Here is a 56,607-nt window from a genome sequence, read left to right as displayed (position 1 = left end):
GCCGACGAGGAGGCCCTCACCGACCAGCCACCACGGCGGCAGGCCGACGAACTCCGCGGGGCCCCAGACGGTGGAGCGCAGGTGGGCCATCAGGCCGGGTTCGGGGGGCGGGGGCGCGGACAGGGTCACGGACCGAGGCAGGGTGCGGCGGCGCGGGCCGCGCGTCCTCGCGTTCACCCCCCGTGTCACCCCCGTATGGCGTCCCGTGTGTCGTCCTGAGGGCCTGCCGTCCGCTGCGGGCTTCCCGTTCGCCTTGCATTATGCAAAACGGCCGGGGGTCGGAGAAACGGGGCGCCGACGAGGGGCAACGTGACGGGTGAGGCCCCGGACCGGGTCAGGGGCCCGGTCCGGGGCGTCGCACCGCGGTGGCCGCTTTCCTTAACACCACGGTGATGCCCTCCCGGCGCGGGGCGGCGAGGGGGGGGCGGTGGGTACCAGCCTGGCGCATGACGGGCCGGCAGCGGGCCCGGACGGCGGGCCTGTCAGGGTCTCGTAAGATCTCCGGTGCCCGCGGCGGGTCCGGGCCTGACGCTCGACGGTCATGCGGTCCGGCTTGGTGGCCTGGGCGGCCGGGCGGGCCGGGCGTGGTAGGGACGTAGTCACGCCGTGCGCTTGCGGGAGGTGGTCTTCTTCGCCGCCGTCTTCTTCGTCGTGCCGGTCGATGCCTTCTTGGCCGTGGACTTCGCCGCGCTCTTGGCCGGCGTCTTCTCGGAGGCCTTGGCGCCGGCCTTCCGGGTGCTTTGGGAGGTCGTCTTCGCGGAGGTCTTCTTCGCCGACTGGGCGGACCTGGACGTCGACTTCTTCGCGGCGGCCGACGGTGCCGACTTCCTCGCCGTCGTCGCGGTGCTCTTCTTGCCGCCCGCGCCCTTCGGTTCCGCGCGGCTCGGGAGGTGTCTGACGTCGCCCGGCTCCTCGCCGCGTGACTCACGTGCCGCGCGGACGCTGTTCTCCAGGGCCGCCATCAGGTCGAGCACCTTGCCGCCGGCCGGCGCCTCCGGGGCCTCGGGCGGGGTCTCGCCGGATGCCTTGGCGGCGATGACCTCCTCCACGGCCTCGCGGTACTCGTCGTGCAGCTCCGTGAGATCGACCTCGCCCAGCGTGTCCATCAGCGCGTCCGCGAGGTCGAGTTCCTTGTCGCGGACGGTGACGCCGGTCTCGGGTGCGACGCCCTCGGGTGCGCGGACCTCGTCGGGCCAGAGCAGCCCGTGCATGGCGATGGCGTCTCCGACGACGCGCAGCATGCCGAGCCGTTCCCGGCCGCGCAGGGCGTACTTCGCGATCGCGACCTTGTTGCTGCGCTTGAGGGCCTCGCGCAGCAGGGTGTACGGCTTGGCGGCCGGGGCGCCCCCGGCGGCGAGGTAGTACGCCTGGTCCATCTGGAGCGGATCGATCCGGTCGGCCGGGACGAAGGCCACGATCTCGATCGTCTTCGCGGTCGGGAGCGGGAGGTGGGACAGGTCCTCGTCGGTGATCGGGATGATCGTGCCGTCCGCGTCCTCGTACCCCTTGCCGATCTCGGACTGGGTGACCTCGCGGTCCTCCAGCTCGCAGACCTTGCGGTAGCGGATGCGGCCGCCGTCCTCGGAGTGGATCTGCCGGAAGGAGATCGAGTGGCTCTCCGTGGCGTTCACGAGTTTGATCGGGATGCTGACGAGGCCGAACGAGATGGCGCCGTTCCATATGGATCGCACGGGCAGCACCCCTTCCAGGTGAGAGACGGGCGTTATGTGCCGGTTTCGTGTGATTCTCATCGTATGACGCCGATCACAGAGGTGGCGGGGCGACGGCTGGCCCTCAGCAATCTGGAGAAGGTGCTGTATCCGGCGAGCGGCTTCACCAAGGGCGAGGTGCTGCACTACTACGCGTCGGTCGCGGACGTGCTGCTGCCCCATCTGCGCGACCGGCCCGTGTCCTTCCTGCGCTACCCGGACGGCCCCGACGGGCAGGTGTTCTTCACCAAGAACGTGCCGCCGGGCACCCCCGACTGGGTGACCACCGCCGAGGTGCCCCGGTCGGAGGGACCGTCGCGGATGGTGCTGGTGCAGGATCTGCCCAGCCTGATGTGGGCGGCGAACCTCGTCACCGAGTTCCACACCCACCAGTGGACGATCGGGGACCCCGGCACCGCCGACCGGCTGGTCCTCGATCTCGACCCCGGACCGCCCGCCACCGTCGTCGACTGCTGCGAGGTCGCGCTCTGGCTGCGCGACCGGCTGGCGGCGGACGGCATCGAGGCGTACGCCAAGACCTCCGGGGCGAAGGGGCTGCACCTGCTGGCGGGAGTGCGCGGGGCGTCGTCGGAGCAGGTGAGCGACTACGCGAAGCGGCTGGCCGTCGAGGCAGAGCGGGCGATGCCGCGGCTGGTGCTGCACCGGATGACGCGCAGCCTGCGGCCGGGCAAGGTGTTCGTCGACTGGAGCCAGAACGCGGCCCGCAAGACCACGGCCACCCCGTACACCCTGCGCGCCCGGCCCGAGCCCCTCGTCTCGGCGCCGGTCACCTGGACGGAGATCGAGGACTGCCGGTCACCCGAGCCGCTGGCGTTCCGGGCCGGCGACATCCCGCCCCGGGTACAGGACCACGGTGATCTGCTCGCCGCCCTGTTCGACGCGGACCACGCGGGGACGCTGCCGTGACGCGGCACCGTGCCCGCACAGGTGTGGCGCCGGGCCCGGGGCCCGTCTCAGCAGGAGGCCCAGGTCCTCCGGTCCCTGGCCATCGCGTGCAGGGCCTCCACGTCCGCCGGCTTGAGCACCGGCCCCAGCCGGCCCAGCGCGGGCAGGTCGGAGTCGCGCACGACACGGACCTCGCGCGGCGGGACGGTGACGCGGACGTCTGCCGGGCCGACCAGGGCCAGTACCGGGCGGACCTCGGCGGTCAGGGCGTGGCGGGCCCGGTCGGCGGTGGCGCGCAGCCGGCGCAGCAGGGGCTGCGGCGCGCGTCGGCCGACGCTCACCTCGGGGTCGGCGACCAGTACCCGGTGCCGGCGGGCGTTCAGCGCGTGGACGGCGAGCAGGCCGCCCGGTCCGATCACCAGGTGGTGGATCCGGTCACCGCCGGGCAGGGGCACGGAGTGCAGGGTGTGCCAGCCGGCTCCGTCGAGCAGGTCCAGGGCGTCGCCGACGGCCTGTTCGGCGGCGAGCGCCCGGCGGCGCGGGTCGGCGCGCAGCCGGTAGGGCGCGCCGGGGTCGCGGTCGAGGGCGACCAGCAGGGCCTCGCCCGGCCGGTTGGGGGCCAGGTCGTCGTCGGGCGGGAGGGTGAGCCGGGCCAGCTCGGCGGGGGTCGGCACCGGAGGCGGGCCGACGCTGACCGGGCCGGTCAGGAAGGGTCTGAGGGCGGCCAGGACGGCATCCCGGTGGTCCTCGCCGAGCAGGTTGACCCGGGCGGCGTCGCGGTCGTACCACGCGATGTTCCGGCCGTCCGGGAGGCAGACGTAGAGCCGCTCCCGGCCGTGCCGCCGGGCCGGTACGACGCGCAGTCCGCTCATCCGCATCACCCCATGACCATGGGAACAGGCGGGTGCTCCGGGGGCAAGAAGGCGGTTACCCCGGCAGCGGGTTGGGCAGGTCAGAACGTCAGGCCAGCGCGGTTGGGGAGGCGCCGTTGCAGACCCGTGGGAAGCAACCCGACGTACCGGCCCCGGAGAGTGCGTGGAACGAGGTGGTGCCCGGCCTGTGGATGGGCGGGCACGAGTTCCGGGCGCGTACCGGGCACGTGGAGCTCGCGGTGGTGGGCCGCGAGTTCGATCTCGTGCAGACGCTGTTGCGGATGCCCGGGCACGGGCCGGAGCCGGGGGTCCGGCACCAGGTGTGGCCCATCCCGGACGGCCCGCTGGACGGCACCCAGCTGGCGGGCGTGATACGGCTGGCCCAGGCGGCCGGCGATGCCCTGGACCAGGGGCGCCGCGTGCTCGTCCGCTGCTTCCACGGCTACAACCGGTCGGGGCTGGTGGTGGCCCACACCCTGGTGCGCCGGGGGCACACGGCCGACGAGGCGATCGGGCTGATACGGTCGCGGCGCTCGCCGTGGGCGCTGCACAACGAGCTGTTCGTGGAGTACCTGAGGGCGGGACTGCCGACGGCGCGGTTGCTGGAGGAGCTGGCCGAGTAATCGTTTCAGCACCGGCAGCACCGGCGACCCCGGCCGACCGCCGGCCCGCTCCACCGGCGGCGCCGCACGGGTGGCGCGCCGCACGGGCGGGGCGCCGCGCCCTCCGGCATACCCGGCGGTACGCAAAAAGGACTTCCGTACGAATATCGTGTACGGGGCCGTCGTCGTCTCGGATCACAGGAGCCCCGTGTCCCTCAGCCGCCCCGCCAGGATCACCGTGGTCGTTGCCCTGCTGGCCGCGGCGAGCGCCGCCTGCGGCGACACCGGCGGACTGCGCCGGGCGGGCGCGACGCCCACGGCGACCAGCCCGGCCCGGCTGTGGCCGGAGCTGACCCCGGCGTCCAGCCCCGCCTGGAGCATCGACGAGGCCGACACGGAGACCGTCAAGGGTGTCGGCGTGCCCGGCGACGACATCCGCGCGGTCGATCCGGCGGCGATCGTCCGCGCCGAGATCGCGGCGCACCCCGACGACTACTCCGGGGCCAAGGCGCCCTACCGCGACACCGCCGGCCTGATGGACGAGTGCGCCGACGACGGTGCGGGCGACGCGAGCGCGGACGGCGAGGGAGGTGAGGGAGCCCGGTGTCCCGTCCTGCGGCCCTACTACCGCGACCTCACCGGGGACGGGCGCCCCGACCTGACCCTGGGCTTCCGGCTGCTGCCCGGCGACGCGCCGGACCTGACGGCGGTCCGCGTGTACACCGTGGAGCGGCACCGGCTGGTGCGCGTGATGGCCTGGGAGGACGCGGTCAGCGCGGTCGAGCTGGCCGGCCGGTCGGTGATCATCCGTTCGCCGTCGGACCTCGCTGACTACGAGTACCGCCTGCAGTGGACCTGGGACCCGGAGGAGAAGGCGATGCTCCTCACCCACGACGAGATGCTGCGCCTCCACGGCCGCCCGCACCCGTCCGCCCCGGCCACCGGTACCACCTCCCCCGGAACAACCCCGGCCCCGGCCCCGTCCCCCTCGGCGAGCCGCGGATGAGACGCGTACGGCTCGCCCTGCCCCAGTGGGCCGGCACCCTCGCGGTGAAGACGGCCGTGTTCATCACCGTGATGTGCTGCGCGCTCGCCGCGCTGCTCGGCGTGCTGGTGCACGTCCAGGTGACCAACCAGACCGTCGGCCAGGCCCGCGACCGGGCGCTGGCACGCCTGGCCGACGCCACCCGGGCGTACGAGGCGGGCGACACCCTGATGCGCGGCGCCGGCGTCGATCCGCCCGGCCTGCCGCCGCGGCTGCGCGCGCTCGCGGTGGCCGGGGAGCGCGGCACGATGGTCGCCGACCACCGCGGCCGCCCCATGATGTGGGCGGCCGGCCCCGCCGACGGTGACCGCGCCCTCGCCGTCGCCGTCGACTACGGGCAGCAGGCCCGCACCATCGAGGGGCTCGACAGCGCCATCCTGTGGTCGTCCGGGCTGGCGATCGGGGCGACGCTGCTGGTCGGCGCGTTCGCGGTCACCCGGGTGACCGCGCGGCTGCACACCACCGCGCGGGTCGCGCGGCGGATCAGCGGCGGGGACCTCGACGCGCGGGTCGACGACCCCCGGACGAAGGATGCGACCCGTCCCCCGGACGAGGTGGCCGCGGTCGCCGCCGCGCTGGACACGATGGCGGCCACGCTGCAGGGCAAGCTGCTGGCCGAGCAGCGGTTCACGGCGGACGTGGCGCACGAGCTGCGCACCCCGCTGACCGGGCTGCACGCGGCGGCCGAGCTGCTGCCGCCGGGGCGGCCCACGGAGCTGGTGCGCGACCGGGTGGCGGCGCTGCGCACACTGACCGAGGACCTGCTGGAGATCTCCCGGCTGGACACCGGGCGCGAGCGGGTGGAGCTGGACGCGGAGGATCTGGGGGCGGTGGCGCTGCGGGCGGTGCGGGGTTCCGGCACCGACACCGAGGTGCGGGTCGTCCGGAACGCGCGGGTGGAGACCGACCGGCGGCGGCTGGAGCGGGTGCTGGGGAATCTGGTGTCCAACGCGCATCGTCACGGGCGGGGCCCGGTGGTGGTGACGGTGGACGGGCCGACCGTGACCGTCCGGGACCACGGGGACGGGTATCCGGAGTACCTGCTGGCGCACGGACCACAGCGGTTCCGGACGGAGGGAGTGTCCAAGGGACACGGGCTGGGGCTGACCATCGCGGTGGGGCAGGCGGAGGTGCTGGGGGCGCGGCTGTCGTTCGCCAACGCGGAGGAGGGCGGCGCGGTCGCGGTACTGCGGCTGCCCGCCGACGCGGACTGAGCCCACCCGCCCGGCGGAGCCGCCCACCGCCCACGGCCCGGCCCCGGCACCCGCATCCGCACCCCCACCCCCACCCCCACCAACGCCGGGCGCCCCGGCTCGGCACCCACAGCCGACACGCATGCCCGACGCCCCCGCCCCGCCCCGCGTCCGCACCCCCAACCCCCACTGGGCCCGGCGCCCCGCTCGGCCCCCTTAAAAAGGCACTCGGGGTCCGGCGCTCCTAGCGTGGCGTTTAGTCGGATTCACCCCCTTCACGGAGGTACGTCATGTCACTGCGCTCCACTCTCTCCCGGGTGTCCGGTGTCGTCATAGGCGCCGCCCTCGCGTCCGCCCTCGCCGTCGCGCCCGCCGCGGCCGGCGAGGAGTGGGGCGGTGACGGCCGAGGCGGTGACGGACGAGGCGGTGACGGACGGGGCGACTGGGGGCACCACCAGGAGCAGAACTCCCGGCTCGCCAAGGGTGTGGTGACGGCCAACGGCGGACTACTGCTGCGCAGCGCACCCACCCGGGCCGGCCAGGTCATCCGGGTCGCCGCGAAGGGCGAGATCGTCTCCATCTACTGCAAGACGGGTGGCGAGACCGTGGGCGGCAACCCCCTCTGGTACCTCCTCACGGACGGCACCTGGGCCTGGGGCGCGGCCCGCTACATCGACAACATCGGCCCGGCCCCCCGCTGGTGCTGACCCGCGACACCCCGACCCGCGACACCCCGCGAAAACCTATCCAAGGCTCACAAGGAGCCCCATTTGGGTAAATTCCGGACATGATGCGAGCTGGAGCCGGAACCGTCACGGCGGTGCGGCCGCCCGCCCCCGTGGTACGCCTCCCCCGGCGCCGTGGCGTCGAACTGGCCCTGATCGTGGTGGCCGTGCTGCTGTCCGTGTGCGGCTACTGCGCGGTCGGCCTGGCCCGGCAGGGCGCCGTTCCGCCCGGCGCCGCCGGGTACGGCGCCGGGCTCGGCGTACTGGCGCTGCTGGCGCACCTGGCGGTCCGGTGGCGCGCCCCGTACGCCGATCCGCTGCCGCTGCCGATCGGGGTGCTGCTCAACGGCATCGGACTGGTGCTGATCTACCGGCTGGACCTGGAGACGCCGGGCGACCGGGCGGCGCCGGCGCAACTGGTGTGGTCGACGCTGGGCGTCGGCCTGTTCATCGTCGTCGTGGCCGCGCTGCGCGACCACCGGGTGCTGCAGCGGTACGCGTACGTGTGCGTGGCCGCGGCACTGGTCCTGCTGACGCTGCCGGTGCTGTTCCCCGCCGTGAACGGCGCCCGGATCTGGATCCGGCTCGGCGGGTTCTCCATCCAGCCGGGCGAGTTCGCGAAGGTGCTGCTGGCGGTGTTCTTCGCCGCCTATCTGGCGGCCAACCGCACGGCGCTGGCGTACGCGGGCCGCCGGATCTGGTACATGCAGCTGCCCACCGGGCGGGTGCTGGGCCCGATCGTGGCGATCTGGCTGCTGAGCGTGGGAGTCCTGGTGCTGGAGCGGGACCTCGGGACCTCGCTGCTGTTCTTCGGCCTGTTCGTCGTGATGCTGTACGTCGCCACGGGCCGCACCGGCTGGATCGCGGTCGGGCTGCTGCTGGCGGCGTTCGGCGCGGTCGCCGTGGGCTGGCTGGAGCCGCACGTGCACGGCAGGGTCGAGGTCTGGCGGCAGCCGCTGGCGTCGATCGAGGCGGGCGAGGGGCCCAACCAGCTGGCGCAGTCGCTGTTCTCGTTCTCCGCGGGCGGGATGCTGGGCACCGGGCTGGGGCGGGGGCACTCCATCCTGATCGGCTTCGCCGCGAAGTCGGACTTCATCCTGGCGACGGCGGGCGAGGAGCTGGGCCTGGCGGGGCTGTCGGCGCTCTTCGTGCTCTACGCCCTGCTGGTGGAGCGCGGCTACCGGGCCGGCCTCGCGGTGCGCGACCCGTTCGGACGGCTGCTGACGGTGGGGCTCGCCTCGATCGTGGCACTGCAGGTGTTCGTCATCGCGGGCGGGGTGACGGGTCTGATCCCGCTGACCGGCATGGCGATGCCGTTCCTGGCGCAGGGCGGGTCGTCGCTGGTCACCAACTGGACGATCGTGGCACTGCTGATCCGGGTGAGTCATTCGGCGCGCCGCAACTACGACGGGAGGACCGTGGCATGACGGCGATCCACGGGTGGGCGCGGTGACCCGCCACATCCGGCACGTGGCCGTCTTCTGCGTACTGCTGCTGGTGGCGCTGCTGGTGAACGCGGCCCGGGTGCAGGTGGTGGAGTCCGCGCGGTACGACGACAACCCGGGCAACCGGCGCTCCACCATCGCCCGGTACGGTCAGCCCCGCGGCGACATCCTGGTGGGCGGGGTGCCGGTGACCGGGTCGCGGGACACCGGGGAGCAGCTGCGCTACGAACGGACGTACCTGCGGGGGCCGTTGTACGCGCCGGTGACCGGGTTCGCCTCGCAGCGGTACGGCACGGCCTTCCTGGAGCGCACGGAGGACGCGGTGCTCTCCGGGGACCACCCGCTGCTGTCGCCGTTCCCGCTGTGGGACGGCATGACGCGCGACCGCCCGCCCGGCGGCAACGTGGTGACGACGATCGACCCGCGGGCGCAGCGGGCCGCGTACGAGGGGCTGGCCGGCCGTACGGGTGCGGTGGCGGCGGTGGAGCCGGCCACGGGGCGGGTGCTGGCGCTGGTGTCGGTACCGTCGTACGACCCGTCGGTGCTCTCCGGGAACGACGCGGCGGTCCAGCGGGCATGGGCACGGCTGACCTCGGACCCGGCGAAGCCGATGCTCAACCGGGCGGTCCGGCAGACGTATCCGCCGGGATCCACCTTCAAGGTGGTGACCGCGGCGGCGGCGCTGGACGCGGGGGTGGTGACCGACCTGGACGCGGCGACGGACTCCCCCGCGCCCTACACCCTGCCCGGGACGGCGACGGCCCTGACGAACGAGGGCGGGGGCTGCGCGGACGCCCCGCTGCGGGAGGCGTTCGAGTGGTCGTGCAACACGGTGTTCGCGAAGCTCGGGGTGGACGTGGGCGTGGAGCGGATGACGGCGACGGCGGAGGCGTTCGGCTTCAACGACCGTGATGTGCGGATCCCGTTCCCGGTGGCTCCGTCCACCTTCGACCCGACGGTGGACCGGGCGCAGCTGGCGCTGTCGTCGATCGGGCAGTACAACACACGGGCGACACCGCTGCAGATGGCGATGGTCGCGGCGGCGGTGGCCGACCGGGGGCAGGTGCGCACGCCGTATCTGGTGGAGCGGACGACCCGGCGGGGCGGGGCGACGGTGGCGACGGCGGGTTCCCGGCCGGCGCGGCAGGCGATGCGGCCGGCGACGGCGCGGCGGATGCGGGAGCTGATGGAGGACGTGGTGCGGGAGGGCACCGGGACGATGGCCGCGATCCCCGGAGCGGTGGTCGGCGGCAAGACCGGCACCGCCCAGCACGGCATCGGCAACTCGGGCACGCCGTACGCCTGGTTCGTGTCGTGGGCGCGCGGTGAGCGGGACCTTCAGGCGCGGGTCGCGGTGGCGGTGGTGGTGGAGGACGCCTCGCGGGACCGGGAGGGCATCACGGGGGGCGGGGTGGCGGCGCCGATCGCGCGGGCGGTGATGGAGGCGGTGCTCAGGTCGTGAGACGGGGCTGTCGGAGAACCGGTCGCCCGACCTACCGTTCGGTCCATGACGGAAGCCGCCGCCCTCGAACTCGCCCAGGTCAACATCGCCCGACTCAAGTTCCCGCTGGACTCGCCCGAGTTGAAGGACTTCGTGGACAGCCTCGACCCGGTCAACGCCGACGCCGACGCGGCGGAGGGGCTCGTCTGGCGGCTGCAGTCCGAGGAGGGTGACGCGACGGACATCCGCATCTTCGGCGACGACTGGCTGGTCGTCAACATGTCGGTGTGGCGGGACACCGACGCCCTGACGGCGTACATGTACCAGGGCCGGCACCGTGAGATGCTCGCCCGCCGGCGGGAGTGGTTCGAGCGGGCGGCGGAGGCCATGGTCGCGCTGTGGTGGGTCCCGGCGGGCCATCGTCCGACGGTCGCGGAGGCGGAGGCGCGGCTGCTGCACCTGCGGACGCACGGCCCGAGCCCGTACGCCTTCACGCTGCGCGCGTCGTTCCCGCCGCAAGGCGCGGAGCCGGTGTCCGGGGAGGTTCCGGGCGGTCTGGGGTGCTCGGTCTAGCGGGTGCCGCCACGCCGACGTGCGTTGATCGCGGTGAGGTCGATGTCGACGGGGAAGGGCTCGGTCAGCTTCAGGCGGTTGTGGAAGATGCCGGTGGGGACGTACGCCTTGGTGACCGGCTCCAGTTCGTAGACGTAGACGACGGGGAGGCCGTCGCTCTCCTCGACCCTCCAGAAGTGCTGGATGCCCGCGGCCGCGTACTTGCGCGGCTTGGTCTCCCGGTCCCGGGAACGGGAGTCGTCGGACACGACCTCGACGGCCAGGATGACGTCCCCGTGCAGGAGCCGGGTCTGCCTGGGCCCGGTGTCGGCGCCGAAGCGGGCGACCAGTACGTCGGGCTCGGGACGGTTCTGGTCGTCGAGCGTGACCGTGAACTCCCGGTAGACCTCCCACTCGTCCGGCGCCTGGTCGAACAGGGCGTTGTCCAGCAGACGGATCGCGCGCATGTGGAACTTGGTCTGCGGACTCATGAAGACGAGGCTCCCGTCGATCAGCTCCGTGTGCGGAGGCAGGTTGGGAAGCTCGTCGAGGTCGTCCGCGGTCCAGCCGCCCATCGGCGGGCGGGGCCACTCGTAGTCGTCACCCAGCCCGTGATCCCGCGCGGCGCTCATGATTGCTCCCATGCGACGGAGTCTGCCTGACACGGTCAGCGTACCCAGGGCGAACACCGATGCGGCGTTCCGTCGGGTGATCGCCGGGTGCGCCGTTGACACAAGTCCCGCGCAGGGGATTGACGAGCTTGCTGACAGGCAGTCTCATAAGGGCCATGACGACCCTCACTGAAGCCGACGCGGTCGACGGTCTGCGGGACGCCCTCGGACTGCTCAAGGACCGGGAGCAGGTCGCCGAGCGGCTGCTCGCCTCCTCCGCCAAGCACTCCTTCGACCCGGACAAGGAGCTGGACTGGGACGCGCCCTTCGAGGAGGGCAAGTGGTTCTGGCCGCCCGAGCTGGTGTCGCTCTACGACACCCCGATGTGGCGGCGGATGAGCGAGGAGCAGCGGATCCTGCTGTCCCAGCACGAGGCGGCGGCCCTGGCCTCGCTGGGCATCTGGTTCGAGATCATCCTCATGCAGCTGCTGTGCCGGCACATCTACGACAAGGCCGCCACGAGCGCGCACGTGCGGTACGCGCTCACCGAGATCGAGGACGAGTGCCGGCACTCCAAGATGTTCGCCCGGCTGATCGAGCGCGGGGACACGCCGTGGTACCCGGTCAGCCGCGTCCACCAGAACCTCGGCCGGCTGTTCAAGACGATCTCCACCACGCCCGGCTCCTTCACGGCGACGCTGCTCGGCGAGGAGGTGCTGGACTGGATGCAGCGGCTGACCTTCCCCGACGAGCGGATCCAGCCCCTGGTCCGGGGCGTCACCCGCATCCACGTCGTGGAGGAGGCCCGGCACGTGCGGTACGCCCGCGAGGAGCTGCGGCGCCAGATGCTGACCGCGCCGCGCTGGTCGCAGGAGTTCACGCGGGTCACCTCCGGTGAGTTCGCGCGGGTGTTCTCGGTGGCGTTCGTGAACCCCGAGGTCTACACGAACGTGGGCCTGGACAGGCGGGAGGCCATGGCGCAGGTGAAGGCCAGCGGCCACCGGCGGGAGGTCATGCAGAACGGGGCCAGGCGGCTGACCGACTTCCTGGACGACATCGGCGTACTGCGGGGAGTGGGACGGCGGTTGTGGAGGTCGTCCGGCCTGCTGGCGTGACCGGCGCCGGCCACGGACCGCCGACGGGGCGCCGCGAACCGCGCGACCAGCCACGACGGGTCTGCCGAGGGCCGACTACGCTGCACTGCATGACCCCCGCCGCCCCGGCCTACCGCCGCCTGAGTGTCGAGGCCCGCCGTGCCCAGCTCCTCGGCGCCGCCCTGAACCTCTTCGCGCACCGCGCCCCCGAGGACGTCTCGCTGGACGACGTGGCGGAGGCGGCCGGGGTGTCTCGGCCGCTGGTGTACCGGTACTTCCCGGGCGGCAAGCAGCAGCTGTACGAGGCGGCCCTGAAGTCGGCCGCCGAGGAACTGCGGCAGTGCTTCGACGAGCCGAGGCAGGGGCCGCTGCTGCCCCGCCTCACCCGCGCCCTCGACCGCTACCTGGCCTTCGTCGACGAGCACGACGCCGGCTTCAGCGCCCTGCTGCAGGGCGGCAGCGTGGTCGAGACCTCGCGGACGACGGCCACCGTGGACGGCGTGCGTCGGGCCGCCGCCGAGCACATCTACCGGCATCTGGGCGTGGCCGAACCGGGCCCCCGGCTGCGGATGACCGTCCGGATGTGGATCACGGCGGTGGAGGCGGCCTCGCTGATGTGGCTGGACGACGGCAAGCAGCCGCCGACGGCCGAGCTGCGCGACTGGCTGGTGGAGCAGTTCGTGGCCGCGCTCTCCGTCACCGCCCACCGGGACGCCCAGACGGCCGAGGTGATCACCGCCCTGTCCGCGGATGTCTGACACTGGTCCCGTGAAGAGCGAAGAGACCCCGTTCGAGGGCGGCCCCATGGACGGCCGGGTGCTCCCGGTCCTGCTGGGCCCCACCGGACAGCCCCCGAAGACCTACCGCATCCCCGTCCCGGACTCGGCCGGCGGGCCGCCGACCGTGCTGGTGTACCGGCGCGCGCCGCGCGGGCACGGCAAGAGGCTGGGCCTGCCGACGGGCTGGAAGTACGTCTTCGATCCGGAGGGCGGCGAGAAGAGGGGTTTCCGGGAGCGGCTGCCGTGGTCCAGGCCGCCCGCCGGTCCCGCCGCCACGCCGGACCGCGAACGGGATGACGCCGACGGGTGACCCCGTTGCGCCGAACCGCGCACGCCCGGCGCGCGGACCTCGCCGACCCGTCTGATGCTCGCCCTGCGGGGTGGAGGGGCCGCCCCGCGGCGGAGGTGATGACGTGTCAGGGAGGCTGCCGCTCGCGGTGTGTACGGCGGTGCTCGCGGTCCGGGCCGTCCTGTCCCCCGGTGCCGCCGTGGCCGCTCCCGAGCCGCCGGAGCCCGGCGCGCGCTCGGTGGCCGAGCTGCTGACGGACCTTCAGCGGCTGTACCGGGAGGCCGAGCGGGCCACCGAGGCGTACAACGCCACCGAGGAGCGGCTGAAGGAGAAACGCGCCGAGGTCGCGCGGCTCGACGGGGAGCTGGTGCGGGCCCGGCTGGCGCTGCGCGACAGCCGGGGCGCGGCCGGCCGGCTGGCCCGCCAGCAGTACCAGTCCAGCACCGACATCTCGCCGTACGTCCGGCTGCTGCTGGCCCGCGACCCGCAGCACGCCCTGGAACAGGGGCGGGTGATCGGCCGGCTGACGCGGGAACGGGCCGCCACCACCACCCGGCTGGCCGGCGCCGAGCACCGCCGCGACACGCTGGCCCGCCGGGCGCGCGCCGCGCTGGACGCCCAACTCACCCTCACCGAGCGCAGGAAGAAGGAACGCGACGACGTACGGCGGCGCCTCGACGAGGTCACCGAGCTGCTCGCCTCGATCGACGCGGACCGGCTGCGGAAGCTGGCGGAGTTCGAACGGGACGGGATCGCCGAGCGGCAGGAGGAGTTCCTCGCCTCGGGCGCGCTGAGCGACGACGGCAAGCCGTCGGCGGCCGGTGACCGCGCGCTGCGCTACGCCGTGCGCCAGCTGGGCAAGCCGTACGAGTGGGGCGCGGAGGGCCCCGAGGCGTACGACTGCTCGGGGCTGACCTCGACGGCCTGGGAGCGCGCCGGGACGCCGATCCCGCGCACCAGCCAGGAGCAGTGGGCCGAGCTGCCCCGCGTCCCGCTGAGTGAGCTGCGCCCGGGTGACCTGGTGGTCTACTTCCCCGAGGCCACGCATGTGGCGATGTACCTGGGAGACGGCATGGTGGTCCAGGCGCCCCGGCCCGGCGCCCGGGTGAAGGTCTCGCCGATCGCCGCGAACCCGGTCCTTGGGGCCGTACGCCCGGACCCGGACGGCGAGCCGCTACGGCGTTACACGCCGCCGGAGCTGCCCGAGAGCGCCCTCGACGGGTCGGACGAGGGCTACGCGTCGGCCGACGCCCCGGACTGACCGCAACCGGACTGGGCGACACCGGACTGGGCGACACCGGCCTGACCGGCACCGCCTCCGCCGGTCGCCCCGCACGGGAGGCGTACGCGAGGTACCGGGCGGGGAGGCCGGCCGCGGCCGGCTCCCCCGCCGTGCCGCAGGGGGCTCAGGCGGCGCCGGTGACCGACGCCAGGTACGTCTCGGCCTTGTCCGGCTCGTAGAAGAAGTTCTCGAAGTCGGAGGGGTCGTCGAAGCCGTTCACGAAGCGGTCGGCGACCGGCGGGAGCTGGCCGGCGGCCCCGATGAGGTTCAGGACGTGCTCGGGCGGCGGCGCGAGCATCGCGTTGGTCCACTTGGTGACGTGCCGGGCGGTGGCCCAGTAGCGGTCGAAGGTGGCCCGCATCCAGTCCTCGTCGAACTCCTTCTCGCCGTGTTCGAGGATCGAGGCGAGGTAGGCGGCGGCGCACTTGGCCGCCGAGTTGGCGCCCTGACCGGTGATCGGGTCGTTGGCCACGACGACGTCGGCGACGCCGAGGACCAGCCCGCCGCCGGGCAGCCTGCCCACCGGGTTGCGCACGGTCGGGGCGTAGCGGCCGCTGAGCACGCCGCCCGCGTCCGTCAGCTCGACCTTGCCGGCCCGCTCGTGCTCCCAGGGGGTGAACCGTTCCATCAGGTCCAGGGTCAGGGAGAGGTGCTCCGCGGGGTCCTTGACCCCGTTGAACACGTCGAGCGGGCCGCCGGGTATGCCCTCCCAGAACAGGATGTCGGCGCGGCCGGAGGTGGTGAGCGTCGGCATGACGAACAGCTCGCCGACGCCGGGCACCAGGTTGCAGCGCACCGCCTCCAGGTCCGGGTGCTCCGGACGCGGGCCCAGGCCGTGCACGTACGCCACCGCCAGCGCCCGCTGCGCCTCCCGGTAGGGGGAGCGCTCGGGGTCGCGGGCGAACATCGACACCAGCTCGCCCTTGCCGGCCGCGACCAGGACCAGGTCGTAGGCGCGGGAGAAGTAGTCGAGGTCGGAGACCGCCGCGCCGTGGATGACCAGCTGGCCGCCGCGCTGGGCGAAGGTGTCCATCCAGCCGGCCATCTTCACCCGCTGGTCCACCGACTGCGCGTACCCGTCGAGCCGGCCGACCCAGTTGATCGCGCGCTGGGTGGGGCCCGGGTCGTGCGAGCCGGGGGCGGCGACCGAGACGCCGAGGCCGTTGATCTTCGGGGCCTGCTGCTCCCAGAAGCTGAGTCCCAGGTCGCGCTCGTGCTGCAGCGCCGTGTGGAACATGCACTGCGTCGACATGACCCGGCCGGTGCGGATCTCGTCCGCCGTCCGGTTGGACATCAGGGTGACCTCGTACCCGTGGGACTGCAGGCCGAGGGCGAGCTGGAGTCCGGACTGGCCGGCTCCGACGACGAGTATCTTCCGCATACGGGTGATGGCTCCTACGGGTGAGGGCTACTCGGGGGTTTCGTCCAGCGCGTGCCCGACCAGGGCCAGCAGGGTCTCGATCACCGAGATCCGGCGCCGCGCGTCCATGATCATGACAGGGACGCGCGGGGGGATCGTCAGTGCCTCCCGCACGTCCTCCGGTTCGAACAGCTCACTGCCGTCGAAGTGGTTGACGGCGACGACGTACGGCAGCCCGCAGCTCTCGAAGTAGTCCAGCGCGGGGAAGCAGTCCTTCAGCCGGCGGGTGTCGGCCAGCACCACCGCGCCGATCGCGCCGCGCACCAGGTCGTCCCACATGAACCAGAACCGCTGCTGGCCCGGCGTGCCGAACAGGTACAGCACCAGGTCGTCGTCGAGGGTGATGCGGCCGTAGTCCATGGCGACCGTCGTGGTCACCTTCTCCGGCGTGGCGGTGAGGTCGTCGTGGTCCTCGCTCGCCTCGGTCATCAGCGCCTCGGTCGTCAGCGGCGTGATCTCCGAGACCGTGCCGACCAGGGTGGTCTTGCCGACGCCGAAGCCGCCGGCCACGACGATCTTCGTGGCGACGGGCGCCCGGGTACGGTCCGTCTGCCAGGGTTTGAGGTCCTCCTCGGGTTCGAGGAGCGGGGAGACGCCGGTCCCGGCGGCGTCAGAGACGACGGAGTCCACTCAGCACCCTTTCCAGCAGAGCGCGGTCCGGCCGGCCGGTGCCGTGCCCGGTTCCCGTGCCGTACACCCGGATCTTTCCCTGGTCCGCGAGATCGCTGAGGAGCACCCGGACCACGCCGAGCGGCATCCTCAGCAGCGCGGCGATCTCGGCCACCGTGCGCATACGGCGGCACAGTTCGACGATGGCCCGCAGCTCCGGCATGACCGACGCCTTCAGCGAGCCGTTCGCCAGTTCCCTGCGCTGCGGCGGTGCCTCCAGCTCGGCGGTGCTGGCGACGAACGTCTCCACCAGCAGAACGTGGCCGAAGCGGGTACGGCCGCCGGTGAGCGAGTAGGGACGGACGCGGGCGGGCTTGCGGTCGCCGCCGCGCGTCGGGAGTTGTTTCCTGCCCTGGGGCCGCTTCGGACCGTCGGTCATCGGGCGCTCCCCGCGGTCTCCAGCGACGCCCTCAGCTCGCTGCGGAGCTCGGGGGTCAGCACGTGGCCGGCCCGGCCGACGAAGAGCGCCATGTGGTAGGCCACCACGCTCATGTCGCAGTCCGCGGAGCCGTGCACGCCGAGCAGCGAGCCGTCGCTGATCGACATCACGAAGAGGCTGCCCTCCTCCATGGCGACCATGGTGTGCTTCACCCCGCCGAACTCCATGAGCTTGGCGGCGCCGACGGTGAGGCTGCCGATGCCGGAGACGATGGTGGCGAGGTCGGCGGAGGAGCCGCGCGGGCCTGAAGGTTTCTCCCCGCGGGCGTCGCGGGCCTCGGAGAGCCTGCCGGGGTCCGAGGACAGCAGCAGCAGGCCGTCGGAGGAGACCACCGCGACCGACTGGATGCCCGGCACCTCCTCGACGAGATTGGTCAACAGCCAGTGAAGATTACGGGCTTCACTGCTCAGTCCGAAGGTACTGGGCGCGGTCAACTGCTTGCCTCCTCGACTGTGCCCCCCGACGTGTCTTCCTCGGCGTGTGCTGCGTGTCCCGCGGGTCCTGCGGGCTCGGCGCGTCCGGTGGCCGGGGGCTCGCCGCGTCCCTGCGCCGGGACCCGGTTCCGGGCCGTCTCCTCGGTGTTCGCCGACTCGGCGTCGCGGTAGCCGGCCTCCGCCCCCCGGCGGAAGCCGCCCAGGCGCCGCCGCAGCGCCTCCGCGTCGACGGAACCGGGCCGCCGGCGCGGGGTCTGTGCGGGCAGCTCAGTGATCTTCGGGGTCCGCTTGGGCAGCCCCTTGGCCGTCAGCGGCTCCTCGTCGTCGTCCGTACGGCTGTGCTCGGCGCCCTCGTGGGGCCGGGAGCCGGCGTCGTCCGTCGGCCGGGACGGCTCGTGCCGGGTGCCGGCCACCGGCCGGTGTGCGAGCGGGCCGGCGTCCGCCGGGTGGCCGGGCAGGCTCGCGCCGGTGCCGACCGCCGCCGGCCCCGCCGGGTGCGCCTCGCTCCACGGCTCGGGGGTGTCCGGGTGGGCGTGGGGAACGGCATCGCCGGTGGCCGGCGGCCCTGCGTGGGCCACCGGGGCCGGGCCGGCGCCCGCCGCTTCCCCGAACGTTCCCTCCGCCGTGCGGGTGGATGCGTCGGGGGTGCGGGAGGCGGGGGCGGTCGGCGGCGCCGGTGCGGTCTCGGGGTGGGTGGGGTCCGGTTCGTCCTGGAGGGCCGGCAGGAGGAGGGCCATCGTCGTCTCGGACGGGGTCTCCGGGGCCTCGGTGCGCGCGGCCTCGCTCTCCGGAACTCCGGTCTGCGGTGCCCCGGCCCGCGCGGCCTCGGTCTCCGCAGCCCCGGAACGCGCGGCCTCGGTCGGCGCAGCCCCGGCCCGCGGAGCCTCGGCCTGCGGAGCCCCGGCCTCCGCGCCCACGTTCTTCGCGTTCTCCGCGGCCTCGGCGTTCAGCGCGGCCCGTTCCGCCAGCGCGACCACGGGGTCGTCCGCGGCCGAACGGCCGGCCAGGACGTTGGAGTTGGCCTCCGCATCGGCGCCCGGCAGGCAGACCGGACCGGCCGAGCCGGAAGCCCCCGGCCCGGCGGCGACCGCGGCCGAGGACGCCTCGGCCAGCAGGCCCGCCTGGAGTACGACGACCGCCGCGACCCCGCCCTGCTTCTGCGCCCGCAGCTGCACCCGCACCCCGAGCCGGTGGGCGAGGCGCGCGACGACGTACAGTCCGAGGCCCAGCCCCTCCTCGCCCTCCTGCTCGTACGGCGTCTCCGGGTCGAACTCGGCGAGCCGGGAGTTGAGCCGGGTGAGCCGCTCCTCGGTCATGCCGATGCCCTCGTCCTGGACGGAGAGCATCACCTCGCCGTTCTCCAGCAGCCAGCCGGAGATCTCGACGGGCAGGTCGGGCGGGGAGAACGAGGTGGCGTTCTCCATGAGTTCGGCGAGCAGGTGGGAGAGGTCGTCGGCGGCGAACCCCGCCACGTGCGCGTGCGGCGGCAGCGCCGCGATCCGGACCCGCTCGTACCGTTCGATCTCACTGACCGCGGCGCGCACGACATCCACCAGCGGGATCGGCCCCGGATGCTGCTGGACGTGCTCGGTACCGGCGAGGACCAGCAGGTTCTCGCTGTGCCGGCGCATGACGGTGGCGAAGTGGTCCAGCTTGAAGAGGGTGGCGAGCCGCTCCGGGTCCTGCTCCCGCTCCTCCAGGCCCTCGATGACCGCGAGTTGCCGTTCGACCAGACCGAGCGTGCGCAGCGCCAGGTTGACGAACGTGGAGCCGATGCTGCCGCGCAGCTGCTCCAGGGCGGCCGTGGACTCGGTGAGTTCGGCGCGCAGTTCCTCACGGGCGTCGGCCATCTTCTGCCGCTGACCGACCAGGTGCTTGCGGTCGGCCTCCAGCGTGCCGAGCCGTTCGTGCAGGGCGACCGTGTGCGCGTGCAGGGCGTTGACGGAGCGGACGACCTTCGCGAACTCGTCGTTGCGGCCGGTGAACGCGACCGGCTCCTCGACGGCAGGGTTCTCGGCCTCGGCCAGCCGGGCGGCGCCGCGCCGCACGGCGGACAGCGGTCGGGTCAGGCTGCGGGCCATGGCGGTGGCGACGCCCACGGCGACCAGCATCAGCGCGCCGACGACGCCGACCTGGATCTCCAGCGCGAGGAAGTCGTCGTCGCGCAGCTTCTCCAGGTCCTTGGTACGGCGGTCGTACAGCGAGGCCTCGGCGCCGCGCATCAGGTCGAGCCGGGCGGACAGGACCGCGTCCAGCTTCTTGGGGTCGTTCTCCAGGTCGTCGCCGTCCAGCGTGGGCCGGTCGGTCAGCTCGGTGAGGTACTTGTCCGCGGTGTCGACCTCGCCGCCGGTGACCGTCGCGTCGTACGCCGACACCGCCGTCTTCGGCGCGGTGTTGCGGAAGTCGGCGAGGGCCGCGTCGGAGCGCACGCGTGCCTGCTGGGCGGCGGCGGTCAGCGCGTCGCGCACCTTGGTGTCGGCCTCGGAGGAGGTCTTCTCGGTGCTGGTCACACCGGTGACCGGGTCGTAGACGCGCTCGGTGTCGGTCGGCACGCGCAGCGCGGCCAGCAGCAGCCCGCGGGCGGCGGCGGCCTGCTGGACGGCCGAGTCCAGTCCGGCGAGGGCGTGCGCGCCGTCGGGCGCCCGGGTGGGGGTCTGCTCGGCCAGCTGCTCGGCGAGCCGGTGCAGCTCGGCGATGGTCGCCGAGTACGCCTCGTGCGCCTGGAGCGCGGAACTCCTGCCGGTGAGCGCGGAGCGCCGGACCGTGGCGATGCCGTCGAGGTCGGCGCGCAGGTCGGCCGGGGTGTCGGAGTCGGTGCGCAGGTCCTCGACCTGCCGGTCCACGCGTGCGCTGCTCTGCTCGGTGGGGGCCAGCGACCTGGGCCGGCCGGCCGCGAGGTAGGAGGTGACCTCGTCGCGCTCGTCGGCCAGCGACTGGGCGAGGGCGAGGGCGTCCTGGGTACGCTCGGACAGCGTCACCAGGTCCTGGGAGTCCTTGAACTGACCGGAGGCTGACAGCAGGGCGGGGGCGCCGGCTCCTGCGATGGCGGCGGCCACCACGGCCACCGCGACGATCAGCCGGTTGCGCACGTGGGTCGGGCGGCCCTTGCCTACGGGGGTCCGCGCCTCCGTCTCGGGGGCCGACTGCCTGCCTGTACGCCGAGGCCGCGTCTTCTGCACCGGTGCTCGCATTCCTGACTCGTGTACCCAAGGGCCCGGGTGACGTCCCGTCATCGACGCGAACGCCCGGTACGGTTCCGGTTCCCGACCCTCCCAGTGCCGGTGGGCGGTCAGCGCTCATCGTCCGACCCGCCACCCGAAGGAGTGAACATCGGAGGGGAGTTGGCGGGCAAGTTCCCGCGGCGTGTGCGACGGCCCTGTAGGGCGGGCCGGTTGGACGTCTGCGGCGGGCTTTGGCAGGATTCGCCGCCACGCCTTCCCATAGCCCAGCATTCCCGCCCAAACCAGGCGCCTGACCTGCGGGGGCGCAGCCGAGTCGCGAGTGTTGCAAGCCTTTTGCGGGTGCTGTGGAGACCTCGTGCAGACTGGCCGGATGCATACGGAACTCGTGACGGAACCCGGTGATCCGACCCGCCGCAACGAGGACTTCGCGAGTGTCGGACTTCCCGCGTGCGGGCAGGGCGGTTCGGTGGTGGTCCTGGACGGAGTGACGCCGCCGCCCGGCGGCACCGGTTGTCTGCATTCGGTTCCGTGGTTCACCTCGCGTCTCGGCGGGGCGCTGACCGAACTGACCGTTTCTCTCCCTGATGTTCCCCTGGCCGAGGCCCTGGCCCGCGCCATCGCGTCTACCGCCGCGGCCCACGCCGAAACCTGTGACCTTTCTCACCCGCGAACACCGCAGGCCACGGTGGTCCTCGCCCGCTGGTCGCCGCGGTCGGTGGAGTACCTGGTCCTGTCCGACTCGGCGCTGCTGCTGCGGGCCCCCGACGGGACCGTCACGCCCGTTCTCGACGACCGGCTGGCCCGTCTGCCGCGCGCCCTGCTGGCGAGCGAGGAGATCTGCGACGCCCGTGCCCGCAACAAGGAGGGCGGCTTCTTCACGGCGGCCGCCGATCCCTCGGTGGCCGCCCGGGCGGTGACCGGGAGCGTGCCCCGCGCGCGCGTGGGCGCCCTCGCGGCGCTCACCGACGGGGCGACGCGCTGGAGCGAGCGGTTCCGGGAGGGCGACTGGACGGACCTGTTCACCTTCCTGCAGAAGGAGGGTGCCCGGGCCCTGGTCGCGCGGGTCCGCGAACTGGAGCGCGCCGACGCGCGGGAGCGGGTGTTCCTGGGCCGGAGCAAGACGCACGACGACGCGACGGCGGTCCTCGTCGGCCTGTGAGCGGACCGCCCGGGCGGAGCCGGCCCGGGGCCGCGACACACCTGGGGCCCTACCGGGGCTGCTCCATGCCCAGGTTGAGCTGGTGGAGCAGCCGGGCCAGTTCGGCGACCTCGCCGCGGTCCCAGTGGGCGAGCTGGCTGACGTAGCGGACGCGGCGGGCGTCGCGTACCCGGCGGACCCGGGTGCGGCCCTCGTCGGTGAGGTCGACCAGCCAGGCGCGGCCGTCGGCCGGGTCGGGCTCGCGGGCGATCAGCCCGAGGTCCTCCAGGGCGCGCAGCTGGCGGGACATGGTGGCCTTGCCGACCCCGATGTAGCCGGCGAGTTCGGTGGCCCGTTGCCGACCGCACTCCTCCAGCCGGATCAGCAGTCCGTACGCGGCGGGCTCCAGGTCCGGATGGACCTCGCGGGCCATCTCGCCCTGGTTGGCCCGGGCCCGGCGCAGCAGCACGGTCAGCTCGCGTTCCAGGGAGAGGAACTCCTGGTCCACACCACTGGCAGGCCCGCCGCCGTTTCCGTCCTCGTGCACGTCAGACACCCCTGATCCGGTTTTCCGCTCCTGGACGTTCTCGCCTGTTCCGGCGCTCGCCGCGGCCCGATCAGTATTTCGCAGGCCCGGACCCTCGGCAGCCGCGAGGTCCCGGAGCTTGATCACACACCAGTGATCACACACCAGTGATCGCACGGGGAGGGCCGGGCGTGGGGCCCGGGTCCCCTGACGAGGAGCCCGGGCCCGGTGACCGGCCGCGTCCGTCACGCCGCGACCGGGGCCTGCTCCCGCCGCGTGCCGTTCGTCGCCGGCGCGAGGGCCAGTTCCAGGACCTGGCGGACGTCGGTGACGGCGTGCACGTCGAGCTTGTCGAGCACCTCCGCGGGGACGTCGTCCAGGTCGGGCTCGTTGCGCTTGGGGATGATCACCGTGGTGACGCCGGCGCGGTGGGCGGCGAGCAGCTTCTGCTTCACCCCGCCGATGGGCAGCACCCGGCCGGTCAGCGAGACCTCGCCGGTCATCGCCACGTCGGTGCGGACCAGCCGGCCGGACAGCAGCGAGGCCAGCGCGGTCGTCATGGTGATGCCGGCGCTCGGGCCGTCCTTGGGGACGGCGCCCGCCGGGAAGTGGATGTGCACGCCCCGGTCCTTCAGGTCGGCGACCGGCAGTTCCAGTTCGGCGCCGTGCGAGCGCAGGAAGGACAGGGCGATCTGTGCGCTCTCCTTCATGACGTCGCCGAGCTGGCCGGTCAGCGTCAGACCCGCCGCGCCCGTCTCCGGGTCGGCCAGCGAGGCCTCGACGTACAGGACGTCGCCGCCGGCGCCGGTCACCGCGAGGCCGGTGGCCACACCGGGCACCGAGGTGCGGCGTTCGGCCGGGTCCTGGGCGGACTCGGGGATGTGGTGCGGCCGGCCGATCAGGCCGCGCAGGTCGGCGTCGGTGACGGTGAACGGCAGGTCGCGCTCGCCCAGTTCGTGCTGGGCGGCGATCTTGCGCAGCAGCCGGGCCACGGACCGCTCCAGGGTGCGCACGCCGGCCTCGCGGGTGTACTCGCCGGCCAGCTTGCGCAGGGCGCTCTCGTCGAGGGTGACCTCGTCGGCGTTCAGACCGGCCCGCTCCAGCTGACGCGGGAGCAGGTGGTCGCGGGCGATGACGACCTTCTCGTCCTCGGTGTAGCCGTCCAGGCGGACGATCTCCATGCGGTCCGCGAGCGCCTCGGGGATGGCTTCCAGGACGTTGGCGGTGGCGAGGAAGACGACGTCGCTGAGGTCGAGTTCGACCTCCAGGTAGTGGTCCCGGAAGGTGTGGTTCTGCGCCGGGTCGAGGACCTCCAGCAGTGCGGCGGCCGGGTCGCCGCGGAAGTCGGAGCCCACCTTGTCGATCTCGTCGAGCAGCACGACCGGGTTCATCGACCCGGCCTCCTTGACGGCGCGCACGATCCGGCCGGGCAGCGCGCCGACGTACGTACGGCGGTGGCCGCGGATCTCGGCCTCGTCGCGGACGCCGCCGAGGGCGACCCGGACGAACTTGCGGCCCATGGCGTGGGCCACGGACTCGCCGAGGCTGGTCTTGCCGACGCCGGGCGGGCCGACCAGCGCGAGCACGGCGCCTCCGCGCCGGCCGCCGATCACGCCGAGGCCGCGCTCGCCACGCCGCTTGCGCACGGCCAGGTACTCGGTGATGCGCTCCTTGACGTCCTCCAGGCCCGCGTGCTCGGCGTCCAGGACCGCCTTGGCGCCCTGGATGTCGTAGGCGTCCTCGGTGCGTTCGCGCCACGGCATCTCCAGGACGGTGTCCAGCCAGGTGCGGATCCAGGAGCCCTCGGGGGACTGGTCGGAGGCGCGCTCCAGCTTGTCGACCTCCTTGAGGGCGGCCTCGCGGACCTTCTCCGGCAGGTCGGCGGCCTCGACGCGGGCGCGGTAGTCGTCGGACTCCTCGGCGGGGTCCTTGCCGTTCTCGCCGTTGAGTTCGCGCAGTTCCTTGCGGACGGCCTCCAGCTGGCGGCGCAGCAGGAACTCGCGCTGCTGCTTGTCGACGCCCTCCTGGACGTCCTTGGCGATGGTCTCGGCGACCTCCTGTTCGGCGAGGTGGTCGCGCAGTTGCCGGGTGGCGAGCCTGAGGCGGGCGACCGGGTCGGCGGTCTCCAGCAGCTCGACCTTCTGCTCGGTGGTCAGGAAGGGCGAGTAGCCGGAGTTGTCGGCGAGGGCGGAGACGTCGTCGATGGCCTGGACGCGGTCGACGACCTGCCAGGCGCCGCGCTTGCGCAGCCAGGCCGTGGCGAGGGCCTTGTACTCCTTGACCAGTTCGGTGACATGCCCGGGGAGCGGATCGGGCGTCGTCTCGCCGATCCGGGTCCCCTCCACCCACAGCGCGGCGCCCGGCCCGGTGGTGCCGGCGCCGATCTTCACCCGGCCGCGGCCGCGGATCAGGGCGCCGGGGTCGCCGTCGGCGAGCCGGCCGACCTGCTCGACGGTGCCGAGGACACCGGTGCCGGCGTAGGTGCCGTCGACGCGCGGGACCAGGAGCACCCTGGGCTTGCCGGGTTCCGGCCCGGCGGCTGCCTGGGCGGCCTCCACGGCGGCGCGTACGTCGGCGTCGTTCAGGTCCAGCGGGACCACCATGCCGGGCAGCACGACCTCGTCGTCGAGCGGCAGCACGGGCAGGGTGAGCGGTGTGAACGCCGTGGACTCAGCAGCCATGATCTCCCCTTCGGCAGTCAAGTTGAGGTATGCCGACTCAATGCATGTGAGCGCATGAATGTTCCCGGACGGGTGTTCGCCGTGAGCGATCAAGCCTGTGCCGCAGGCCGGAAGGGCCCCTAGAGTCCCTCATGTAATAGTCACTTCGACTTTTCAGCCCTTACGAGGTGGGGCATGGACGCGATCGTACGGGCGTGGGTGGACGGCTGGGTCGTCTCGCGCGGGGCGGCGCCGCCGGTGCGGGAGCCCTGGGGGGTGACGATCGACGTCGGGATCCAGGCCGGGCACGTCACCCGCCATGTCTTCGGCGAGCTGAACGACGGCGTCGGCAGGGCGGCCGTCCAGAAGGTGGCGGGCGCGGTGACCGGCTCGGGGGTGTGGCTCAAGGTGTTCCGGCACCCGGCCGTGGTCTCCCGCTGGCTCGGGCCGGACTGGTGGATCGACCCGGAACCCGGCTGTCTGATGACGCTCCCCCTGCCCCTGACCACACCGCCGCCCCCGCCGCCGCCGGCCGGCTACCGCGTGCGCACCTGGACCCGGGGCGGCGTCACCCGTGTTCTGCTCGCCGCCGAGGACGGCTCCCTCGCCGCCCGCGGCCAGGTCGCGGTGACCGGGGGCACGGCGGTCGTCGACCAGATCGAGACCGTGCCGGACCACCGCCGCCGCGGCCTCGGACAGCACGTCGTGCACACCCTCCGCGCGACCGCCGCCGCCCAGGGCGCCCACACCTGCGTCCTCGCGGGCACCCCGGCGGGCCGCGCCCTCTACGAGACCCTGGGCTGGCAGGTCAGGGCCCCGCTGACCAGCGCCCGGTTCACGGGCCCGGCGCGGGGCTGACGGGCGGTGCCCGGCAGGTGCCGCCGCGAACGGGGCGCGCGCCGCTACGGCCTGCTGGACCGGATCACGTCACGGTCCGCGCCGCGCAGGGCCGCGGCCCGGGCGCAGACGGCGAACCCGGTGCCGCTCGCGGAGCGCAGGGCCGGCGGCTGGTGGCGTTCGCGCCAGGGCGGCTCGAGCCCGGCGTGGTCGAGCATCCGCTCCGAAGAGGAACGGGTCGCCGTCAGCCGGTCGCATGCCGCTCCGCGTCCGTGTCCCCCCGCCCCGCCCGGCGCAGCAGCGGCCACGTGGCGACGCCCAGGGTCAGGGCCGTCAGGTGGCCCCAGTTGGTCAGGGGGTCGGTGAGGGCGAGGAGGTCGTCGACGAGGAAGCCGGCGGCCACGGCCAGGAGGGGCAGGCCCAGCCAGGGGCGCAGCAGGCCCGCCAGGGCGCCCAGGCAGGTGGCGACGCCGTAGCTGATGCCGTAGTCCAGGCGGTGCAGGGAGGTGCCGGGGAGGTGGCCGGCGAGGACGGCGAAGCCCACCGGGACCTCCGTCACCAGGGTGGCGAGGGTGTGGCCGAGGAGGAACACGCCGGCCGTGCGCAGGGCGCCGACGCGCAGCTCCAGCGCCGTGAGGACGACGAGGAAGGCCAGGGTGAACGGCGAGCCGAGCCCGCCGGCCACCCACAGGGCGCTGGCCAGCAGCACCGGGACCGGCGAGCGGAGCAGATGGGCCACGTCCGTGCTGGAGCCCTCGTGCAGGGCCGCGACCAGCCCGGGGTCCGCGTGGTCGGCCAGGTAGGAGGTCGCGCAGAGGACGGCGGTGTAGCCCAGGGTGAAGGGCACGGGTATCCGCCGCCACGGGGCCCGCCGGTGGATGCCGGCCGGCTCCGGCGCGGCCTCCGCCGCCGCGTCCGGTACCGGCTTCGGCGCCTCGGCCGGGCCGACCCGGGTGGGCTGGCGGGGCATACCGTCCAGCAGGCCGGTCGTCGGATCGGCCGGTGCGGTGCGTTCCACGATGAGGCGCTCCTTCCGGTTGTCCCCACCCTTGGCGCCCCGCCCGGCGGCTGTCTGTGATCCACGCCACCCGCAGGACGATTCTCAGCAACCTCTCAACGATCCGCACCCGCGCGCGGGGCTCGCACGTTCGGATGACCCAGGGGAAATTCCGGCCCCGACCGGCCGTGGGGTGCCACGATGGGCCGATGCCCAGTTCCCACGACACCTGCCACGAGATCCCGGCGGACACGGCGTCAACCGCCGTGCCGGACAAGCCCGTCGTTCTGGACCGCCGCGAGGGCCCGTACGGGGAGGTCGTGTTGCGCCGGCACGGAGAGCTGCTGCAGATCATCGCCAACGGCTGTTTCCTGATGGACACCTCCGACGGCCGCTCGGAGCGGCTGCTGGTCGACGCCGCGCTGGAGGCGCTGGACGCGCGGCCGGCGCCGCGCGTGCTGATCGGCGGCCTGGGCGTCGGATTCTCGCTCGCACACGCCGCGGCGAACCCCCGCTGGGGCGGCATCACGGTCGTCGAGCGCGAGCCCGCGGTCATCGAATGGCACCGCGCCGGCCCACTCGGCGCGCTGTCGGGCGCGGCACTGGCCGACCCGCGCGTCGGCGTCGTGGAGCGGGACCTGCTCGGTTATCTCGATGAGACGTCGGACACGTTCGACGCCCTGTGCCTGGACATCGACAACGGGCCCGGCTGGACCGTCACGGAGGACAACGACGGCCTGTACTCACCGGCCGGACTCGCCCACTGCGCACGCGTGTTGAGACCCGGCGGGGTGCTCGCGGTGTGGTCCGCCCAGCCGTCCGCGGAATTCGAAGGATCCTTGGTGAATGCCGGGTTCCGGCAGGTGCGTACCGAAGAGATCCCCGTTGCCCGAGGCGTGCCGGACGTCGTGCACCTCGCCGTCCGACCTGGATAGCAATGGCAAGGTGACTCCGGGTACGTTGCTGCCCTGACGCGCTCATTCAAGCGTCAATCGCAGTCATGCGCGGACAGGAGCGCAGGCAAGGGATCACCCCACTGATTCCGGAAAGCACACCTCAGGGGCGGGCGATGGAGCAGACACACACCTCGCACAGCGGCACGACGACGGCTTCCCCGGGCGCCCAGCGCCGCGTTCTGGTCGTCGAGGACGACCAGACGATCGTCGACGCCATCGCGGCCCGCCTGCGCGCCGAGGGATTCCTCGTGCAGACGGCGGGAGACGGGCCGTCGGCGGTCGACACGGCCGAGGCCTGGCAGCCGGACCTGCTGATCCTCGACATCATGCTGCCCGGCTTCGACGGCCTGGAGGTCTGCCGCCGGGTCCAGGCCCAGCGGCCGGTGCCGGTGCTGATGCTGACCGCCCGCGACGACGAGACCGACATGCTGGTCGGGCTCGGCGTGGGTGCCGACGACTACATGACGAAGCCCTTCTCGATGCGCGAGCTGGCCGCGCGGGTGCACGTCCTGCTGCGCCGGGTGGAGCGGGCCGCGCTGGCCGCCACCACCCCGCGCAGCGGCATCCTGCGCCTGGGCGAGCTGGAGATCGATCACGCGCAGCGCAGGGTGCGGGTGCGCACCGAGGACGTGCACCTGACGCCCACCGAGTTCGACCTGCTGGTCTGCCTGGCGAACACGCCGCGCGCCGTGCTCTCGCGCGAGCAGCTGCTGGCCGAGGTGTGGGACTGGGCGGACGCCTCGGGCACCCGGACGGTCGACAGTCACATCAAGGCGCTGCGGCGGAAGATCGGCGCGGAGCGGATCCGCACGGTGCACGGCGTGGGCTACGCGCTGGAGACCCCGACGCCATGACCGGCGGGCCGGACGCGCCGAGAAACCCCGGAGGGGAGTCCTTCGGGGGTGTGCGCCCCTTCTCGATCAAGACGAAACTGGGCGCCCTGGTCGTCACCTCGGTGCTGATCACGACCGGTCTGTTGATGATCGCCGTGCGCACCAAGACGGAGCTGCGCTTCATCACGGTCTTCTCGATGATCGCCACGCTGCTGATCACGCAGTTCGTGGCCCACTCGCTGACCGCCCCGCTGGACGACATGAACACGGTGGCCCGGTCCATCTCGCACGGCGACTACACCCGCCGGGTGCGCGAGACCCGCCGGGACGAGCTGGGCGCCCTGGCCCAGACCATCAACGTGATGGCCGACGAGCTGGAGGCGCAGGACCGTCAGCGCAAGGAGCTGGTGGCGAACGTCTCGCACGAGCTGCGCACCCCCATCGCGGGCCTGAGAGCCGTGCTGGAGAACGTGGTCGACGGCATCGCCGAACCCGACCCGGAGACCATGCGCACCGCGCTGAAACAGACGGAGCGTCTCGGCCGCCTGGTGGAGACGCTGCTGGACCTGTCCCGCCTGGACAACGGCGTGGTGCCGCTGCGCAAGCGGCGGTTCGAGGTGTGGCCGTACCTGTCGGGGGTGCTGAAGGAGGCCAACATGGTCGCCTCCGCGCGCGCGGGCATGGCGTCCGGCTCCGGCAGTCACAGCCGTACCGACGTCCATCTCCGCCTGGACGTGACGCCGCTGGACCTGACGGCGCACGCGGACCCGGAGCGCATCCACCAGGTGGTGGCGAATCTCATCGACAACGCGGTCAAGCACAGCCCGCCGCACGGCCGGGTGACGGTGAAGGCGCGCCGCGGGAAGCTGCAGGACTCGGTGGAGCTGGAGGTCCTGGACGAGGGTCCGGGAATTCCGCGCTCGGAGTGGCACCGTGTCTTCGAGCGGTTCAACCGGGGTGCCGTGAGCCGGCCGCACGGTCCGGGCAGCGACGGCGGCACGGGGCTGGGGCTGGCGATCGCGCGCTGGGCGGTGGACCTGCACGGGGGGCGGATCGGAGTGGCCGAATCCGAGCGCGGATGCCGGATCCTCGTCACCCTTCCAGGGGAGCCGTCCGCGTCAAGTTGACGTAAAGTTCGATCAAGGTTCGCATCGTTGGGTACGCCACCTGCACGGACGTACCCGATTCGCAGCGGAACCACGCTTGTTTCCCGCCATTTCAGGCGGCGAAACACGCTGTCTGATGTGACTTACACGACGATGCGGCAGCCCGACCTGACCTTCTCGGTCTTGGAGGCGTAGCCTTTATTCCCGCTGTCCATCACCTTGTGAAGCGGAAGAGGGCGGTTGCCGCCGTGTCGCCACAGTCCCCCAGTAACGCATCGAGCGCCCCGACGGCCGAAGCGGACCAAGCGGGCAAGAACCCCGCTGCCGCGTTCGGTCCCAACGAGTGGCTCGTCGACGAGATCTATCAGCAGTACCTCCAGGACCCGAATTCGGTAGACCGAGCCTGGTGGGACTTCTTCGCCGACTACAAGCCGGGCGCCGCGGGAGCCCCGGCTCCGGCGGGTACTGCGGCCGCGGGGGCCGCAGGCACCACCTCCCCCACGGCCCCGGCCGCGCCCGCCGCCCCGGCGGTCCCCGCGCCGGCCCCGGCCGCCCAGAAGCCCGCCGCCGCGGCGGCCCCGGCTCCGGCCGCGAAGCCGGCCGCCGCGAAGGCCCCGGCCGCCAAGCCGGCCGCCGCCGCGCCGAAGGCCGAGGCCGCCGCGCAGCCGGACGGCCCGGAGCTGGTGACGCTGCGCGGCCCGGCCGCCGCGGTCGCGAAGAACATGAACGCCTCCCTGGAGCTGCCGACCGCCACCTCGGTCCGCGCGGTCCCGGTGAAGCTGCTGTTCGACAACCGCATCGTCATCAACAACCACCTCAAGCGGGCGCGCGGCGGGAAGATCTCCTTCACGCACCTGATCGGCTTCGCGATGGTCCAGGCCATCAAGGCGATGCCGTCGATGAACTGGTCGTTCGGCGAGAAGGACGGCAAGCCGACCCTCGTCAAGCCGCCGCACGTCAACCTCGGCCTGGCCATCGACCTGGTGAAGCCCAACGGCGACCGCCAGCTCGTCGTCGCCGCCATCAAGAAGGCCGAGACGCTGAACTTCTTCGAGTTCTGGCAGGCCTACGAGGACATCGTCCGCCGCGCCCGCGAGGGCAAGCTGACGATGGACGACTTCACCGGCGTCACCGTCTCGCTGACCAACCCCGGCGGCCTGGGCACCGTCCACTCGGTGCCGCGCCTGATGCCCGGCCAGTCGGTCATCATGGGCGTCGGCTCCATGGACTACCCGGCGGAGTTCCAGGGCACCTCCCAGGACACCCTGAACAAGCTCGGCATCTCCAAGGTCATGACGCTCACGTCGACCTACGACCACCGGGTGATCCAGGGCGCCGCGTCCGGCGAGTTCCTCCGCCAGGTCGCCAACCTGCTGCTCGGCGAGAACGACTTCTACGACGAGATCTTCAAGGCGCTGCGCATCCCCTACGAGCCGGTCCGCTGGCTCCGGGACATCGACGCCAGCCACGACGACGACGTCACCAAGGCCGCCCGGGTCTTCGAGCTGATCCACTCCTACCGGGTGCGCGGCCACGTCATGGCCGACACCGACCCGCTGGAGTACAAGCAGCGCAAGCACCCCGACCTGGACATCGTCGAGCACGGCCTCACCCTGTGGGACCTGGAGCGCGAGTTCGCCGTCGGCGGCTTCGCCGGCAAGTCGATGATGAAGCTGCGCGACATCCTCGGCGTGCTGCGCGACTCGTACTGCCGCACCACCGGCATCGAGTTCATGCACATCCAGGACCCCAAGCAGCGCAAGTGGATCCAGGACCGGGTGGAGCGCCCGCACTCCAAGATGGAGCGCGAGGAGCAGCTGCGCATCCTGCGCCGCCTCAACGCCGCCGAGGCGTTCGAAACCTTCCTGCAGACCAAGTACGTCGGCCAGAAGCGCTTCTCCCTGGAGGGCGGCGAGTCGGTCATCCCGCTGCTGGACGCGGTCCTGGACAGCGCGGCGGAGTCCCGGCTCGACGAGGTCGTCATCGGCATGGCCCACCGCGGCCGGCTGAACGTGCTGGCGAACATCGTCGGCAAGTCGTACGCGCAGATCTTCCGCGAGTTCGAGGGCAACCTCGACCCGAAGTCCATGCACGGCTCCGGCGACGTGAAGTACCACCTGGGCGCCGAGGGCACCTTCACGGGCCTGGACGGCGAGCAGATCAAGGTCTCCCTGGTCGCGAACCCCTCGCACCTGGAGGCGGTGGACCCGGTCCTGGAGGGCGTCTCGCGCGCCAAGCAGGACATCATCAACAAGGGCGGCACGGACTTCACGGTCCTGCCGGTGGCGATCCACGGCGACGCGGCCTTCGCGGGCCAGGGCGTGGTGGCCGAGACCCTGAACATGTCGCAGCTGCGCGGCTACCGCACCGGCGGCACGGTCCACATCGTCATCAACAACCAGGTCGGCTTCACCGCGGCCCCCGAGTCCTCGCGCTCCTCCATGTACGCGACGGACGTGGCCCGCATGATCGAGGCCCCGATCTTCCACGTGAACGGCGACGACCCGGAGGCCGTGGTCCGCGTCGCGCGGCTCGCCTTCGAGTTCCGCCAGGCGTTCAACAAGGACGTGGTGATCGACCTCATCTGCTACCGCCGCCGCGGTCACAACGAGTCGGACAACCCGGCCTTCACCCAGCCGCTGATGTACGACCTGATCGACAAGAAGCGCTCGGTGCGCAAGCTGTACACCGAGTCGCTGATCGGTCGCGGCGACATCACCCTGGAAGAGGCCGAGCAGGCGCTGCAGGACTACCAGGGGCAGCTGGAGAAGGTCTTCACCGAGGTCCGCGAGGCCACCGCGCAGCCCGCCGCCGCGCCCGGCTCGGACCCGCAGGAGGGCTTCCCGGTGGCGGTGCAGACCGCGGTGTCCACCGAGGTCGTCAAGCGGATCGCCGAGTCGCAGGTCAACGTGCCCGACCACATCACCGTCCACCCGCGCCTGCTGCCGCAGCTGCAGCGCCGGGCGGCGATGGTGGAGGACGGCACCATCGACTGGGGCATGGGCGAGACCCTCGCCGTCGGCTCGCTGCTGCTGGAGGGCGTCCCGGTCCGGCTCGCCGGCCAGGACTCCCAGCGCGGCACGTTCGGCCAGCGCCACGCGGTGATCATCGACCGGGAGACCGGTCAGGACTTCACGCCGCTGCTGTACCTCTCCGAGGACCAGGCCCGGCTGAACGTCTACAACTCGCTGCTCTCCGAGTACGCGGCCATGGGCTTCGAGTACGGCTACTCGCTGGCCCGCCCGGACGCGCTGGTGATGTGGGAGGCCCAGTTCGGCGACTTCGTCAACGGCGCCCAGACGGTCGTGGACGAGTTCGTGTCGTCGGCGGAGCAGAAGTGGGGCCAGACGAGCGGTGTGGTGCTGCTCCTCCCCCACGGCTACGAGGGCCAGGGCCCGGACCACTCGTCCGCGCGCCCGGAGCGGTTCCTCCAGCTGTGCGCCCAGAACAACATGACGGTCGCCATGCCGACGCTGCCGTCGAACTACTTCCACCTCCTGCGGTGGCAGGTGCACAACCCGCACCACAAGCCGCTGGTCGTCTTCACCCCGAAGTCGATGCTGCGGCTGAAGGCCGCCGCGTCGAAGGCGGAGGAGTTCACCACGGGCGGCTTCCGCCCGGTCATCGGCGACGCGTCGGTCGACCCGGCCGCGGTGAAGAAGGTCGTCTTCTGCGCCGGCAAGGTCTACTACGACCTGGAGGCCGAGCGGCTAAAGCGCGGTGCCACGGACACGGCCATCCTCCGCATCGAGCGCCTGTACCCGCTGCCGGGTGCCGAGCTCCAGGCGGAGATCGCCAAGTACCCGAACGCCGAGAAGTACCTGTGGGCCCAGGAGGAGCCGGCCAACCAGGGTGCCTGGCCGTTCATCGCCCTGAACCTGATCGACCACCTGGACCTGGCGGTCGGCGCCGACATCCCGGCCGGCGAGCGTCTGCGCCGCATCTCGCGGCCGCACGGCTCGTCCCCGGCCGTCGGTTCCGCCAAGCGGCACCAGGCCGAGCAGGAGCAGCTGGTGCGTGAGGTGTTCGAGGCGTAGTCCTCGCCCGCCCGACCCGGCAGGGCCCGTCCCCGGAGCGATCCGGGGGCGGGCCCTGCGGCGTTCGGGCGCCGCTCCGGGCGGCCGCTCTAGGTGGCCTGCGGCTCGAAGTCCCAGTACGGGCGGTTGCGCGAGCGGGCCGAGATGGTGTGGACGTGCTGCTTGCCGAGGGTGGCCTCCAGGTCGGCCAGGGCCTCCTGCTCGACCTTCTCGGCCTGTGGGCGGTCGTGCAGGCCGCGCAGGTCGGCGGCGTGCGCCACCCGGGCGGACAGCGTCAGGGGGTGGGTGCGGCCCAGGGACTCGACGGCGCGCGGCACGGTGTCCCGGCTGAGCGCGGCGGCGCCCTCGGTGTCGCCGGCCAGGTTGCGCAGGGCGGAGGCGTTGACGGCGACGCCCAGCGTGTAGGGGTGGCTCTCGCCGACGGCGGCGGTCATGTCGGCCAGCGCCTCCTCCGCCAGGGCGTGCGCCTGGTCGCGTTCGCCGACGCTGCGCAGGATCAGCGCGTGGTTGGCGCGGGCACCGGCGATGAAGGGGTGCCCGGGGGTCAGCAGCGTCTCGTAGCGGGCCATGACGGACTCGCTCGCCTCGCGGGCCTGGTCGATGTCGCCGAACTCGCGGGCGAAGCAGCTCTGGCTGACGGCGGCGGCCAGGGTCTCCGCGTGCCGGTCGCCGAGCTTGCGCTCGTAGCGCTCCAGGACGCGGGTGAGCAGCGTCCCGGCGCCGGGCCGGTCGCCGCCGCGCAGCCGGCACAGCGCCAGGTTGTGCTCGGCGCGCAGGGTCTGCGGGTTGTCGGTGCCCAGCACCAGCCGGCACTCGCGCACGTTCTTCGTCTGCATGGACTCGGCCTCGGTGTAGCGGCCCAGCAGCCGCAGTCCGATGGCGTAGGAGACCTCCGACAGCAGCGCCCAGGGGTGGCGCGCCTTGAGCACCCGGCGGCGCAGTTCCAGGGTGGTCTTGTCGATGTCCAGCGCTTCCTGGTAGCGGCCGAGCAGCCGGTGGGCGAAGCCCAGGTTGTTCAGCGCGTTCAGGGTGCGGGAGTCCTCCTCGCCGAGGAGGTCGCGGTAGGTGGGGTAGAGCCACAGGTAGAGCTCCAGCGCCTCGTCGTACCGGCCGAGTCCCCACAGGTCCGCGCCGAGGCCGTTGACGGCCCGCAGGTAGTCCAGGTCCCGTTCGCCGCGCTCCTGGCGCAGATGGTCGGCGGCCTGCCGTTCGAGGGCCTCGGTGCTCTCGTAGTCGCCGGAGGAGCGCAGCAGGTTGGCGTAGTGGTAGGTGAGTTCCCAGATCCGCGGGTGGTGCTCGCCCAGGGCGGTGCGCCAGGCGCGCAGGGCGCGTTCGCCGAGCTTGACGCCGGAGGAGTACTCGCCGGCGAAGTACATGTAGCGCAGGCAGTTCAGCACCAGCCGCTGCACCCGCCCGTCCTGGCTCTGCAGGACGTCGGCGTACTTCAGGTGCGGCACGATCTCGGCGTACGAGTCCCACAGGCGGGTGTCGGTGGCGCGGCCGGGGTCGGCGGCGGCCAGGGCGCGGCGGACGACGTCGACGAACTCCCGCCGGTCCGCCTCGGGCATGTCGTTGCGGACGATCTGGTGGACCATGCGGTGCAGGTACAGCGACTCGCCGGAGGACGACGAGCCGGGCTCCCCGGACGTCTCGTGGGACTCCAGGCGCACCACGGAGTACTGGCGCAGCTGGTTGATAGCCCGGTTCCACAGCAGCGGGTCCTGCAGCAGTCCGGCGAGCTGTTCGGGCAGTTCGTCGTGCGGCATGTCCTTCAGCAGGCGCACGGGGACGAAGCCGGGTGCGAAGAACGTGCACAGCCGGAGCAGGTCGACGGACTCGGGGACGGTCTCGCGGAGCTTGTTCAGCAGTATCGACCAGGCGGTCTGGAAGGCGAGCGGGAAGTCGGCGGAGACCTTGACGACGTCCTGGTCGATGCCGCCCTCCAGCAGGGCGATGTAGTCCTCGACGGACAGGTCGGAGTCGTTGAGCCAGCCGGCCGTCTGGTCCAGCAGCAGCGGCAGGTCCTCCAATGCCTCGGCGAGCTGGTCGGCCTCCGCCTCGGTGAGCCGGGGCGCCCGGCGCCGGATGAAGGCGACGGACTCGTCGCGGGCGTACACCGGGACCTGCATCAGCCGGCTGTTGTGCTCGCCCCAGCGCGGGTTGCGGGAGGTGATGAGGACGTGTCCGGGTCCGGTGGGGACGAGGTCCCAGATCTGGTCGGGGTCGTCGGCGCCGTCGAGGATCAGCAGCCAGCGGGAGTACGGCTCGCCGCGGCGCAGCGCGTCCCGTACGGCGCGCAGCCGCTCACCGTACTCGGCGCCGGTCGACAGGCCGAGTTTCGGAGCGAGTTCGGCGAGCAGGCGGCGGTAGGAGACCCGCTTCTCGGCGTTGATCCACCACACCACGTCGTACTCGGAGCTGAACCGGTACACGTACTCGGCGGCCAGCTGGGTCTTGCCGACGCCGGACATGCCGTACAGGGCGAGGACTCCGGCGCCGGGCTCGCTGCCGTGCAGCAGGTGGTAGGCGTCGTTGAGGAGGGGCTCGCGGCCGGTGAAGCGGGTGTTGCGGCGCGGGACGTTGCCCCACACCTCCGGCATGGCGGACGGGAAGCGGGGCTCGTGGCGGCCGTCGCCGGCTTCGGACAGCGGCTCGTAGGGCAGGTCGAGGCGTTCGACGAGGCGCCGCTCGGCCTCTTCGGGGCCGATGTTGACGAGGTCGACGGGGGCGAGGGCGGCGACGGCGGTGGGGACCGGCGCGGTGGTCACCGAGACGGCCGCGAACCGGGACGCGTCGGGGGCGACGACCTCGCGCAGCGCCGCGTTCCACTCCTCGAAGGTGCGCGGGCCGAGCCGGAAGTACCAGTCGCTGACGAGCATGACGATGCGGCCGTCGGCCAGTGCCAGGTCCCGCAGCAGGTCGGTGAGCGACACCTCGGGGGGCGCGTCCCAGCGCAGGTAGACCACGCGCAGGCCGCGCCGCTCCAGCCGGTCGCCGATCCAGGCCGCCCAGGCCCGGTTGAAGCCGGCGAAGCTGATCGTGACGGTCTGCCGCGCGGCTCCCCTCTCGACTGCCCCCACCGGCCTACGAGTTCCAGACATGCAGCGGCCTCCCGCACGAGATTTTAGAAGCTGGGCACGGCTCCGGGAAGGCGCGGGAACACGCCACCGCCGACGCGTGTGCTCCGCATCCCTTCCCGCAAGCGCAACGATCTCCACCTCCGAACGCAACGTCCCACGCCCGGCCCGGCACACCGGTCACACCTCTGGCGCAGCCCGCCGGACGGTGGTCAGGGGACGGGCGCGCCGACGGCGTCGGGGAAGCGCTGGGACCACAGGCGGCGGGCGGCGCGGACGTACTCGCGGGCCCGCACGGTGTGGGCGCGGGGTGCCGGCCGCTCTCCCATGCGGGCGTGCGTCTCGACCATGATCTCCACCAACCGCCGCCCGTGCCAGGTGAGTTCCTCGGACCCGACGAGGGCGGGCAGGGCGGCCCCCACCTGGGCGTGCAGCCGCGCGAACTGGCCCCAGTCCGTGTCCAGCCGTGCCCGGTCGGTGCCGTCGAGGGCGCGGCGCTGGTGGAAGTCGGCGAGCGCGAGATGCGCGTAGGCGCCCTGCAGCAGCCCGTCGTACGGCCGCGGGTCGGGCCGCCAGGGTGCGAAGTGCCGGGCGCGGCCGTCGGCGTGGTGCAGCGGCACCACGTCGCCGAGCGCGGCGAGTTTGGCGTGGTGCAGTTCGTGCACCAGGGTCGCGGCGAGACGGGCGGCGTCCGGCGGGGTGCTGCTGAGGACGGCCCCGAACGCCTCGCGGCGGGTGGCGCTGCACGAGCCGCGGGCCCGCTCGTCGTCGGAGGCGCCGCCGGGCGGGGCGAGCGGCACCAGGCAGCGCAGCAGGGCCGCCGCCTCGGTCAGCCGCCGCTCGCCGCCCAGCCGCAGCGCGGCGGCGGTGCCGGACCAGGCCCCCAGCCAGTGCTTGCGTTCGGCGTGGTCGAGGGTGGCGGGGCCGGTCAGCCCGTAGCACTGGGGGTCGCCGTGGGCGCCCCGGTAGGGGTCGAGGTCGTCCAGCGGCAGTGGGGCGCCGCCCGGCAGCAGCCCGGGCAGCGCGTACGCCGGGGTCCAGGCGCGGGCGTCGGACCAGGCACCGAAGGCGCCCTCCAGGTGGACGACGACGTCGGACGCGCCCGGCCTGCGCAGCGTCAGCCGGCCCCGCCGGTACACCGCGTCGACCGCCACCGGGCCGGTCCGCTCGGTGTGCAGCGCGCCGAGCGAGGGCAGCACCAGCCGTCCGCCGCGCGCGGTGAGCCGCACGGCGAAGGCCACGTGGGCCCGCGCGGCGGCCGCCGCGGCTACGGCGCTGAAGTGCGCCAGGTCGTCGGCGAGTTCGCGGCGGCGCACGTCCGGCTCGACGCCGGGCTCGCTCAGGGCGCCGGGGGCGGTGCCGGGCCCGCCCGCAGCGCCTGGCCCGAGTGTTCGGGGGGCGGCAGGGGGAGCGGCATGGGGAGCGGTGCGGGTCGCTGTCGGCCCGGATCGCGGACGGGTGACGCGCTCTGCCGGTGCGGGCCTGGAGCCCGGCGGCGCCAGTCCGCGCAGGCAGCGCCTGGCCCACGGGCCGAGGAGCGGATGGCCGAGGGCCGTGCGCGCCGGGGAGGGGTGCCCGGTGCCGGGGGACGCGGTGAGGGCTTCCGCCTCCGCGAGCAGGTCCCAGTCCGCGAGCAGGCGCTCGCGTGCGGCGGGCGGGCAGAGGACGGGATCGGCGCGCTCGACGGCCTCCAGGACCGCCCGCAGGAGCAGCAGCCGCCGGGTGTCCTGGTCGCGGACGAGCAGCGCGAGCGTGTCGGGGCCGCCTCCGGTGCCGCCGAGTTCGGCGAGGGCGAAGTCGGTGAGCGGCGGGAATATCACGGAGTGCCTCCTTCGGCCGAGGAGGCGGCCGGTGCGGGGACCTCCTCGGTGAGCCGTCGCGCCACGTGGCGGATGAAGCGCTGGAGGTCGGTGCAGTACACGGACGGGTTGGCGAAGCCGTGGCCGGCCCGGTAGCGGTGGGCGTACTGGCCGCCGCCGCAGACGTGCAGCAGGGGGCAGGCCCGGCAGGTGGCGCCCAGCGCGTCCGCGCCCGCCTGCCGGGCCGCGACCGCCGGATGGCGCAGCGCCTCGTCGAAGGTGTTCCGGAAGACGTCGAGGCCGGTCTCGGCCGCTCCGTCGTAGGCCGATTTCAGGGAGTCGACCTGCTCGATCGAGCCGTCGGTCTCGACGACCACCGTCGCGAACGGCGCGAGCCCGAGCGGTTCGGTGGCCGCCGGCCGCCCCAGCAGCAGGGCGACGCACGCCTCGAACAGCCGGACCCGGGTCTCCCGCCGCCCGGCGCGCCACCAGCGGTCGAAGACGGCGCACAGCCACCGCCCGTAGCGGTCCCCGGCCAGGTGGGGCGGGGGGACCGACCAGTTGCCGTGCGGCAGCAGCAGGTCCAGGGCCGGTGGGCGCAGGGTGAGCAGCGACTCGTAGGTCTCGACCGGGTCGAGCGTGGGGTCGACGACGGTGAGGATGCCCGCGTACGACGCCGGGAAGCGGTCGGCGAGCAGCCGCGTCCCGCGCACCGCGGCGGGCCAGGACGGGCGCCCGGCGTGGTCGACGCGGCGGGCGTTGTGGCCGGGCAGGCCGCCGTCGAGGCTGACGCCGACCCGGACGCCGGCGGCGGCCAGGGTGGCCAGGCGGTCCTCGGTGAGCAGGGTGGCGTTCGTCTGGACCGCCGCGTGGACGGTCGTTCCGTGCGGGACGCGGGCGCGGACCTCCGTGGTGAACCGGGCGAGCCGGCCGGCTCCGGCGAGCAGGGGTTCTCCGCCGTGCAGCACCAGCGAGAGGTCCGTGCAGCGGTGGGTGCGCGCGTGCTCGGCGATCCGGGTGGCGGTGCGGTCCAGGACGGCCGGGGGCGCGGCCGCCGGGCGGTGGCGCCAGGTGCGGTCGGGTCCCTCGTAGAGGTAGCAGTAGCGGCAGGCGAGGTTGCAGCGGCCGTGCGCCTTCACGATGAACTGCCGGAAGGGGACACCGCCGTACGACACTGCCTCACCCCCTGCCGTCGGCCGTCCCTGGCCGCATTCCCGGGCGGGGTGCACCGGCAAACACGTGTTCGCGTCTCGTGGCGGACGGAACGGCGCAACCGTCCTGAACCCTGCCCCCGCGGGCGGGATCTGACCGGATCTCGCCCCTCGCGGGCCCCGTCAGAAGGCGCTGCCGTACCCCCAGAGCATCTCGCCGGGCTCCGCGGCCCGGTCGTGCAGGTCGGCCAGCACCTCGCGCAGCACCGGGTGCTCGACGGTGCGCAGTTCGGCGAGGGTCAACGCCGTTACGTCGGGCGGCGGGTCGGACGGCGGGGCGAGGGGCGGGCCGGGGGGTGGGGCGAGGGGCGGGGCGAGGGGCGGGTGCGACCCTGGCGTCGCCGGCTCAGCGGCCGCCGGGCCGGTGGGCAACGGGCCGGTGGGCGCCGGGCCGGTGGGCGACGGTCCAGTGCGCGCCGACCCGGTGGCCGTCGGCTCGGTGGCCGTCGGCTCGGTGGCCGTCGGTTCCCCGTGCGTCAGCGGCTCGGCGAACGTCGGCTCGGAGTTCATCGGCTCGGAGTTCATCGGCTCCCCCTCGTCATCCCAGGTCCGCGAGCCTGCGCGCCGTGTCCTCGGCGGTGGGTCCGGCCGGGGCGGGCCGGCCGGCCGGCAGCCGCTGCCACTCCGTCCGGGCCGTGCGGTAGGCCTCGCGGGCGGCGCGCGGACGGGCCGCCGCCTCATAGGTCCTACCCCGCCAGTGGTGCGCCTGAGCGCACAGTTCGACGGCGTCGTGCCGGGACCGCTCGGTCTCGGCCCGCTCCTCGGCCTCGCGCGCGGACTCCGCCGCGTCCCGGAACGCGTCCACGGCGGCGTCCAGCCGGGTGGGCCGGTTCAGGCTCCGGAAGACCGCGAACTGGGCCCGGCCGAGGGCGAGCCGGCAGCGGGCGGCGAGCAGCGGGTCGGTCGCCCCGGCCGCCGCCAGCCCGAACAGGTGCTCGGCCTCGCGCAGGTCCACGGGGTCGGCCCGGGCCCCGTGGCGGGCCATCAGCGCCCGGCCCAGCAGCAGCAGCCGGTGGGCGAGCCGGGGGTCCCCGGAGGGCGTCTCGGTGCGGCACTCGCGCAGCACCCGGATCGCCCCGGACAGCGAGCCGAGTGCTTGGGCACCTGGTTCCGGGCCGGCCTGCCGCAGCAGAGTCTCGCCCCATTCGGCGAGCACGTCGGCGTGTGCGGGCGCGTCCCGCGGCATACCGTGGGCGGCCTGTTCGAAGCGGTCGGCGGCGGTGTGCAGGGCGCGCGGGTCGCCGGTGTCGCCGTACCGGGCGGCGGCGACCCGCCCGGAGCGGACCAGCAGCGCGGAGCGCAGGGCGCGGTCCCGGGTCAGGAGCAGTGCCTCGTCGATCCGGCCCTGGGCCTCGTCCAGCGGGCCGCCGCACTTCAGCAGCGCGTCGACCAGGTCCAGCCGGATCCGGACGCCGTCCCGGTCGGACTCGGGGCCGCCGGGTTCGGGGCCGCCGGGCTCGCGGCCGGCGTCCAGCGCGTCGCGCAGCGACCGGGCGGCCAGTTCGGCGTGGGCGCGGGCCTGTTCCGGCTCGGCGGTGGCGCAGGCCAGGCGGAGCAGCACCCGGCCGTGGGCGAGGGGGAGTCCGGGCGGGCGCCGGCGGCGGTCCGGCCAGGCGTCGGCGAACGCCTCCAGCATGCCGACGGCGCCCTGCAGCAGCGCGCTGTCGCCGCCCAGCCGCCACTGGGCCTGGAGCGCGCCGACCCGTTCCAGGGTGAGCTCCAGCGCCTCGTCCTCGGTGAGGCCGGGCGCCGCGCAGGCCACCGCGTACTCGCGGTCGGCGCGGCTGAGCAGGTCCAGCGCGCCGTGCTGGTCGCCGCGCCGGCGGCGGTCCCCGGCGGCGGCGCGCAGCACCCGGGCCAGGACCGCGCGCTCGCGCAGGGCGTGCGGGTGGGCGACGGCCCGCTCGGCGGCCCGCTCCGCCTCCCGCAGCAGCTCCGGGCCGCCCTGCACCTGCCACAACCGCAGGGCGCTGAGCGCGTACTGCGCCCACACCCCGGGGTCGGCGCCGGCGGCGCGCTCGTGCTCGGTGGCGGCACGCAGCAGCTGCACGGCGTCGATCAGGTCCTGCACCATGCCCTCGTCGTCGAAGCGGGTGACCAGGAAGCGGGCCCGCGCGACGGCCTGGTGGACGGGCCGTTCCCCGGCCGGCCCGGCGGCGGCCCGTCCGGCGTGCGCCGCGAACTGCTCGGGGAGGGGCATGAACCGCTCCAGCACCCGCGCGGCGACCTCCGCGAACGGCTGGGGCACGAGGGTGACGTCGCCGTTGTCGGCGGGGTAGGCCCCGCCGGGCGTCCGCGCCCGGCCCGCCCCGCCGTTGCCCAGCTGGGCCAGGGCGAGCGCGGGGAAGTTGGGGCCGCCCTTGCCGTAGCGGTGCTCGATGTACTCCGAGCAGTGCTTGAGGACCAGGACGGCCTCGTCCCGGCCCAGCGTGGACAGCAGTGCCTCCTGGACGTCGGGGCGCATCTCGTACCACTGGGCGCCGTCGCCGCCGTACCCCTCGCCGGCCCGGCTGACCAGGCCGCTCAGCAGCACCTCGGCCAGCTCCGAGGGGCCGGAGCCGGGGAGCATGGTGCGCTGCACCAGCTGCATCACCGGCAGGCACAGCGGGGCGGCCGCGAGGTAGACCGCGAGCCGGCCGGCGGCCGGGGAGGCGGTGGAGCGGAACCGGCCGACGCGCTCCACCCAGGACGGCGGCCGGCCGGCGGCGCCGGGCGGGGCGGGCGGCTGGTCGGCGCGCACCCAGCCGACCGCCCCGGACACCGGCGCCGACCCGGCGCCCGACAGCAGCCGCGCCCAGGCGCCCAGCGCGGCAGGGTCGGGCGGCAGCACGGGCAGCGGCAGTCCGGCGCGCGGGCCGGACGCCCCGGCCGGGGTGCGCACCCTCAGCACCGCGGCCCCGCCGAGCGTCTCGCCGCGGGCGAGTTCGCCGTACGTCACCGGCAGCCGGGTGCGGTTCCACAGCCGCTGCGGGAGCGGCTGGAGCACGGCGGCGGGCGCCTGCCGGGCCAGCTGGTGCAGCAGGCGGTGGGCCCGGCCGCTGCGCCACAGCGGGCCCGCGCAGTCGCTGACCAGGAGCGTGATCCGGCGGCCGGTGGGGTCGCTGAGCCGGTCGGCGGCGTGCAGGGGGGCGCGGTGCGGGTCGGGGCTGCGGCTGATCACCGGCTCGCCCTCGGGACCCTCGTGGAGATGGCCGACCTGCACATCGCCGAAGGCGCCCAACTGCGCGAACACCCCCTCCAGTTCCGTGAAGAGCCGGTCCCACACCCGCATCGACGGCGAGGCGTCCAGCACCAGTTGCAGCCGGGTGTCGCCGCGTGTGACGTCCCGGTACACGGGCATCACCAGTCCCCCTGCGCGGGCGCTGAGTTCGGCCGTCGCGTTCTCGTCCAGCTCCCTGCGCAGCGGCGGGGCGGGGCTGCGGTACTTCTGCAACGGGCGCAGGGCGCGCTGCAGTTCGAGCGGGGCGGGCAGGGCGGGGGCCGCGGGGACGCCGACGGGCAGCGTCGGGCCGCCCCGGCCGGTCGCCGCAGCGGAGCCGGTCGTGGCCGCCCGGACGGGGGTGCCGCGGGCCGGCGGGTAGAGCGCCACCCGGCTGTCGCGGCCGGGTCCACGGGCGGGCGGCGCCTCGGGCCGGGCGGCGCCGTCCCCGGCGGCCGTGCCCGGTGCCGGACCGGACTGGGCCGCAGAGGCCCCGGGCGGCGCGTCCTCGGTACGGCCGGGGCGCTGCCCGGAGTCGGCGGCCGAGGCCCCCTCCCCCGGCCGCGGCGGCGTCGTGGGCCGCGCCCACCGGGCCAGCCACAGCGCGTCGCTCAGCCCCTCGGCGTCCGGGTCCAGGCCCGCCTCGCGCAGCCGCCGGACCAGTTCGGCGAGGGGGTCGTCCGGGGGCGGGGGGCCGGCGTCCGGGGTGGGACCGGGATCCCCCGGGCCGTGCCGGGGGGCTGCGTCGGACACGGAACTCACCTCGGGCGGTCGAGCCGCTGGATGAGCAGGTCGGCGAGGCGGTCGCGACTGGGCGGGGCGGCCGCGGCGGTGAGGTGGATGGCGTTGAGCAGCTGGTCGGGCGCGAGGAGTTCGGTGCGCGAGCGCTCCAGGAACCGGGTGATCAGGTCGTCGCCGACCCGTGCGGCCTCGTCGCCCATGTGCGCCCTGACGAAGGTGGCCAGCCGGTTGTGGTCGGGCCGCCCCAGCTGCAGGTGGATACAGCGGCGCATCAGCGGGGCCGGGAAGTCCCGCTCGCCGTTGCTGGTCAGTACGACGAAGGGGAACGCGCGGCAGCCCACCCGGCCGTCCCGCACCCGGACCTTGGTGCCGTCGGCGGTGCGCACCTCCGCCTCCCCGTCGGGCAACCGGTCCGCCACGCGCTGCAGTTCGGGAATCTCGTACTCACCCTCCTCCAGCACGTTCAGCAGGTCGTTGGGCAGGTCGATGTCGCTCTTGTCCAGTTCGTCGATGAGCAGGACGCGCGGAGTGTCGGAGGGCAGCAGCGCGGTGCCGAGCGGGCCGAGGCGGATGTAGCTGCCTATGCCCTCCACCGCGCCGGGGCTGCCGGCCGCCGCGCCGAACCCGCCCTGCGCGGCGATCTGCACGTCCTGGAGCCGGGCGATGGCGTCGTAGTGGTAGAGCCCGTGCTGCAGGGTGGAGCGGCTGACGACGGACCAGCGCAGCACCTCGCCCAGGCCCAGCTCGTACGCCACCGAGTGGGCCAGGGTGCTCTTGCCGGCGCCGGGGCTGCCGGTGACCAGCAGCGGGCGGCGCAGGTACAGGGCCGCGTTGATCATCTCCAGTTCCTCGGCGCCCGGCCGGTGCAGCTCGGCGAGGTGCCGGTGCGCGCCGAGCCGGCGGTCGTGGGAGCCGTCGCCGGGCCCGGCCGCGTCCCGCCCGGAGAAGTCGCGCCAGGGCGGCGGCGGGGGCAACCGGTCCATCCCGTCGTGGGGTTCGCCGGCGCCTCGGTAGATGAGCCACTCATTGGAATCGGTCATGGTCCGGTCCTCGTGTCGTCAACGCGTCCATGGCAGCCGTCGAACGTGCTTCACGGTATCGATCCTCGGGGGCACTGGTAAGAGGCCCGGGGAGCCGCGCGAGGGGCCAGGTGAGCCGCGCCAAGAGCTGGGGCGGGAGCCTGACTCGGGGCCGGCTCGGGGCCTGGCTTGAGGCGCGGCTCGGGGCCTGTCTCGGGGCCCGACTTGGGGCGCGACTTGGGGCGCGACTTGGGGCGCGACTTGGGGCGCGACTTGGGGCGCGACTTGGGGCGCGGCTCGGGGCACGGCTTGAGGCGCGGCTTGAGGACCGAGAGGCGCTGCGGAGGGCCCGGCTGAAGGCCGCCGGGGGCGTGGCCGTACGCAGGCGCGGCTCCGCCTCGGGGGCGCGCCCGGCGCCCTGCGAGGAGCCCCGGCCGGGCTCCGGTTCATGGCGCCTCCAGCAGGTCGCCGGTGCCGGGGAGGGGATCGTGCGGGTCGTCGTAGTAGAGCGCTATACCGTCCGCCCAGAACGCCTCCGTCAGCCCCGCCCGCAGCTTCGTGCGCATGGTGTGCACGACGTCGGGCAGCAGTGCGGCGCCGACGCCGTCGTCGACGGCCCGGCGCGCCCCGCGGTGGAACTCCCCGCACACCGTGTCCGGGTACCCCGGCCGGCGCCGCCACAGCGCGACGCCGAACCCGGCGTGCACGATACGGACGAGGGCCGCCGCGTCGTCCTCGTACCGGTGGTCCCCGTAACGGCACAGCACCGGCACCGCGCGTCGGGCGAGGCCACGCAGGTCCGCGATGTCCGGTACCGGCTGACGGATGCCCTCGTCGCAGTCGAGGACCTCCGCGCGGGCCCCGTGCGCGTGCAACCAGCGCCACCGTTCCCGGCGTTCGTGGTGCTCCTCGCCGTCCAGCGGGTCGGATCCGTCGAGCGGCAGCTGATCGCGGTCCGAGCAGCGCACCACGACCGGGCGCTGCACGCCCAACGGCGGGTCGCCGGGACGCAGTCGCCAGGCGTCCACCGGCAGCGCGAGCAACAGGTGCGGCAGTGCCGCCTGGAGCGTCGCGGGCCGGTCCGGCTCGTCACAGCGCCGGAACGCCTCGGTGAGCGGCTCCGCGACCCGCGCCGGCAACTCGTTGAGAGCGGTCCGCTCGGCCTCGTACAGCCGCAGCGCCTCCCCGTCGGACCGCGCCACACTGACCGACCAGTCACACCGGTCCGGCTCCCAGCCCCGGCGCAGCACCTCCAGCAGGATGGAGAGGCGGGGTGGGGCGGGGTCGTGGGGACGGTCGGGGTGATGGGGGTGGTCGGGGTGACCACGGTGGTCGGGGTGGCCGAGGTCTCGTGGGGTTGCGGCGAAGGGGCGGGCGCCGAGGTCGAGCCGGGTGTGGCTGTGGGGAGTGGGCGCCTGCGGCGGTGGGGTGAGGCCGCCGTCACGGGCGGGGTCGAGAAGGGGGCGGCTGTCGGGATCGGGGGCGAGCGGGGGGAGGCTGTCGGGGGCGGGCGCTGGTCCCGGCAGGAGGAGGCCGGCGGGGCCGGATGCGGGGCCAGGGAGCGCGTGGTCGGCGGAGCCGGGCGGCGCAGGGTGGCCGGCAGGGCCGGGCTCGGGACCGGGCAGGGTGCGGCGGCCGTCGAGGGAGGGTTCCTGGTCGGGGCCGGGTTCCTGACCAGGCCCGCGCCCCTGACCAGGCCCATGCTCTTGGCCAGGCCCGTACGCCCGACCGGGCCCGTACGCCCGACCGGCGCCGAAGTCCTGGCCCGGTCCCGGCTCTCCGCTCGTCGGACGAGCCTCGGCATCGGCCTCGGCGCCGCTGCCGACGTGGGTCCCGTCGGGGGTCCCGGCACGGGTCCCGTCGTAAAGGCCCGCGGCGGTCCCGTCGGGGGTGCCGGCACGGCCCCCGTCGTAGAGACCCGCGGCGGTCCCGTCGGGGGCGTCGGCACGGGTCCCGTCGTAGGGGCCGGCGTGGGTGCCGGAGGTGCGGGCGTTCGGGACCCGGAGGCGGCGCAGACCGGAGAGTTCGATCCACCGGCGGGCGAGGCCGGCGCGATACCCGCTGTCGAGGCCGGCCGCGGCCTGGCGGACCCAGTCCCACAGCGCCCGCTCGGCGGCCAGGGAACTCGGCGTGGGCGGGCGTTCGGCGCCCAGCACCCCCATCGCGTAGTCGAGGACGAGCTTCAGCGCCCCGTCGTCCCGCGAGCCCTCGTACAGCAGCCCCAGCCCGTCACGCCAGCCACGCGGCGCGGGCAACGCGTGCGGGTCCTGCCCGGTGGGCAACGCGTCGACGACGTCGAGCAGGCTGCGGGTGCTGACCGGCGGCGGTAACGCGGCCAGCCGGCCGAGCAGTTCGGTGCGCTCGTCGGGACTCAGCGTGCGTCCCGGGCGCACCTTGAGCCGGCTCTGGGCGTCCACCCAGGTCGGCCGCCGGGAGTCGGTGGGCAGCTGGCGGTCGCGGTGGTAGCGGTCGTGCGCGTGGAAGACCGCCTGGTAGACGTCGTCGTGCTCGGCCGCCACCGCGCCGTGCGGCACGGGCAGCGTCCGCAACCGCTCGACGCCCGTGGACGTACCGCCCCGGCCGTGGTCGGCGCGGGACTTCAGCACGCCGATGACCTCGCCACGCACCGGATCTATCACCGGCCCGCCCGAGACCCCCGGCGGCAGGTCGTTGTGGCCGAGGCGCATCTGCACGCCCGTCGTCCAGCCGCCGATGGTGCCCTGGACCTCGATCGGGCCGTCCAGGACCTGCAGCTGTCCACCCACCACCGTCCACCCGGCGTAGAGCACCTTGCCCTCGCTGTAGTACGCCGTCGGCCGCTCGGACACGTACACGCAGTCGTGGCCGACGGGTTCGCGCAGCCGCACCAGGGCCAGATCGGGCGCGGGCCAGCTCCCGGCCGGGGGCCCGTCGAGCCGCTCCGGGAGGGTCGCCACGACCTCGCCGGGGACTGCGGAGGCGCCCTGCTGGGGACCGCGCTGATAGACCACGGTGATCTCGCCCCCCTCCCCGCCGTGCACCACGTGTGCGCAGGTCAGCACCCAGTTCGGGGCGATGAAGAATCCGCTGCCGAGGAAGGTGCCCGGTCCGTCAGGGGCATACCCGACGTCTGTGCGATGGATGCGCACGGTGGCCGCCATCACGAGGTCACGCAGCGCACGATGGGCGTCATCCAGGCCGGCCGATGCGCCCCCGTCGTGCCCGTACGTCATGCCACGCCCCCACCGGCGGCGGAGTCGGCGCCCCCGTGCGCCGGGGCGCCGGGGGACGCGCCCGTACGCGCCGGTGCTTGCGGGCCGGGTGGGCCGCTGTTCCAGGTGAGGGTGACCGTGATGCCGGCTTTCGCCTCGCCGTCGGCGAGCAGCCCGACGACCTTCCCGGCCTTCGCGGTCAGCTCGATGCCGAACTCGACACTCACCTCGTCGGGCCGCACCGCGCGCAGCGGCTCCGCCAGTGAGCGGGCGACCCCGGTGATCAGCGCGTGCAGGCTCTCCACGCTCGCCTCGACCCGGTCGGTGAAGCCGGTGTCGCTGTACGAAAGCTGCCCGGACCCGCCGTGTACCCGGCCGGCCTCTCCGGGCTGCCCGGCCGCCGCGGTCAGCTCCTCGGCGCCGGATATCCGCGCCCACACGGGTGTCCCGTCCGGTAACGCGATCCGCGCCACCCGCGTCGTTTCCTGGCTCATGATGCTCCCCCGCTCCCCGTCTCCCCCCGGTGCTCCGGGCACCTATCCTTTTCCTGTCCCCCTCCTCCGGAGCACAGGACCTCTCTCCTCTCGCAGGAACAGGGTCCTTCCCTCGGGGACGGAACCCAACCCCTGCGACACCCCTGCGACCGACGACGGAGCACGATCCATGTACTTCACCGACCGCGGCATCGAGGAACTGGAGAAGCGGCGCGGCGAGGAGGAGATCACCTTCGAGTGGCTCGCCGAGCAACTGCGTACGTTCGTCGACCTGAACCCGGACTTCGAGGTCCCGGTGGAACGCCTCGCGACGTGGCTGGCCCGCCTGGACGACGAGGACGACGAGGACGACATGTAGCCCCGGCCCCCGGCGGCCGGACACGGCCGGACACGGGAAGACCCCGCAGGGAGTGATCCGTGCGGGGTCTTCCCGTGTCCGGAGAGGCGAAGACATATTCCTTGACGAGAATATTCACCGCCGGGAATACTCGACCTCATGGACGCACTCCTCGCCGCACTGGCCGACCCGGCCCGCTGGCGGCTCGTGGGCCTGCTGGCCGAGCGCCCTCGCTCGGTCGGCGTTCTCGCCCAGCTGGCCGAGGCACGCCAGCCCCAGACGACCAAGCACCTGCAGACCCTCGAACGCGCCGGCATCGTGACCTCCCAGCGCACCGGCCGGCGCCACGTCTACGCACTGAGCCCCACCCCCCTACGGGACCTGGCGGCCGCCCTGGCCCGACTCGCCGACAGCGCCGACAGCGCCGGCAGTTCCGACAGCTCCCACGGTTCCGACAGGTCCGAGCGAACAGCGGGCGGCTCCCGCGCGACGTACGACCGCCATGGGCTCGCCCTGGACGCCGAGCGGCTCGCCGCGCAGGAAGCGGGATGGGCGGACGGCCGGACCTTCGCCTTCCACCGCTCGCTGCCGGAAAGCCCCGAACGGGTCTGGCGCCACCTGACCGAGACCGCCCTGCTCGCCCGTTGGTGGACCCCCGAAGACCTGCGCCTCAGCGAACTCGTCTTCGAGGCTCGGCCCGGAGGGCGCATCGCCCAGACGTACCGCGACGCCGAGGACGCCGAGGACGCCGACGGATCCGACCTGGCTGCCGGCCGGGCGCGGGGCGTCGTCGACGACCTGCGCCCCGCCGAGCACCTCGCCTACCGCCTCAGCCCGCTGCTTCCCGGCGACCGCCCCGCGTTCACCGCACACGTGCGCATGGACCTCCGGCCCGTGGACACCGGCGCGGACACAGGCACAGGCACCGGCACCGACCTCGACGTCCACTGGCGCATCAGCGACAGCACCGTCGAGTCCGCGGACTTCGTCGCCGGCATCGAGATCGGCTTCGGCCAGAGCCTGGACAGGCTCGCGGGGGCCCTTCACGAGCACGCGAACGCACATGCACACGCGTCCGCACACGACACCGGTGACAGCGACGGCTCCGAACGCACCGGAGACACCAACGGCACCGACAGCAGCACCAGCACCAGCACCAGCACCAGCACCAGCACCAGCAAAGGGAGCCCCACATGACCGAGCATGGCAACGGCCGCCGCATCGTCACGAACATGGCCCTCTCCCTCGACGGCCGCTACGCCGCCCGGACAACCCGCTGGACATGCGCTGGGTGATGCCCTACGCCGTGACCGACGTCGCCCGCGACCACCTGGCGAGCCTGCACCGGACGGCGACCACGGCTCTGCTCGGCCGCGTGAACGCCGAGGGCTTCCTGGGCTTCTGGCCCACCGTCATCGGCATGGAGGGCGCCGACCCTCGGGACGAGGCCTTCGCGCAGTGGCTCGTCGACACCGACAAGGTCGTCCTGTCCTCCACGCTGGACCAGGCACCCTGGGAACGGACGACGATCGTCGACAAGCCGACCGACGAGGTCGTCACCGACCTCAAGGACACCGAAGGCGGTGACGTGCTGGTCCTGGCCAGCGCGAGCGTCATCAAGGCGCTGCTGGCGGCCGACCGGGTCGACCGGCTGGCCCTCACCGTCTTCCCGGTCTTCCTCGGGGGCGGCCCGCGGCTCTTCGAGGACGGCCTGCCCACCGGCGAATGGACCCTCGTCAGCCAGACGGCGGGCGAACACGGGACGCTGGCCCTCGTCTACGACCGGATCCGCTGAGCCGGACCGACCGACCCCGACCCCGACCCGCGCTCCTCAACCGCGCCCCGCACCCCCCTCAGCCCTGAGCCGTACTCCGCCCTCGCCCTCGCCCAGCGTCGTACACCAGCCCCAGCGCCCCGTGGGCCAGCAGCAGCGCGCCCGCGACGAGCCAGCCGGGGCTGCGGCGACGCAGGGCCCAGGCGGTGAGGGGAAGACCGGCGGCCACCTGGGCGGACGCGAGGGCACGCGCGCGTGGACTGCCGGTCCGGGGCAGCCAGTGACCGAGCGGGGTGCCCTCGACGGCGTCCAGCTCCGCACGGACCGTCTCCCGCCACCCCCGCCATGCGATCTGCCGGACGTCGGGGCGGCCCCGGACGGCGGCACTCAGGCGGTCGGCCGGCTCGCCGGGGGTGAGCCCCGGCGGAAGCGAGACGCCCGCGCGGGCGAGAACGGCGAGCAGCCCGAGCAGCCGGGAGCGGGCGTCGGCCTCGGCGTCGGGCCGGGTGAGCCGTTCCAGCGCCTGCATGTCGAGGACGGGGTCGAGCCCGAGCCGGGCGGCGAAAGTCCGCATCGCCTCGTCCTCACCGGCCGCGGTGCCGGGAGCGAGCCAGACGTAGGCGACCGGTCGGCGGAAGCCGGTGGCGAGGAGACAGCCGGCCCGGTCCGCGTCCCACCACAGCGCCAGCACGGGCCAGGGCGCCCCGACGGCGAGGGCGGTGGCCCAGCCCGTGAGGACACGGTCGACCGGTTCCTCACCGTGCTGCCAGGGCGTGCCCTCGGGGACGAGGACGCTCCACTCGTCACCGGCCCGGGCCAGCAGCATCGGCTCCCGCAGGAGGTGGGCGGCGGGGGCGACGGAGTGGGGACCCGCTCGGCACAGCAGCAGGGCTCCTGGGGCGGTGACTTCCGTCGGCATGCTCACACGCTAGGACAATTCGTCATCTTTAGGCGGTCGCGATCACCAGAACGGGTGTCTTGACTTCACGGCACCGCGATATATCGTGTTGAGGAAAGACGCGATATGGCGCGTCGCCGTGATCGCCGTTCCGCTCCGCCCAGGAGGTCCGCACCATGTCCGAGTGGTCCGTAGCCGAGCCCACGAGGCTCTCCTTCGACGAGCCCGTGCGCGACCTGCAGGTCCGTGTCGTCAACGGCACGGTGAACGTGGTGGGCGCGGAGGAGGGCTCCGCCCGGCTGGAGGTCTCGCGGATCGAGGGACCGCCCTTGGTGGTCACCCACCGGGACGGCATCCTGACGGTGGCGTACGAGGACCTGCCCTGGAAGGGCTTCCTGAAGTGGCTCGACCGCAAGGGCTGGCGGCGCAGCGCCGTGGTCTCCCTGGCCGTCCCGGTGGACACGCGCGTGGAGGTGGGTGTGGTCGGAGCTGCGGCGATGGTCTCAGGGCTGGCCGGACGCACCGAGGTCAAGGGCGTCACCGGCGACACCACCCTGGTCGGCCTCTCCGGCCCGGTCCGCGCGGACACGGTCTCGGGCAGCGTCGAGGCCCAGGCCCTCACCGGGGACCTGCGCTACAACTCGGTCTCCGGCGACCTGACCGTGGTCGAGGCGGGCTCCTCGGTGCGGGCCGAGTCGGTCAGCGGCTCCATGATCGTAGACCTGGATCCGACGAGCGGGCCCACGGACATCGCTCTGACCAGCGTCTCCGGCGAGATCGCGATCAGGCTGCCGCACCCGGCGGACGCCCGGGTGGAGGCCAACACCGCGAGCGGCGCGGTCTCCAACGCGTTCGAGGACCTCCGGGTCGCCGGCCAGTGGGGCGCCAAGCGCATCACCGGTCGCCTGGGCGCGGGCAGTGGCCGGCTGAAAGCGACGACCGTCTCGGGGTCCATCGCCCTCCTGCGCCGCCCGCAGACGGAGGATGAGCCGGGGGAGGCCGGGCCACGGGACGACGGGCCGCCGCACGACGATCCACGGGAAGCCGGGCAACGGGAGGCCGGGCCACGAGACGACGGACCCTGGGACGACGAGTCGCGGGGCGACAGGCCTCAAGGCGACAGGTCTCAAGGCGACAGGTCTCAAGGCGACGCGCCTCAGGGCGGCAGGCCGCAGGAGGACCGCCCGCGGCAGGCGGGACCGGCCCGCCCGGCGGACGGCACGGCTCCCGGTTCGGGGGAGAATGCCGCAGCCGGCCGGGACGAGGCATCGTCCGCCGACCCCACCGACACCCCGGCCGACGGCACGACCGACAAGAAGGTGCTCTGACATGCCCCCCGTCTTCGCCCACGGCCGCCTGCGCCTGTACCTGCTGAAGCTGCTGGACGAGGCCCCGCGCCACGGGTACGAGGTGATCCGCCTCCTGGAGGAACGCTTCCAGGGCCTCTACGCCCCCTCGGCGGGCACCGTCTACCCCCGCCTGGCCAAGCTGGAGGCCGAAGGGCTGGTCACCCACACCACCGAGGGCGGCCGCAAGGTGTACGCCATCACGGACGCGGGCCGGGCCGAGCTGGCCGACCGCAGCGGCGAGCTGGCCGACCTGGAGCTGGAGATCCGTGAGTCGGTGGCGGAGCTGGCCGCGGAGATCCGGGCCGATGTGCGCGGCGCGGCCGGCGATCTGCGCCGCGAGATGCGGGCGGCGGCCTCTCGGGCCCGACAGGGCAACGGGCCGGGGGGCGGCGAGGAGAGTGCAGCGGCCGGGTTCACCGAGCCGTCGGACAAGGACGCGTGGCGGGCTGCGAAGGAGGAGATGCGCCGGGCCAGGCAGGAGTGGAAGGAGCAGGCCCGCCGCGCCAAGGACGAGAGCCGCCGCGCCCGCGAGGAGGCCCAGCGGGCCCGCCGCCAGGCCAAGGAGGCGCAGGACGAGGTGCAGCGGATCGCCCGCCGGGTCCAGGAACAGGTCCAGGACCGATTCGCACGCGGCGACTGGCCGAACGGCCTGCGCGAGGGCCTGACGGAGCTGGCCAAGGAGTTCGGCGACTTCGGCAAGGACTTCGGCTTCGGCCGCACCGGGCCGGCGGGCGCCGGGGGCGCGGCGAAGTCCACCGCGCCGTCCGGACCGCCGCAGTACGAGACCACACCGGAGGACTTCCCGGCCGCCTATGAGCCGGCCTGGGCCCATGAGCCCGGCGGCGATGATCCGGCCCGCGACCTCGACCGCCTGCTGGACCGCTTCCGCGACGACATCCGGGACGCGGCCCGCGACCACGGCGTCACCCAGGACCAGCTCCGCGACGCCCGCCGCCACCTGTCATCGGCGGCGGCCCGCATCGGGGCGATACTGCGCGCGCCGAAGGCGTGACACCCACAGCGCGGACGCCCGCCTGGCGCGACGGCACCGGTCGCCGCGCCAGGCGGGCCCCGGTCCCGCGCCGTACGGTCCACCCGGAGACCCGCTCCCGGCACCACCCCGGCCCTTGAACAGCGCACCACCGCCCACCTGAGGCGCGGGGCCACCACCTCCAACGCCCTACCCGGCCTCCCGGCCTTCCGCTCCTCCCTGCCCGTAGAGCACCCGGCACACCGACTCATGAGTCACCCCGTGATCGGCGAGCACCTCCGCGGCGACGCCGGGGCGGACGGTGAGGGCGAGAAGGATGTGCTGGTCACCGATGTGCCGGTCGCGGTGGGCGAGGGCGAGGCGCAGGGACTGCTCCAGCGCGGTCCTGGCGTCACGGCCGAAGGACCGGCGCCCGGACCACCAGCCACGCTCCTTGATGTCACCGGCCATCGCCCCGACCCCGTGCACCTCCTCCACCCGGGAGACGATGGCGGACACGTCGATGCCGAGACCGGCGAGCGCCTCTGCCTCGGCCCGGGTCAGTCCCGCCCGCCGCCTGGTCTCTGCCAGCGCTTCCCGCACGGCGTCCTTCCGCTGCGCGACCCCGAGCGCGGCCAGCGCGAAGGCGGCCCGGCTCGCCTCCCGGTCGAGGAGGGCGAGCAGCAGATGCTCGGGCTCGACACTCCCGGCCCCTGCCCGCTCGCAGTGCTCGACGGCGCCCCGTACCACGTCCCGGGCGTCCTTGGTGAACCGCTCGAACATCACTGCCTCCCGTACTTCTTGTGCACGGCCTGCCTGCTGACACCGAGCTCCGCGGCAATCTCCTGCCACGACCACCCCTGCCGGCGTGCGCTGCGCACCTGCACCGCCTCCAGCTGCTCCAGCAGCCTGCGCAGGGCGGCCACGGCGCGCAGCCCGACCCGGGGATCACGATCGCCGGCACGCTCGGCGAGATCCGTTGCTTCGGTCATGCGTGTCAACATAGGTTGACACTCGCGACCTGTCAACCTTCGTTGACGAAAGCGATGGCCGACCCGGAGAGGCCGGGTCGGCCATGGACGCAGGAAGCCAAACCGGCGCTCAGCCGTTGCTGAGCACGATCTTCCCGAACTGGTCGCCGGACGCGAGCCGTTCGAAGCCCTCGCGGGCCCGCTCCATCGGCAGCACCTCGTCGATCACGGGCCGGACCCCGGTGGCCGCGCAGAACGCCAGCAGATCCTCCAACTCGTCCTTGGTGCCCATGGTGGAGCCGACGACCTTCAGTTCGAGGAAGAAGATCCGGGTCAGCTCGGCGTGGGAGGGCCGGTCGCCGCTGGTCGCGCCGGAGATCACCAGCGTCCCGCCGGGCTTCAGCGACTTCACCGAGTGGGACCAGGTCGCGGCACCGACGGTCTCGATCACGGCGTCGACCCGCTGCGGCAGCCGCGCCCCGGACTCCAAGGCCTCCACGGCCCCCAGCTCCAGCGCCCGCTTGCGCTTGGCCTCGTCCCGGCTGGTGGCGAAGACCCGCAGGCCCGCCGCCTTGCCGAGCACGATCGCCGCCGTGGCGACGCCGCCGCCCGCGCCCTGCACCAGCACCGAGTCCCCCGGCCGCACGCCGGCGTTGGTGAACAGCATGCGATAGGCGGTCAGCCAGGCCGTCGGCAGGCAGGCGGCCTCGGCGAAGGAGAGTTCCCTGGGCTTGGGCAGGATGTTCCAGGTCGGCACGGCGACGCGCTCGGCGAAGGTGCCCTGGTAGCGCTCGGTGAGGATGGAGCGCGGCTCGTCGGGGCCGACACCGTGGCCCGTCTGCCCGATGACGGAGTGGAGCACGACCTCGTTGCCGTCCTGGTCGACGCCGGCGGCGTCACAGCCGAGGATCATCGGCAGTCGCTCCTCGGGGAGGCCGACGCCCCGGAGCGACCAGAGGTCATGGTGGTTGAGGGAAGCAGCCCGGACGTCGACGACACTCCAGCCGGGCCGGGCCTCGGGGGCGGGCCGCTCCCCCAACTCCAGTCCGGAAAGCGGCTGGTCACGGTCGATACGGGCGGCGTAGACAGCGAACATGCAGCCGACGATAGGCGCCCCGGGGCCCGCGAGAAACACCGGCCGTGTGTGACACACACCCTCTTGCCTGCCGCCGCACGAGGGCCGCGCGTCGCGCCGGACGGAAAACGGGCGCGGGGCCCGTGCGAGCGGCCGTCCCCGGAGGGAACAGCCGCCGAAGCACGGGCCCCGCACCCACAGGCGGTTTCTCGCCCCTCCGGCCAGGCGAGCGGACGGGCGGGGAACGCGGTGAAGGCCGACGCCGGAGCTAGCGCCGGGCGACGCCCTCGGCCCGGGCCGCCGCCGCGACCGCGGCCGTCACCGCCGGCGCCACCCGCTCGTCGAACGGCGAGGGGATGACGTAGTCGGCGGCGAGGTCGTCACCGACCACCGAGGCCAGCGCCTCGGCGGCGGCCAGTTTCATGCTCTCCGTGATCCGCGAGGCGCGGACCTGGAGCGCCCCCGCGAAGATGCCGGGGAAGGCGAGCACGTTGTTGATCTGGTTCGGGAAGTCGGAGCGCCCGGTGGCGACCACGGCCGCGTACTTGTGGGCGACCTCCGGGTGCACTTCGGGGTTCGGGTTGGCCATGGCGAAGACGAACGCGCCCTGGGCCATGGTGGCGACGGCCTCTTCCGGCACCGTCCCGCCGGAGACCCCGATGAACACGTCGGCGCCCGCGAGGGCCTTCTCCAGCGGTCCGCTGATGCCGGCCTTGTTGGTGA

48 protein-coding genes and 1 pseudogene (2 of these 49 only partly in view) are annotated in these 56,607 nt (G+C 73.9%); 23 read left to right on the top strand and 26 right to left on the bottom strand.

The window, feature by feature from the left end; genetic code table 11:
• Together AC3ET3_RS16665 and ku are read right to left on the bottom strand one after the other, a co-directional pair.
• Positions 1–129, bottom strand: the 5' end (the start) of a protein-coding gene (locus AC3ET3_RS16665; RefSeq protein ID WP_435612401.1) for a hypothetical protein. It extends 564 nt beyond the left edge of the window; the window shows 129 of its 693 coding nt (coding positions 1–129); it begins with the start codon at positions 127–129; its stop codon lies beyond the left edge, outside the window.
• Positions 130–599: 470 nt separating this feature from the next.
• Complete coding sequence (ku, locus tag AC3ET3_RS16660) at positions 600–1,691, bottom strand: non-homologous end joining protein Ku (protein ID WP_435612400.1); 1,092 nt, start codon at positions 1,689–1,691, stop codon at positions 600–602.
• A gap of 63 nt (positions 1,692–1,754) precedes the next feature.
• On the opposite strand from ku, the gene ligD reads away from it, so the two are divergent.
• On the top strand, positions 1,755–2,636 hold the full coding sequence (ligD, locus tag AC3ET3_RS16655; protein ID WP_435612399.1) for a non-homologous end-joining DNA ligase: 882 nt from the start codon (positions 1,755–1,757) through the stop codon (positions 2,634–2,636).
• Positions 2,637–2,683: 47 nt separating this feature from the next.
• Here ligD and AC3ET3_RS16650 read toward each other — a convergent pair whose 3' ends face one another.
• On the bottom strand, positions 2,684–3,487 hold the full coding sequence (locus AC3ET3_RS16650; protein WP_435612398.1) for a nuclease-related domain-containing protein: 804 nt from the start codon (positions 3,485–3,487) through the stop codon (positions 2,684–2,686).
• A 116-nt stretch (positions 3,488–3,603) separates the two neighbouring features.
• Between AC3ET3_RS16650 and AC3ET3_RS16645 the strand changes: the two genes are divergently transcribed.
• The 7 genes from AC3ET3_RS16645 (at position 3,604) to AC3ET3_RS16615 (ending at position 10,511) form a co-directional block, all read left to right on the top strand.
• Entirely contained in the window at positions 3,604–4,110 is a 507-nt protein-coding gene (locus AC3ET3_RS16645) for a protein-tyrosine phosphatase family protein (RefSeq protein ID WP_432155861.1), read from the top strand.
• Between the two features lie 187 nt (positions 4,111–4,297).
• Positions 4,298–5,095 (top strand): hypothetical protein, encoded by a 798-nt coding sequence (locus tag AC3ET3_RS16640; protein WP_432134091.1) that lies wholly within the window; start codon positions 4,298–4,300, stop codon positions 5,093–5,095.
• Positions 5,092–6,348, top strand: coding sequence for an ATP-binding protein (locus AC3ET3_RS16635; RefSeq protein WP_432134090.1), 1,257 nt, complete (start codon positions 5,092–5,094; stop codon positions 6,346–6,348). Before AC3ET3_RS16640 ends, AC3ET3_RS16635 begins: the two co-directional genes overlap by 4 nt.
• Positions 6,349–6,617: 269 nt before the next feature.
• Positions 6,618–7,034 carry an SH3 domain-containing protein gene (locus tag AC3ET3_RS16630; protein WP_435612397.1) on the top strand — a complete coding sequence of 139 codons (417 nt, stop codon included), beginning with the start codon at positions 6,618–6,620 and terminating at the stop codon, positions 7,032–7,034.
• A gap of 80 nt (positions 7,035–7,114) precedes the next feature.
• Positions 7,115–8,479, top strand: coding sequence for an FtsW/RodA/SpoVE family cell cycle protein (locus AC3ET3_RS16625; protein WP_435612396.1), 1,365 nt, complete (start codon positions 7,115–7,117; stop codon positions 8,477–8,479).
• 22 nt (positions 8,480–8,501) lie between these two features.
• Entirely contained in the window at positions 8,502–9,959 is a 1,458-nt protein-coding gene (locus AC3ET3_RS16620; RefSeq protein ID WP_435612395.1) for a penicillin-binding transpeptidase domain-containing protein, read from the top strand.
• 45 nt (positions 9,960–10,004) lie between these two features.
• On the top strand, positions 10,005–10,511 hold the full coding sequence (locus AC3ET3_RS16615; RefSeq protein ID WP_435612394.1) for a DUF3291 domain-containing protein: 507 nt from the start codon (positions 10,005–10,007) through the stop codon (positions 10,509–10,511).
• Here AC3ET3_RS16615 and AC3ET3_RS16610 read toward each other — a convergent pair.
• On the bottom strand, positions 10,508–11,122 hold the full coding sequence (locus AC3ET3_RS16610; RefSeq protein WP_432155912.1) for a Uma2 family endonuclease: 615 nt from the start codon (positions 11,120–11,122) through the stop codon (positions 10,508–10,510). The two genes, AC3ET3_RS16615 and AC3ET3_RS16610, sit on opposite strands and share 4 nt — an antisense overlap.
• A 155-nt stretch (positions 11,123–11,277) precedes the next feature.
• On the opposite strand from AC3ET3_RS16610, the gene AC3ET3_RS16605 reads away from it, so the two are divergent.
• The 4 genes from AC3ET3_RS16605 (at position 11,278) to AC3ET3_RS16590 (ending at position 14,524) form a co-directional block, all read left to right on the top strand.
• Entirely contained in the window at positions 11,278–12,216 is a 939-nt protein-coding gene (locus AC3ET3_RS16605) for an AurF N-oxygenase family protein (RefSeq protein ID WP_432134085.1), read from the top strand.
• 89 nt (positions 12,217–12,305) lie between these two features.
• Positions 12,306–12,953, top strand: a complete 648-nt coding sequence (locus AC3ET3_RS16600; RefSeq protein WP_432134084.1) for a TetR/AcrR family transcriptional regulator — start codon at positions 12,306–12,308, stop codon at positions 12,951–12,953.
• A gap of 10 nt (positions 12,954–12,963) precedes the next feature.
• Positions 12,964–13,284: a hypothetical protein gene (locus tag AC3ET3_RS16595; protein WP_432134083.1), complete on the top strand. Its 321-nt coding sequence runs from the start codon at positions 12,964–12,966 to the stop codon at positions 13,282–13,284.
• A gap of 103 nt (positions 13,285–13,387) precedes the next feature.
• A complete protein-coding gene (locus tag AC3ET3_RS16590) occupies positions 13,388–14,524 on the top strand; it encodes a C40 family peptidase (protein ID WP_432134082.1) in 1,137 nt (378 codons plus the stop codon).
• Between the two features lie 145 nt (positions 14,525–14,669).
• On the opposite strand, the gene AC3ET3_RS16585 is transcribed toward AC3ET3_RS16590, so the two are convergent.
• Genes AC3ET3_RS16585 through AC3ET3_RS16565 form a run of 5 tightly spaced genes read right to left on the bottom strand, consistent with a single transcriptional unit; the run spans position 14,670 to position 20,698 of the window.
• Entirely contained in the window at positions 14,670–15,926 is a 1,257-nt protein-coding gene (locus AC3ET3_RS16585; RefSeq protein WP_432155867.1) for a styrene monooxygenase/indole monooxygenase family protein, read from the bottom strand.
• A gap of 27 nt (positions 15,927–15,953) precedes the next feature.
• Positions 15,954–16,595 (bottom strand): GTP-binding protein, encoded by a 642-nt coding sequence (locus tag AC3ET3_RS16580; RefSeq protein ID WP_432134080.1) that lies wholly within the window; start codon positions 16,593–16,595, stop codon positions 15,954–15,956.
• Positions 16,576–17,013: a DUF742 domain-containing protein gene (locus AC3ET3_RS16575; protein ID WP_432155868.1), complete on the bottom strand. Its 438-nt coding sequence runs from the start codon at positions 17,011–17,013 to the stop codon at positions 16,576–16,578. The genes AC3ET3_RS16580 and AC3ET3_RS16575 overlap by 20 nt, the downstream gene beginning before the upstream one ends.
• Positions 17,010–17,507 carry a roadblock/LC7 domain-containing protein gene (locus AC3ET3_RS16570; protein ID WP_432134078.1) on the bottom strand — a complete coding sequence of 166 codons (498 nt, stop codon included), beginning with the start codon at positions 17,505–17,507 and terminating at the stop codon, positions 17,010–17,012. The genes AC3ET3_RS16575 and AC3ET3_RS16570 overlap by 4 nt, the downstream gene beginning before the upstream one ends.
• Positions 17,504–20,698: a sensor histidine kinase gene (locus AC3ET3_RS16565; protein WP_488191829.1), complete on the bottom strand. Its 3,195-nt coding sequence runs from the start codon at positions 20,696–20,698 to the stop codon at positions 17,504–17,506. The genes AC3ET3_RS16570 and AC3ET3_RS16565 overlap by 4 nt, the downstream gene beginning before the upstream one ends.
• 361 nt (positions 20,699–21,059) lie before the next feature.
• Between AC3ET3_RS16565 and AC3ET3_RS16560 the strand changes: the two genes are divergently transcribed.
• The gene (locus tag AC3ET3_RS16560; protein ID WP_435612392.1) at positions 21,060–21,848 is read left to right on the top strand and encodes a protein phosphatase 2C domain-containing protein; all 789 of its coding nucleotides are present in this window, start codon (positions 21,060–21,062) and stop codon (positions 21,846–21,848) included.
• A gap of 49 nt (positions 21,849–21,897) precedes the next feature.
• Here the strand turns inward: AC3ET3_RS16560 and AC3ET3_RS16555 are convergent, their stop codons facing one another.
• The gene (locus AC3ET3_RS16555) at positions 21,898–22,374 is read right to left on the bottom strand and encodes a MarR family winged helix-turn-helix transcriptional regulator (protein ID WP_435612391.1); all 477 of its coding nucleotides are present in this window, start codon (positions 22,372–22,374) and stop codon (positions 21,898–21,900) included.
• Positions 22,375–22,598: 224 nt separating this feature from the next.
• Entirely contained in the window at positions 22,599–25,034 is a 2,436-nt protein-coding gene (lon, locus tag AC3ET3_RS16550; RefSeq protein WP_435612390.1) for an endopeptidase La, read from the bottom strand.
• Between the two features lie 174 nt (positions 25,035–25,208).
• On the opposite strand from lon, the gene AC3ET3_RS16545 reads away from it, so the two are divergent.
• The gene (locus tag AC3ET3_RS16545) at positions 25,209–25,871 is read left to right on the top strand and encodes a GNAT family N-acetyltransferase (RefSeq protein ID WP_435612389.1); all 663 of its coding nucleotides are present in this window, start codon (positions 25,209–25,211) and stop codon (positions 25,869–25,871) included.
• A 44-nt stretch (positions 25,872–25,915) separates the two neighbouring features.
• Here the strand turns inward: AC3ET3_RS16545 and AC3ET3_RS16540 are convergent, their stop codons facing one another.
• Positions 25,916–26,068, bottom strand: a complete 153-nt coding sequence (locus AC3ET3_RS16540; RefSeq protein WP_432134072.1) for a hypothetical protein — start codon at positions 26,066–26,068, stop codon at positions 25,916–25,918.
• A 26-nt stretch (positions 26,069–26,094) separates the two neighbouring features.
• On the bottom strand, positions 26,095–26,868 hold the full coding sequence (locus tag AC3ET3_RS16535; protein WP_432134071.1) for a rhomboid-like protein: 774 nt from the start codon (positions 26,866–26,868) through the stop codon (positions 26,095–26,097).
• 188 nt (positions 26,869–27,056) lie between these two features.
• Between AC3ET3_RS16535 and AC3ET3_RS16530 the strand changes: the two genes are divergently transcribed.
• The 4 genes from AC3ET3_RS16530 (at position 27,057) to AC3ET3_RS16515 (ending at position 33,779) form a co-directional block, all read left to right on the top strand.
• Entirely contained in the window at positions 27,057–27,782 is a 726-nt protein-coding gene (locus tag AC3ET3_RS16530) for a spermine/spermidine synthase domain-containing protein (RefSeq protein ID WP_432134070.1), read from the top strand.
• A gap of 134 nt (positions 27,783–27,916) precedes the next feature.
• Positions 27,917–28,657, top strand: coding sequence for a response regulator transcription factor (locus tag AC3ET3_RS16525; protein WP_432134069.1), 741 nt, complete (start codon positions 27,917–27,919; stop codon positions 28,655–28,657).
• Positions 28,654–29,763 (top strand): sensor histidine kinase, encoded by a 1,110-nt coding sequence (locus AC3ET3_RS16520; protein ID WP_432134068.1) that lies wholly within the window; start codon positions 28,654–28,656, stop codon positions 29,761–29,763. Before AC3ET3_RS16525 ends, AC3ET3_RS16520 begins: the two co-directional genes overlap by 4 nt.
• Before the next feature lie 227 nt (positions 29,764–29,990).
• Positions 29,991–33,779: a multifunctional oxoglutarate decarboxylase/oxoglutarate dehydrogenase thiamine pyrophosphate-binding subunit/dihydrolipoyllysine-residue succinyltransferase subunit gene (locus AC3ET3_RS16515; protein WP_432134067.1), complete on the top strand. Its 3,789-nt coding sequence runs from the start codon at positions 29,991–29,993 to the stop codon at positions 33,777–33,779.
• 89 nt (positions 33,780–33,868) lie between these two features.
• On the opposite strand, the gene fxsT is transcribed toward AC3ET3_RS16515, so the two are convergent.
• The 8 genes from fxsT to AC3ET3_RS16475 all read right to left on the bottom strand — a co-directional run bounded on the left by fxsT (position 33,869) and on the right by AC3ET3_RS16475 (position 48,510).
• Positions 33,869–36,880 carry an FxSxx-COOH system tetratricopeptide repeat protein gene (fxsT, locus tag AC3ET3_RS16510; protein ID WP_435612388.1) on the bottom strand — a complete coding sequence of 1,004 codons (3,012 nt, stop codon included), beginning with the start codon at positions 36,878–36,880 and terminating at the stop codon, positions 33,869–33,871.
• Between the two features lie 188 nt (positions 36,881–37,068).
• Positions 37,069–38,676, bottom strand: a complete 1,608-nt coding sequence (locus AC3ET3_RS16505; RefSeq protein WP_435612387.1) for an aKG-HExxH-type peptide beta-hydroxylase — start codon at positions 38,674–38,676, stop codon at positions 37,069–37,071.
• On the bottom strand, positions 38,673–39,830 hold the full coding sequence (locus AC3ET3_RS16500) for an FxsB family cyclophane-forming radical SAM/SPASM peptide maturase (RefSeq protein WP_432134064.1): 1,158 nt from the start codon (positions 39,828–39,830) through the stop codon (positions 38,673–38,675). Before AC3ET3_RS16500 ends, AC3ET3_RS16505 begins: the two co-directional genes overlap by 4 nt.
• A 159-nt stretch (positions 39,831–39,989) precedes the next feature.
• Positions 39,990–40,391, bottom strand: a complete 402-nt coding sequence (fxsA, locus tag AC3ET3_RS16495) for an FxSxx-COOH cyclophane-containing RiPP peptide (RefSeq protein ID WP_435612386.1) — start codon at positions 40,389–40,391, stop codon at positions 39,990–39,992.
• 13 nt (positions 40,392–40,404) lie between these two features.
• Positions 40,405–43,818 (bottom strand): SAV_2336 N-terminal domain-related protein, encoded by a 3,414-nt coding sequence (locus tag AC3ET3_RS16490; RefSeq protein ID WP_435612385.1) that lies wholly within the window; start codon positions 43,816–43,818, stop codon positions 40,405–40,407.
• A 5-nt stretch (positions 43,819–43,823) separates the two neighbouring features.
• Positions 43,824–44,846: an AAA family ATPase gene (locus tag AC3ET3_RS16485; RefSeq protein WP_432134061.1), complete on the bottom strand. Its 1,023-nt coding sequence runs from the start codon at positions 44,844–44,846 to the stop codon at positions 43,824–43,826.
• Positions 44,847–45,271: 425 nt separating this feature from the next.
• Positions 45,272–48,037, bottom strand: a complete 2,766-nt coding sequence (locus tag AC3ET3_RS16480) for a VMAP-C domain-containing protein (RefSeq protein ID WP_435612384.1) — start codon at positions 48,035–48,037, stop codon at positions 45,272–45,274.
• Positions 48,034–48,510 (bottom strand): CU044_2847 family protein, encoded by a 477-nt coding sequence (locus tag AC3ET3_RS16475; RefSeq protein ID WP_432134059.1) that lies wholly within the window; start codon positions 48,508–48,510, stop codon positions 48,034–48,036. Before AC3ET3_RS16475 ends, AC3ET3_RS16480 begins: the two co-directional genes overlap by 4 nt.
• A gap of 169 nt (positions 48,511–48,679) precedes the next feature.
• Here AC3ET3_RS16475 and AC3ET3_RS16470 point away from each other — a divergent pair, with 169 nt between their 5' ends.
• The 3 genes and pseudogenes from AC3ET3_RS16470 (at position 48,680) to AC3ET3_RS16460 (ending at position 50,642) form a co-directional block, all read left to right on the top strand.
• Positions 48,680–48,868, top strand: coding sequence for a DUF6104 family protein (locus tag AC3ET3_RS16470; RefSeq protein ID WP_432134058.1), 189 nt, complete (start codon positions 48,680–48,682; stop codon positions 48,866–48,868).
• A 138-nt stretch (positions 48,869–49,006) separates the two neighbouring features.
• Positions 49,007–50,044 (top strand): metalloregulator ArsR/SmtB family transcription factor, encoded by a 1,038-nt coding sequence (locus AC3ET3_RS16465; RefSeq protein WP_435612383.1) that lies wholly within the window; start codon positions 49,007–49,009, stop codon positions 50,042–50,044.
• Positions 50,041–50,642 (top strand): annotated as a pseudogene (locus AC3ET3_RS16460) (dihydrofolate reductase family protein). The gene AC3ET3_RS16465 and the pseudogene AC3ET3_RS16460 overlap by 4 nt, the downstream one beginning before the upstream one ends.
• A gap of 58 nt (positions 50,643–50,700) precedes the next feature.
• Here the strand turns inward: AC3ET3_RS16460 and AC3ET3_RS16455 are convergent.
• Positions 50,701–51,540: a hypothetical protein gene (locus AC3ET3_RS16455; RefSeq protein WP_435612382.1), complete on the bottom strand. Its 840-nt coding sequence runs from the start codon at positions 51,538–51,540 to the stop codon at positions 50,701–50,703.
• A 155-nt stretch (positions 51,541–51,695) separates the two neighbouring features.
• Here AC3ET3_RS16455 and AC3ET3_RS16450 point away from each other — a divergent pair, with 155 nt between their 5' ends.
• Complete coding sequence (locus tag AC3ET3_RS16450) at positions 51,696–52,847, top strand: DUF4097 family beta strand repeat-containing protein (RefSeq protein WP_435612381.1); 1,152 nt, start codon at positions 51,696–51,698, stop codon at positions 52,845–52,847.
• 1 nt (position 52,848) lies between these two features.
• Positions 52,849–53,880 carry a PadR family transcriptional regulator gene (locus AC3ET3_RS16445; RefSeq protein ID WP_432134053.1) on the top strand — a complete coding sequence of 344 codons (1,032 nt, stop codon included), beginning with the start codon at positions 52,849–52,851 and terminating at the stop codon, positions 53,878–53,880.
• Positions 53,881–54,048: 168 nt separating this feature from the next.
• Here AC3ET3_RS16445 and AC3ET3_RS16440 read toward each other — a convergent pair whose 3' ends face one another.
• The 4 genes from AC3ET3_RS16440 to AC3ET3_RS16425 form a co-directional block, all read right to left on the bottom strand.
• Positions 54,049–54,621, bottom strand: coding sequence for a Clp protease N-terminal domain-containing protein (locus tag AC3ET3_RS16440; protein WP_432134052.1), 573 nt, complete (start codon positions 54,619–54,621; stop codon positions 54,049–54,051).
• The gene (locus AC3ET3_RS16435) at positions 54,621–54,830 is read right to left on the bottom strand and encodes a helix-turn-helix domain-containing protein (protein ID WP_432134051.1); all 210 of its coding nucleotides are present in this window, start codon (positions 54,828–54,830) and stop codon (positions 54,621–54,623) included. Before AC3ET3_RS16435 ends, AC3ET3_RS16440 begins: the two co-directional genes overlap by 1 nt.
• A gap of 109 nt (positions 54,831–54,939) precedes the next feature.
• Positions 54,940–55,905, bottom strand: coding sequence for a zinc-binding dehydrogenase (locus AC3ET3_RS16430; RefSeq protein ID WP_432134050.1), 966 nt, complete (start codon positions 55,903–55,905; stop codon positions 54,940–54,942).
• Positions 55,906–56,152: 247 nt separating this feature from the next.
• Positions 56,153–56,607, bottom strand: partial view of an NAD(P)-dependent malic enzyme gene (locus AC3ET3_RS16425; RefSeq protein ID WP_435612380.1) — the 3' portion only. It continues 796 nt past the right edge of the window; 455 of the gene's 1,251 nt are visible here — the last part of the coding sequence; the start codon falls outside the window, past its right edge — the gene reads right to left on this strand; its stop codon occupies positions 56,153–56,155.

The organism is Streptomyces sp. bgisy159, from assembly GCF_057707805.1.
This window is presented reverse-complemented; position numbering and strand designations above follow the sequence as displayed.

What these genes read in the sequence shown, in the direction of transcription:
- ligD (WP_435612399.1), top strand. Translation starts at nt 1,755, where the DNA reads ATGACGCCGATCACAGAGGTGGCGGGGCGACGGCTGGCCCTCAGCAAT.
- AC3ET3_RS16650 (WP_435612398.1), bottom strand. Translation starts at nt 3,487, where the DNA reads ATGAGCGGACTGCGCGTCGTACCGGCCCGGCGGCACGGCCGGGAGCGG.
- AC3ET3_RS16635 (WP_432134090.1), top strand. Translation starts at nt 5,092, where the DNA reads ATGAGACGCGTACGGCTCGCCCTGCCCCAGTGGGCCGGCACCCTCGCG.
- AC3ET3_RS16630 (WP_435612397.1), top strand. Translation starts at nt 6,618, where the DNA reads ATGTCACTGCGCTCCACTCTCTCCCGGGTGTCCGGTGTCGTCATAGGC.
- AC3ET3_RS16625 (WP_435612396.1), top strand. Translation starts at nt 7,115, where the DNA reads ATGATGCGAGCTGGAGCCGGAACCGTCACGGCGGTGCGGCCGCCCGCC.
- AC3ET3_RS16615 (WP_435612394.1), top strand. Translation starts at nt 10,005, where the DNA reads ATGACGGAAGCCGCCGCCCTCGAACTCGCCCAGGTCAACATCGCCCGA.
- AC3ET3_RS16610 (WP_432155912.1), bottom strand. Translation starts at nt 11,122, where the DNA reads ATGAGCGCCGCGCGGGATCACGGGCTGGGTGACGACTACGAGTGGCCC.
- AC3ET3_RS16605 (WP_432134085.1), top strand. Translation starts at nt 11,278, where the DNA reads ATGACGACCCTCACTGAAGCCGACGCGGTCGACGGTCTGCGGGACGCC.
- AC3ET3_RS16600 (WP_432134084.1), top strand. Translation starts at nt 12,306, where the DNA reads ATGACCCCCGCCGCCCCGGCCTACCGCCGCCTGAGTGTCGAGGCCCGC.
- AC3ET3_RS16585 (WP_432155867.1), bottom strand. Translation starts at nt 15,926, where the DNA reads ATGCGGAAGATACTCGTCGTCGGAGCCGGCCAGTCCGGACTCCAGCTC.
- AC3ET3_RS16575 (WP_432155868.1), bottom strand. Translation starts at nt 17,013, where the DNA reads ATGACCGACGGTCCGAAGCGGCCCCAGGGCAGGAAACAACTCCCGACG.
- AC3ET3_RS16565 (WP_488191829.1), bottom strand. Translation starts at nt 20,698, where the DNA reads ATGCGAGCACCGGTGCAGAAGACGCGGCCTCGGCGTACAGGCAGGCAG.
- AC3ET3_RS16560 (WP_435612392.1), top strand. Translation starts at nt 21,060, where the DNA reads ATGCATACGGAACTCGTGACGGAACCCGGTGATCCGACCCGCCGCAAC.
- lon (WP_435612390.1), bottom strand. Translation starts at nt 25,034, where the DNA reads ATGGCTGCTGAGTCCACGGCGTTCACACCGCTCACCCTGCCCGTGCTG.
- AC3ET3_RS16545 (WP_435612389.1), top strand. Translation starts at nt 25,209, where the DNA reads ATGGACGCGATCGTACGGGCGTGGGTGGACGGCTGGGTCGTCTCGCGC.
- AC3ET3_RS16540 (WP_432134072.1), bottom strand. Translation starts at nt 26,068, where the DNA reads ATGCTCGACCACGCCGGGCTCGAGCCGCCCTGGCGCGAACGCCACCAG.
- AC3ET3_RS16530 (WP_432134070.1), top strand. Translation starts at nt 27,057, where the DNA reads ATGCCCAGTTCCCACGACACCTGCCACGAGATCCCGGCGGACACGGCG.
- AC3ET3_RS16525 (WP_432134069.1), top strand. Translation starts at nt 27,917, where the DNA reads ATGGAGCAGACACACACCTCGCACAGCGGCACGACGACGGCTTCCCCG.
- AC3ET3_RS16520 (WP_432134068.1), top strand. Translation starts at nt 28,654, where the DNA reads ATGACCGGCGGGCCGGACGCGCCGAGAAACCCCGGAGGGGAGTCCTTC.
- fxsT (WP_435612388.1), bottom strand. Translation starts at nt 36,880, where the DNA reads ATGTCTGGAACTCGTAGGCCGGTGGGGGCAGTCGAGAGGGGAGCCGCG.
- fxsA (WP_435612386.1), bottom strand. Translation starts at nt 40,391, where the DNA reads ATGAACTCCGAGCCGATGAACTCCGAGCCGACGTTCGCCGAGCCGCTG.
- AC3ET3_RS16485 (WP_432134061.1), bottom strand. Translation starts at nt 44,846, where the DNA reads ATGACCGATTCCAATGAGTGGCTCATCTACCGAGGCGCCGGCGAACCC.
- AC3ET3_RS16480 (WP_435612384.1), bottom strand. Translation starts at nt 48,037, where the DNA reads ATGACGTACGGGCACGACGGGGGCGCATCGGCCGGCCTGGATGACGCC.
- AC3ET3_RS16475 (WP_432134059.1), bottom strand. Translation starts at nt 48,510, where the DNA reads ATGAGCCAGGAAACGACGCGGGTGGCGCGGATCGCGTTACCGGACGGG.
- AC3ET3_RS16470 (WP_432134058.1), top strand. Translation starts at nt 48,680, where the DNA reads ATGTACTTCACCGACCGCGGCATCGAGGAACTGGAGAAGCGGCGCGGC.
- AC3ET3_RS16465 (WP_435612383.1), top strand. Translation starts at nt 49,007, where the DNA reads ATGGACGCACTCCTCGCCGCACTGGCCGACCCGGCCCGCTGGCGGCTC.
- AC3ET3_RS16455 (WP_435612382.1), bottom strand. Translation starts at nt 51,540, where the DNA reads ATGCCGACGGAAGTCACCGCCCCAGGAGCCCTGCTGCTGTGCCGAGCG.
- AC3ET3_RS16450 (WP_435612381.1), top strand. Translation starts at nt 51,696, where the DNA reads ATGTCCGAGTGGTCCGTAGCCGAGCCCACGAGGCTCTCCTTCGACGAG.
- AC3ET3_RS16445 (WP_432134053.1), top strand. Translation starts at nt 52,849, where the DNA reads ATGCCCCCCGTCTTCGCCCACGGCCGCCTGCGCCTGTACCTGCTGAAG.
- AC3ET3_RS16440 (WP_432134052.1), bottom strand. Translation starts at nt 54,621, where the DNA reads ATGTTCGAGCGGTTCACCAAGGACGCCCGGGACGTGGTACGGGGCGCC.
- AC3ET3_RS16435 (WP_432134051.1), bottom strand. Translation starts at nt 54,830, where the DNA reads ATGACCGAAGCAACGGATCTCGCCGAGCGTGCCGGCGATCGTGATCCC.
- AC3ET3_RS16430 (WP_432134050.1), bottom strand. Translation starts at nt 55,905, where the DNA reads ATGTTCGCTGTCTACGCCGCCCGTATCGACCGTGACCAGCCGCTTTCC.